Source organism: Terrabacter sp. P2_E3 (assembly GCF_056403915.1).
The window spans coordinates 1-55,124 of the sequence record NZ_JBFUEN010000008.1 but is presented as its reverse complement, the minus strand read 5'-3'; the positions used below and the strand labels follow the sequence as shown (position 1 = coordinate 55,124).

The window sequence follows — 55,124 nt, the reverse complement described above, 5'->3', positions numbered from 1 at the left end:
TGGCGCTCGCAGCTCGAGGCGATGGAGCACCACCCGCGGGAGGCGTCCTTGCCCCAGGCCGCCGAGTGGGGTGCCCTGGGGGCGCCGCGGCTCGTCCACCTGCTCGTCACCGGCCAGCCCACGTCGAAGTCGGGGGCGGGTCGGTGGGCACGCGAGGCATACCCGCACCACCGCGAGATCGTCGAGGAGGGCCTCCGGGTGCGGGAGCGTCCCGACGACCCGTCGACGTATGCCACCGACCCCGGTCGTCGTCGCCGTGACCTCATCGCGTTCATGACGGAGGTCATCGCCGACGGCGTCGCACTCACGGAGCCCGCCGATCGGTGAGCCGGGTGTCCCGGGGCGGGTGGGTCGTCGAGCGGGCCGACGTCACGTCGGCCGAGTCGGCGATCTTGCTGCGCGACTACCTCGTCGACGTCAGCGACCGGTGGTTCCGGCTGCACGAGGACCGCGACTCGACGCCCGAGGAGATCGAGCGGAGCCTCGCGGAGATGCCGAGCGACGACCTCGCGCCACCGACGGGAGCCTTCGTCGTCGCCCGGTCCGGGGCGCGGCTCGTCGGCTGCGCCGGTGTCCGACTCGTCCCGGGCCGGTCCGACGTCGTGGAGCTGAAGCGGATGTTCGTGCGACCCGAGGCGCGCGGGTCCGGACTGGCCGCGGCGCTGCTGGCCGCGGCGGAGGAGGCCGCGCGTGACCTCGGTGCGACGACGGTCCGGCTCGACACGCGCCTCGACCTCGTCGAGGCCCGCGCGCTCTACCTGCGGCGGGGCTACGTCGAGGTGCCGGCGTTCAACGACGGCGACTACGCCGAGGTCTGGTACGCCAAGCCTCTCCGCTGACCGCTGGTTCGTGGAGATCTTCCGGCACCAGGTGCCGAAGGATCTCCACGAACAGGTGCCCCGGACGCCGGGGCCGGCCCGGTCAGCGGTCGTAGGCCGTCGTGTGGTGTGGTTCGTAGAGCTGGATCTCGTCGGCTCCCGGGATCGCCAGCATGACGACGAGGCCGTAGCCGTGGTCCGTGGGCTCGGTCGTGAACACCGCTCCGCGCGCGGTGAGCTCGTCCATCGTCGAGCGCAGGTCGTCGCACATGAGCGAGATCGCATGGTGCCGCGGCGCCGACCACGTCGACCCCTCAGGCCCGCGCGTCGGATGCACCCCGAGCTCGCTCGGGCCGGTCCCGAAGATGAGCCAGGCGTTCGTGTCGTCGGCGCCGTCCGAGCCGTCGTCGGTCACGCAGGGCCACTGGAGGACGTCGCGGAAGAAGGCGCGCGTCGCCGCTGCGTCGTCGGAGTACACGAGGTTGTGCACGGCAGTGATCATGGACGGGACGCTACGCCGATGAGGCACGCGACGGCATACCCGTGTCCGCGGTGGCCGAGGGTCGCGTTTGTGCCTCCGCCCGTGACGGGGCCTCCCCTGTCACTCCGCGGTGGACTCCCGGCACCAGGCGCCGGCGAACCACCGCGATAGCGGGGTTAGGGGTGCCCGAGGTCACCAGGGGCTGGGCTCGTAGTCCTTGACGAAACAGCCGTAGAGGTCCTCGCCGGCCTCGCCGCGCACGATCGGGTCGTAGACGCGGGCGGCGCCGTCGACGAGGTCGAGCGGGGCGTGCCAGCCCTCGGCGGCGATGCGCAGCTTCTCGTCGTGCGGGCGCTCGTCGGTGATCCAGCCGGTGTCGACGGCCGTCATGAGGATGCGATCGGTCTCGAACATCTCGCCCGCGCTCGTGCGGGTCATCATGTTGAGGGCGGCCTTGGCCATGTTCGTGTGTGGGTGGCCGGGCCCCTTGTAGCGGCGGGAGAACTGCCCCTCCATGGCGGACACGTTGACGACGTAGGCCCGCCGTGCGCCGCCCGCGACCGCGGCCCGCATCGCCGGCCGCAGACGCGAGACGAGGATGAAGGGCGCCGTCGAGTTGCACAGCTGCACCTCGAGCAGCTCGAGCGGGTCGACCTCCTCGACCTTCTGCGTCCACGAGTTGGTGCGCTGGAGGTCGGGCAGCAGACCGCCGGCGTCGACGGCGGTGCCGGCCCGGTGGGCCTCGAGGCTCGCGTGCCCGGCGGTCAGGGCCAGGGCTGTCATCGACGCGGCCGTCTGGGCCGCGATCGCGTGCTCGACCGACTCGCCGTCGTGGTGGGCGATCGCGTGGGTGCCGAGCGCCCCGGCGATCGAGGCCGGGTGCGCCTCGCTGATCCGGTCGAAGGTCACCATCTCGGGCAGGGCCACGCCGTCGGGCAGCGGAGCCGACTCGAGCTCGACGAGGTTGCTGTAGGCGCCGGGGGAGCGGCGCACCGTCTGGGCGGCGTTGTTGATGAGGATGTCGAGCGGGCCGGCCGCGCTGACCTCGTCGGTCAGGGCCACGACCTGGGTGGGGTCGCGCAGGTCGATGCCGACGATCTTGAGCCGGTGGATCCAGTCGGCCGAGTCCTCCATGGCGGAGAAGCGGCGCATCGCGTCCTTGGGGAAGCGCGTCGTGATCGTCGTGTGGGCGCCGTCGCGCAGCAGGCGCAGCGCGATGTACATCCCGATCTTCGCGCGGCCCCCGGTGAGCAGGGCGCGCTTGCCCGTGAGGTCGGTGCGCTGGTCACGCTTCGCGTGCGAGCGAGCCGCGCAGTCCGGGCAGAGCCAGTGGTAGAACGCGTCGACCAGCGTGTAGTCGGTCTTGCAGATGTAGCACCCGCGCGGGTTGATGAGCTCACCGGCGAAGGCGCCGGCTGCGTTGGAGACCAAGGGGATTCCCTTGGTCTCATCGTCGATCCGCATGGGGGATCCGGTGGCCGTCGACTCGATGACCTGCCGGTCGGCCTTGCGCTCGGCCCACGTCTTCGCGTTGCGCCGGTCCTTCTTGAGCCGCTTGTACATCAGCGAAGCGGCCCGCTTCAGGGTCTCGAAGTCCGGGTCGTCGATCTCGAGCGAGGGCGCCAGGGCCAGCACACGCACCGCAGTCGCGACGTCCTCGGGGTCGAGGTGCACGACGGCAGCGGGGTCCAGCTCGTTCTCGGTCTCACTCACCGCGCAAGGGTACGCGGGCTGCTCGCTCCGCCCCCAATCCGCGGTCCCGGCCCGGAGACAGGGTATGCCGCCGGGCCGGCGACCGTCCGAGCCACCGGGAGCGTGGTGGTGGGGACGGGCGCGTGCCCGACGGCATACGAGACCGGGGAGGTTGGCCTCGCCCGGGTCACGTCCAGCGTGTCGTCACCCTGTCCGTGACCCGGCGCGAAGTGGAGGGGTCAGTTCGAGCTGGCCGGCTTGACCGCGAGCGTGACGGGGACGTCCTGGCGGGCGCCGCCCCGGATCACCGTGAGCGTGGTCTTGTCGCCGGCCGTCATCTCGCGGATCTGGGCGACGAGGGCCGTCGCGGAGTCGATGCGCTGACCGTCGACCGCGATGATGACGTCGCCGTTCTTGATGCCGGCGTTCGCGGCGGGCGTCCCGCCGTTGACGGCTACGACCTGGGCGCCGGCACGCTTGGCGCTGCCGTCGGAGACCACCGTGTCGCGGGTGCTGACCCCGAGGAACGCGTGCTGGGCCTTGCCGCTCTTGATGAGCTGGTCGGCGATCGACTTGGCCTCCTTGACGGGGATGGCGAAGCCGATGCCGATGTTGCCGCTCTGGCTGCCGCTCGAGCTCTGGCCCAGCGACGCGATCGAGCTGTTGATGCCGATGAGCTCGCCCTTGGCGTTGACGAGCGCGCCACCGGAGTTGCCCGGGTTGATCGCGGCCGACGTCTGGATGGCGTTCGTCACGACCTCGTCGCCGGACGTCTGCTGCTGACCGAGGGGCGACTCGCTCGCCGTCCCGGTGCTGACCGGACGGTTGAGCGCCGACACGATGCCCGTGGTGACGGTGCCCGACAGGCCGAGCGGGTTGCCGACGGCCATCGCCGGGTCGCCGACCTTGAGGGCCTCGGAGTCCCCGAGGGTGATCGGGGTCAGGTCGCTCGGTCCGTTGGTCAGCGTGATGACGGCGAGGTCGGTCGAGGGGTCCGTGCCGACGATGGTCGCGCCGTAGGTGCGCCCGTCGTTCAGCGTCACGGTGATGGCGCCGTTGCCGGTCGCGTCGCCGACGACGTGGTTGTTGGTCAGGATGTGGCCGCTCTTGTCGAAGACGACGCCGGAGCCGGCTCCCGACCCCTGCTGGGTCGTGACGTTGATGCTGACGACGCTCGGCGTCACGGCGGCGGAGACCGCGGTCCAGTCGGGAGCGGTGGCGTTGCCCTGCACGACCGTCGGCGAGGAGCCCTGGTTCTGGTTCGTCGTCGACGTGGTGGACGTCGTCGCCGCGGCGGTGCCCTGGTCGCCGAGCTGCGTGACGGCATACGTGCCACCGCTCGCGAGGACGGCTGCGAGCAGCGCGACGCCGATGGTCTGGCCGACGCGGCTCTCGCGCTTGGGCGCCGGACGGCTGCCCTCACCCAGGGGCGGCGTCGGCGGGGCCGGCGGCGCGGGTGGTGCGGACTGGCTGTAGTAGCTGCCCTGCGGGATCTGCTGGGTGTGGTCCTCAGGTGCCAGGGTCATGGCTCCTCCTCGCTCTGGTCTGTTGTCTCCATGACATCGGCCCAGCTTTGGATGACGTTGTGGTGTTCCTAGGAATCCGCTGTGCCTTGGGACGACCGATGGTGACGTGGCTCACTCGTGGCCCGGGTGATCGGGAGCTCGACGACGACGGTGGCTCCACCGCCGGGAGTCTCGTCGACCCGGACCGTGCCGTCGTGGGCCTCGATGATCGCGTGGACGATGGCCAGCCCGAGCCCGTTGCCACCGCCCTGGCCACGGCTGCGGCTGCGGTCGGCGCGGTAGAAACGCTCGAAGACGCTCTGCCGGTCCGCCTCGGGGATGCCCACGCCGTGGTCGCGCACGTGGAGGGCGACGTGGGCGACGTCGACGCGCCCGACGAGGATCTCGATCGAGGTGCCCTCGGGGGTGTGGATGCGCGCGTTGGTGACGAGGTTGGTGACCACCTGGCGCAGCTGCTGCTCGTCGGCCTCGAGCTCGGTCGGCTCGATGGGCCCGTTGATGCCGGTCGCGACGACGTGCCGGACGGGCGCGATGGTCCGGGCGTCCTGCGCGGCGTCGGCCGCGAGAACGGCGAGGTCGACCGTCTGCAGCTCGAGCGGGCGTTCGCCGTCGAGCCTCGCGAGGGTCAGCAGGTCCTCGACGAGGCCGCTCATCCGGTGCGCCTCGGACTCGATCCTTCCCATCGCCCCGGTCACGGCGTCGGACGTCGGGAGAGCGCCCTGGCGGTAGAGCTCGGCGTAGCCGCCCACCGCCGCGAGCGGGGTGCGCAGCTCGTGCGAGGCGTCGGCGATGAAGCGGCGCATCTTCGCCTCGTTGGCCTCACGCACGGCGAAGCTCGCCTCGATGCGGGCGAGCATCGCGTTGAGCGAACGTGAGAGGGAGGCGACCTCGTCGTCGGTGTCGGGCACGTCGACACGCTGGGTGAGGTCGCCCACGGCGATCTGGGCCGCGGTGTCCTCGATCCGGGTCAGCGGCCGGAAGGTGCGGGCGACGAGGTACCAGCCGCAGACCCCGGTGAGCAGCAACGTGATGGCACCGATGCCGCCGGCATAGAGGAGGAACTGGTTGACCGTGGCCTCGAGGGGCCTCAGAGGCAGGGCCACGACGATGATGGCGCTGCCCGCATCGTTGGGACGAGCCAGTGCCAGCCACTGACCTTCGCCACTCGTCGAGCCGACCTCGAACGTCGTCGCGTTGATGACGTTCGGGTCGGTCATCTTCGGTACCGGGATCGCGGCGACCGCCGGCTCGACCAGGGCAGCCTCGCCGAGCGACTCGACCTTGCCGGTAGAGAGGTCGAGCACGCGTGCGGTGAAGTTCGTGGGCCTCTGTTCGCCGGTGAGCTGCAGCTCGGAGAGGTCGACCGAGGCGAGGCTCGTGGCGTACACCTCGAGCTCCTGCTCGGTCTGGTTCACGAGATAGGAGCGGAGCAGGGCGCTCACGACGAGCGCGGTCACGGCGAGGGCGGCCGCGACGAGGCCGAGCGTTACGCCGAGGAGGCGCCAGCGCAGCGGCATGGCCCGCAGGTGGCTCATCAGGGAACGCTCGCGCGGGGCTCCGTCGGGGCGGGGCGTGTCCCCCGCCGGGGCGGTCAGGTCGGCCATCCGGTCAGGAGGCGGTCAGCTCTGGGGGCACCCGGAGAACGTAACCCACGCCGCGCTTGGTGTGGATGAGCGAGGGGCCGTCGGCATCGATCTTGCGCCGGAGGTAGGAGATGTAGGACTCGACGATGCCGGACTCGCCGCGGAAGTCGTAGTCCCAGACGTGGTCGAGGATCTGCAGCTTGGAGAGCACCCGGTTGGGGTTGAGCAGCAGGTAGCGCAGCAGCTTGAACTCGGTGGGGGACAGGTCGATGATGCGGCCACCGCGGCGCACCTCGTGGCTGTCCTCGTTGAGCTCGAGGTCGTGGAAGCGGAGCGTGGCGCCGTCGTCGGCCTGCCCGCGGGTGCGGCGCAGGACCGCCCGGATGCGGGCGATGACCTCCTCGAGGCTGAACGGCTTGGTGACGTAGTCGTCCCCGCCCACGGTGAGGCCCTGGATCTTGTCGCCCGTCGCGTCGCGAGCGGTGACGAAGACGATCGGCTGCTGTCGGCCGCGGTCGCGCAGGCGACGGGTCACCTCGAAGCCGTCGACGTCGGGGAGCATGACGTCGAGCACGACGAGGTCGGGCTCGGACTCGGCGGCCATGGCGAGGGCGGTCGTGCCGTCACCGGCCGTCTCGACCTCGAAGCCGGCGAAACGGAGTGAGGTCGCGAGGAGCTCGCGGATGTTCGGCTCGTCCTCGACGACGAGCAGGCGAGCCTCGGGTGCCGCAGCTGTCTGGGTGTCCACGGTCCCAGTGTCAGGGTGTTCGCTGGGAGTTCGCTGGGAGTCGCGAATTCCTTTCGTGGGTGCGCGCCGGGTCAGCGCTTGCGGGCCTTGGCGAGGGCCTTCTTGAAGTCCTTGCCGCACATCGAGGCGCAGTCCTGCGCGCACAGTCGCTTGATCACCACGGGGCACCTCGTGCACCGCGGGCTGTCCTTGCAGCACGTGGACTTCGGCTTGAGCTTCGCCACGTCCTTGGCCTTGAGCTTGCCCACTCCGTCGATGCTAAAAAGGTAAGGCTTGCCTGACCTCATTGAGTCACGGGTTGAGACGGCCCCCGAGGCTCAGAGGTCGTCGGCGTCGACGATGCGGTACGCGTACCCCTGCTCGGCCAGGAAGCGCTGTCGGTGCGCGGCGAAGTCGGCGTCGACCGTGTCGCGGCTGACGATCGTGTAGAAGTGCGCGGTGCGCCCGTCACCCTTGGGGCGCAGGACGCGTCCGAGGCGCTGGGCCTCCTCCTGGCGCGAGCCGAAGGTGCCGCTGATCTGGATCGCGACGCTCGCCTCGGGCAGGTCGATGGAGAAGTTGGCGACCTTGCTGACGACGAGCGTCGTGATCTCGCCCGTGCGGAAGGCGTCGTAGAGGCGCTGGCGCTCCTTGACCGTCGTCTCTCCGGTGATGACCTCGGCACCGAGCCGCTCGGCCACCTCGTGGAGCTGGTCGAGGTACTGCCCGATGACGAGCGTCGGCTCGCCGGCGTGCTGCTCGGCCAGCGTCTCGACGACGGGGAGCTTGGCGTCGGAGCACGACGCGAGGCGGTAGCGGTCCTCGGGCTCGCTCACGGCATACGCGAGGCGCTGGCCCTCGGGCAGCGTGACGCGCACCTCGACGCAGTCGGCGGGAGCGATGTAGCCCTGGGCCTCGATGTCCTTCCACGGCGCGTCGAAGCGCTTCGGGCCGATGAGGCTGAAGACGTCGGCCTCGCGGCCGTCCTCACGCACGAGGGTCGCGGTGAGGCCGAGGCGGCGGCGCGCCTGCAGGTCGGCGGTCATCCGGAAGATCGGGGCCGGCAGCAGGTGCACCTCGTCGTAGACGATGAGGCCCCAGTCGCGGGCGTCGAGCAGGTCGAGGTGCGCGTAGGCACCCTTCCGCTTCGTCGTCAGCACCTGGTAGGTCGCGATCGTGACCGGGCGGATCTCCTTGCGCGCACCGGAGTACTCGCCGATCTCCTCCTCGGTCAGGGTCGTGCGTTTGATCAGCTCGTCCTTCCACTGCCGCGCGCTGACCGTGTTGGTGACGAGGATGAGGGTCGTCGCCTTGGCCGCGGCCATGGCGCCCGCGCCGACGAGCGTCTTGCCCGCGCCACAGGGGAGGACGACGACGCCGGAGCCGCCGTGCCAGAAGCCGTCGACGGCGTGCTGCTGGTAGGGGCGCAGGTGCCAGTCGGCCTGGTCGAGGTCGATGGGGTGGGCCTCACCGTCGACGTAGCCGGCGAGGTCCTCGGCGGGCCAGCCGACCTTGAGCAGCTCCTGCTTGAGGGTGCCGCGCTCGCTCGGGTGCACGACGACGGCGAGGTCGTCGAGGCGCTCGCCGGTCAGCGGCTTGATCTTCTTGTGCCGCAGCACCTCCTCGAGGACGGGCCGGTCGGTCGTGCGCAGCACGAGCCGGGTGCCCTCGGGGCTGTCGGCGAGCCCCTCCTTGGTGAGGGTGAGGCGGCCGTAGCGGTCCATCGTGTCGGCCACGTCGACGAGCAGCGCGTTGGGCACGGCATACCGGCTGTGGGTGATGAGGGCGTCGACGACCTGCTCGGCGTCGTGGCCGGCCGCGCGGGCGTTCCACAGGCCGAGCGGCGTGATGCGGTAGGTGTGCACGTGCTCCGGGGCACGCTCGAGCTCGGCGAACGGGGCGATGGCCCGGCGTGCGGCCTCGGCGTTCGGGTGGTCGACCTCGAGGAGGAGGGTCTTGTCGCTCTGGACGATCAGGGGTCCGTCATTCATCGTGTGGGGACAACTCCGAGCGTGGGTCGAGGTATTCCGCCGGGCCCCCCGTGAGCCGATACCTCGGCCCGGGCGCGGGGCGTGCTGGTGACAGTATGGGCGCATGCGATCCCCACAGGTCGAGGCGGCGACGGGGCTGCCCCCGAAGGTGACGATCTACGAGGTCGGTCCGCGCGACGGCCTGCAGAACGAGAAGACGATCGTCCCGGCCGCGACGAAGGTCGAGTTCATCCGCCGTCTCGAGGCCGCCGGGCTCGGCACCATCGAGACGACCTCGTTCGTCCCGGCGAGGTGGGTGCCGCAGATGGGTGACGCCGAGGAGGTGCTCGCCGGCCTCGGCGCCGACGGGCTCGGGCGCCGCCGTCCGGCCCTCGTGCCCAACGAGCGAGGCCTCGACCGCGCCGAGGAGCTCGGGCTCGGTGCGATCGCGATCTTCGGCTCGGCCACCGAGACCTTCGCGCAGAAGAACCTCAACCGGTCGGTGAGCGAGCAGTACGCCATGTTCGAGCCGGTCGTGAAGCGTGCCCTCGCTGACGGGATGTGGGTGCGCGCCTACGTCTCGATGTGCTTCGGCGACCCGTGGGAGGGTCCGGTGCCGATCGAGCAGGTCGTCGACACGGCCGAGCGGCTCATGGACCTCGGCTGCCACGAGCTGAGCCTCGGCGACACCATCGGCGTCGGCACGACGGGCCACGTCCACCGGCTCCTCGAGGCGCTCGACGCCCGCGGCATCGGCACCGACCGCATCGCCGTGCACTTCCACGACACGTACGGTCAGGCGCTCGCCAACACGATGGCCGCCCTGGGCGACGGCGTCTCGGTCGTCGACGCGGCCGCGGGGGGCCTGGGCGGCTGCCCCTACGCGAAGTCCGCGACCGGCAACCTCGCCACCGAGGACCTCGTCTGGGCCCTGCACGGCGCGGGCGTCGAGACCGGGGTCGACCTCGATGCACTCGTCGAGACGTCGGTGTGGATGGCGCAGCAGCTCGGCCGCCCGTCGCCGAGCAACGTCGTGCGCGCCCTCGCCGGCGCCTGACCCGCCCACGCGTCAGCCGGAGGGCTGGTCCTTGGTGAGGTGGAGCAGCCAGTCGCGGTCGGTCCGGATCAGGGCGTAGCGGCGTGACCCGGTCTGCCCGTGGAGCACGAAGACGATCCGGTGGTCGTCGCGGGACTCCTCCTCCCACCAGCCGGTGTCAGCGACCGACTTGTGCTCGTCGGTGTAGGTCAGGTGGTCCAGGTCGTGGTCGTCGACCGCGACGGCCAGGCGGTCGTGCCGGCTCGTCGTCGGCAGGCCCTTGGGCACCGCCCACGAGCGCAGGACGCCCTCCTCCTCGAGCCGCAGGTCGAAGTGCGGCCGCGGCTTCCGGTGGTCGTGGAGCACGTATGCCGGCCGGTGACCCCCGCGGACGTCGTTGCCTGCCAAGGCTGCTCAGCTCTCGAGCGTCGCGCCGGTGATGCGGTGGACCGAGAACGACTTCTCGTGGCCGGACTCGTCGGTGGCTCGGACGCGGCCGCCCTCGACCTTCTGCGGGTGGATGAGGTGGCGGCTCGTGGCTCCGTGGCCGTCGGAGTAGCCGATCCAGACGCCGTGCCGGTCGGCGACGGCGTCACGCAGCAGCGAGAGGGTCACGACGGGGTCCATCGCCTGGATGCGCGGTCCGGGTCGGGTCTCGTCCTCGACGCGGCGCTGGTCGGCGGTCGCCTCTGCCGCGCGCAGCCCGTCGACGAGCGACTGGGTGTAGGGCCGGTCGACCGGGGAGACCATCGGGCCGGGACCGCGGCGGCGTGAACCCGCCCGTCGGCGAGGTGTCTCGGCGTGGACGACGGCGCCGTCCTGCCCCTCGTGGACGGGGGCGAAACCGTTGTCGCGCAAGAGCTCGACGAGGACGCGCGGGTCCGCCGACGAGACGAGCACCGTCGGCGCGAGCCGCCGCAGCCGGAGAGGCGTGAGGTCGCGCGACGCGAGCATCGTGTCGAGCACGGCCTCGTCGTCGGACCGGATGTAGGCCGCCGCGCCGCCGATCCGGGTCTGGCCGTGCTTGCGCGCGACGTCGGCGACGAGGTACTCGAGCGGCTGCGGCACCGGGGTGCGGCTCGATCGGCGCACCGTCTCGGTGAAGTCGGCCGCGGTCCACCCGGCGTCGAGCGCGCGGCGCACCGACTCGGGGGTGAAGCGGTAGACGGTGGCGCCGCCGCGGGACTCGACGTCGGCGGCGAGGCGCATGAACGACCCGAGGCCGCCGACGAGCGGCCCGGGGGCGACGGCGGTGAGGTCGGCCTGGACGAGGATGTGGTCGACGGGCGAGGGCAGGTGGGCCGACATCGCCGCGGCGACGGCCTCGGCCACGGCTCCCGGCTCGGCCGACGTCTGCCCGTTCGAGGTGATGTCGGCAGCGCTGCCGCTCGCGCGATCACCTCGACCGCGGGCGGGGCGCCTGCCGTTCGAGGTGTTCGCGACACCCGCCTTGCTCGCGCCACCACCTCGAACCGGGGGTGCGGGCGGGGGGAGGAGCGGGGCGACGAGCGCACGGCCGGCCTCGGACAGGGCGCCGCGACCGGTCACGCCGAGCCACTCGCTCTCGCGCAGCACCGCCTCGACGGCCTCGTCGAGGACGGCGGCGGACCGGTTCGGCCGGCGCCACGCCAGGCGCTCGCGCAGCGAGGTGTGGTCGGCAGCGTGGCCCGGCTCGAGGGACGCGAGCTCGCGCAGCACCTCGCGGCGGATCGCACGGATGGCCGGCCACTGCACGTCGGGGCCGAGGGCGTTGGCCGGCCCGGTGCCCGTGCTGCGCCGACCGACGAGGTGTGGTGCTCGGGTCGACCCGAGCCAGGCCACGGCCAGCGTCGACCACCGGTGCCCGGCCTCGCTCGAGCTCCACTCGTCGATCTCGGACGTGGGGGCCCACACCGGCACGACCTCGCCGTCGTCGGCGACGAGCCCGGCGGCATACGCCAGCTCGACGACGAAGGCGCTGTGCTCGGGGTCGAGGTCGAGCGCCATCTGGGTGACGCGGAGGTCCCGCACCGACAGGCCGCCGGCGCGCAGCACCCGGGGTGGCTCGGCGCCCCAGGTCGCGGCCAGCTCGTCGAGGTGGGTCAGGCACTCGCTCGCGGCACCGCCGGCAGCTGCGTCGACGAGGGAGACGGGTCGGGCCTCGATGTCGGGCGGCGTCAGCTCGGCCGACCGGTGCAGGCGGCCTTGCCGCAGCACGAGCCCGACCTCGCGGGGGAGCGCGACGCGGTCGGTCGAGACGGGGACGAGCAGGTGGTGCTCGAGCAGCCACCGGGCCGTCGTGCGTCCGGGCGTGGCCGTGGGCAGCACGCCGAAGGCCGGCCCCCACGTCATCCGCTCGAGCATCGCCCGCGAGTCGTCGGGCGCCTCGGCGACGGCGGCCCGGATGTGGTCGGGGTCGGCGTGCTCGGGGAGCGACGAGGGCCGCAGCTCACGCATCGGCGCGCCGAGCCCGGCGACGGCCGTGCCGAGGACCTCGGGCACGGTGCGCACGACGTGGTCGCCGTCGGCGCCGCGCCAGAGCAGGGCCGACTGCCACAGGTCCTGCACGATCGCGTCGACGGTCGCGGCGTCGTCGGTGCCGAGCAGGTGCAGCAGCGTGCTGCGTTCGGCGGCGTCGCCCGCGACGACGACGGCCTCGAGCACCTGCAGGTGGCCCCGGTCGAGCGCCTCGACGGCGCGTTGCACGCTGGCCCGGGTGCCGGCACGGGCGGCGAGGCTCGTCAGGTCGGCCGGGGCGGGGCGCGCGAGATCCGGGCGCGCGAGCACGAGGTCGATGAGCTCTGCGTCGCTGCGACCGCGGATGTCGTCGGCGAGGCTCCGGCTCGATGTGGCCATCCTCCCAACCTACTGCCCGCACGCCGCGCCTCCGACTCGCGCCGGGGACGCGCCCGCTAGCGTTGCCCCCATGAGCGCGCTCTCACCGGCGACACCCGCCGAGAACGCCCCGGCGCACCCGACCGGGCAGCAGTGGACCATCGGGCACGGCCCGTTCGAGGCGACCGTCGTCGAGGTCGGGGGCGGCCTGCGCACGTTCACCCGTGACGGCGTCGACGTCGTCGCGGGCTACGCCGCCGACGAGACCTGCGCGTCCGGCCGAGGGCAGCAGCTCATGCCCTGGCCCAACCGGATCCGCGACGGGCGCTTCACGTTCGCGGGCACCGAGCACCAGCTGTCGGTCACCGAGGTCGCCCGTGGCAACGCGAGCCACGGACTCGTGCGCTGGGCGCTCTGGGAGCTCGTCGAGCTCGAGGACGACCGCGTCACCGTGGGCTACCGCCTGCACCCGCAGCCGGGGTGGGACCACTTCCTCGACCTGCGCACCACCTACCTGCTCGACGACTCGGGCCTCGTCGTGACGACGGCCGCCCGCAACGTCGGCCCGTCGGAGGCGCCCTTCGGCTACGGCGCCCACCCCTACCTCGCCATCGGCGAGACCCTGCTGCCCGACGTCGAGCTGCGCATCCCGGGGTCGACGTGGGTCGAGGTCGACGAGCGACTGCTCCCCGCCGCGAACCGTCCGGTCGACGGCGAGCCGTACGACTTCCGCGATCGCCGCCCCGTCGGCGAGGCGCGCCTCGACACCGCCTACACCGACGTCCTTCGCGACCCCGACGGCATGTGGCGCGCCACGGTGTCGGCCGCCGACCGCACGACGACGCTCTGGGCCGATGCCGCCTTCCCGTGGCTGCAGGTCTTCACCGCGATCGCCGAGGACCGCAAGGGCGAGGTCGGCATCGCCGTCGAGCCGATGAGCTGCCCGGCCGACGCCTTCAACTCCGGGCACGGACTCGTCGTGCTCGCCCCGGGCGAGGAGTGGACCGGCACGTGGGGCATCTCCCCGGCCTGACCCCGTCAGCCCGACCGGCCACGTGACGCCTCAGCGGTCGAGCAGCACGTCCGACGTCTGCTCGAGGGCCTGACGTGCGTAGCCCCGCCACATCCGGCCGACGAGCGGTAGGACGCGGGCGGCATACGTGCTCGTCGGGTGCAGCGTCCAGCTCCACGTCACCCGCACGCCCGTGCCCTCCGGCGCGAAGGCCCAGCGGCCGTCGACGTGTGAGACGAGCGGCTTGAACGCCCCGGTGAAGTCGGTGAGCACGTAGTCGAAGCGCTCGGGCCGCACGACCTCGGTCAGGCGCTCGCGCATCGTCCCGCCGTCGGCCAGGGCGATGGTCCGGGTCTGCCCGACCTCGCCCCACGGACCGGTCTGGTCGCGCACCTCGCGGATCGGCGGCAGCAGCCCGTAGCGCCGCGACATGAGGTCGGTCAGCGGGTGGGGGAGCAGGCGGTCGTAGGCGTCGGCGACCTCGACGGGCAGGGCGCGGGACGACTCGAGGTGCAGGGGCGTGGGCATGCCCCAGCGTAGGTCGGTCGGCCGGCGGTCGGGGCCTCGGCGCCTGCGCGGCGCGGAATCCGGCTTGCCCCGAGCCGTTAGGCTGGAGCGGAGCGCAAGGAGCGCCATCGAGTCGTGCCGTGACGCGGCCGACCGAGATCTGAACGAGGTGGACTGTGCCGACTGGCAAGGTCAGGTTCTACGACGCGGACAAGGGCTTCGGATTCATCTCCGAGGACTCGGGCGCGGACGTCTTCCTGCACGCGAACGCGCTCCCCGCGGGCGTCACGACCCTGAAGAAGGGCGTGCGTGTCGAGTTCGGCATCGTCGAGGGCCGCAAGGGTGCCCAGGCGCTGTCGGTCAAGGTGCTCGACCCGGTCCAGTCCGTCGCCGCCAACAAGACCGCACAGACCCGCAGGACGCCGGAGGAGCTCACCGTCATCATCGAGGACGTCGTGCAGCTCCTCGACGGCGTCGGCAACGGCTACCGCTCCGGACGCCGTCCCGACCGCAAGCTCGTCTCCAACGTCGCTCGCGCCCTGCGCGGCCTCGCGGACGAGCTGGAGAAGTGAGCTGATGACCGTCACCGCCCCCAAGACGGACGCCGTGCTGCTGGCCGCGTCCGACCTCGCCCGCAGCGTCCTCGAGGACGTCGCCGAGCCCGGAACCATCGGCGCGCACCTCGGCATGGACCTGCTCGAGGAGCGCCTCGGCATGCACTGGTTCGAGTGCACGTCGCCGGGCTATCGCGGCTGGCGCTGGGGCGTCAGCGTCGCCCGGGTGTCGCGCGCCAAGGTGGCGACGGTCTGCGAGACCAACCTGCTGCCCGGTCCCGACGCCGTCCTCGCGCCCGAGTGGCTGCCGTATGCCGACCGGCTCGCTCCCGGAGACCTCGGTGCCGGCGACGTGCTGCCCTTCCGCCCCGACGACCCCAACCTCGAGGCCGGCTTCGAGGCCACGGGCGAGGAGGACGTCGACCAGATGGCCTTCTTCGAGCTCGGGCTCGGACGCCCGCGCGTGCTCTCCGCCGAGGGGCGGGAGGTCGCGGCGAGCCGCTGGTACGACGGCGACCACGGCCCGACCGCCGAGATCGCGACGAAGGCCACCGAGCACTGCACGACGTGCGGCTACTTCCTGCCGATGGCCGGCGCCCTGCGCGCGACGTTCGGCGTGTGCGCCAACGAGTGGAGCCCGTCCGACGGCCGGGTCGTCTCGCTCGACCACGGCTGCGGGGCCCACTCCGAGACCGACCTGGACCACCCCGAGCCGACGCCGATCGGGGAGCCGATCGTCGACGAGTTCGCGGTCGACCTCGAGCCGGCCGAGCGCGTCGACCGGGACGACGAGGACCAGGCCGAGCAGTCCGATCAGGCTGAGGAGTCGCACGGCTCGGACGACCCCGTCACCGACTGACCGCGCCCGACCACGACGAACCACCCGGCATACCCGGGTGGTTCGTGCGTTTCCCGGGGCGGGGGGTGAGGTGGTGGGACCGGCGGTGGGTGCGGCTCAGGCGGCGTCGCTCGCGTTGCCGCGCCCGCGCCACACGTAGACCCAGCCGATGGCGCCGAGCACGAAGCCGGCCACGCACGTCCACGGCCACCAGTCGCGGTCACCCTCGTGGAGGGCAGGCACGGAGAGGATGACGACGAGGGCCACGACCCACGCCGCGAGCCCGACCTCGATGATCCGCAGCATCGGCACGGGCAGCGGCGCGATCTGCTCCGGCGTCGTCGGCTCGGACGCGTCGGTCGGCGCGTCGGTCGGCACGTCGGGGGTGGTCTCGTCGGTCACGTGGACAGCCTAGGGTCTCGTCACACACACGAAACGCGCCGCCACTAGGGTGTGCGCCATGTCGACGGATACACGCAAAGCGCCCACACTGACCGGGCTCGACGGCTTCTTCAAGATCACCGAGCGCGGGTCGACCGTCGCTCGCGAGGTCCGGGGCGGCTTCGTCACCTTCTTCACGATGGTCTACATCGTGGTCCTCAACCCCATCATCCTCTCGGGCGTCGTCGACGGCTCGGGCACCATGATCGGTGGCACGACCGACCTGACCGAGAGCAAGCTCCTCGTCGCGGTCGGCACGGCGGTCATCGCCGGCGTCATGTCGATCCTCATGGGGCTCGTCGCGAACTTCCCGATCGCGCTGGCTGCGGGGCTCGGCATCAACGGCCTCATCACCGGCATGGTCATCACCCACTCGGCCGACAAGATCACCTTCGCCGACCTCATGGGCCTCGTCGTCATCGAGGGTGTCATCATCCTCGTGCTCGTGCTCACCGGCTTCCGCAAGGCGGTCTTCAAGGCGATCCCGGGGCCGCTCAAGGTGGCGATCTCCGTCGGCATCGGCCTCTTCATCGCCTACATCGGCGTCATCGACGCGGGCTTCGCGCGCCGTCCCACGACCCCCGGCTCGGTCCCGAGCGAGCTCGGCATCGGCGGTAGCCTCGACGGCTGGCCGACCCTCGTCTTCGTCGTCGGCGTCTTCCTCATCGCGGTCCTGCTCATCCGCAAGGTCAAGGGCGCGATCCTCATCGGCATCGTCGCGGCGACCGTCCTCGCGATGCTGCTCGAGGCGGTCTTCAGCATCGGCCCGCGGGTCTTCGACGAGAAGGGCGCCCTGACCAACCCGTCGGCGTGGGCCCTCACCGTGCCGAAGCTGCCCGACTCGATCACCAACACCCCGGACCTCGGGATCCTCGGCCAGTTCAGCCTGCTCGGCTCGTTCGAGAAGATCGGCGTCGTCACGGCCGTCATGTTCGTCTTCTCGCTCCTGCTCGCCGACTTCTTCGACACGATGGGCACGGTCGTCGCGATCGGCACCGAGGCCAAGCTCCTCGACGAGGACGGCAACCCGCCGCACACCGACCGCATCCTCGTCGTCGACTCGGTCGCCGCGATCGCGGGTGGCGCCGGTGGCGTCAGCAGCAACACGTCCTACATCGAGTCCGCGTCGGGCGTCGAGGAGGGGGCCCGCACCGGCCTCGCGTCGGTCGTGACGGGCGTGCTCTTCCTGCTCGCGACCTTCCTCGCTCCGCTCTTCGCCGTCGTGCCGTCCGAGGCGGCGGCCCCGGCGCTCGTCATCGTCGGCTTCCTCATGATGACCCAGGTCAAGAACATCGACTGGGACGACATGGAGGTCGCCCTGCCGGCCTTCCTCACCATCGTGCTCATGCCGTTCACCTACAACATCACCGTCGGCATCGGCGCCGGCTTCATCGCCTGGGTGCTCGTCAAGATGGCTCGTGGCAAGCGCCGCGAGATCCATCCGCTGCTGTGGATCGTCGCCGCGTTCTTCGTCGTCTACTTCATCAAGGCGCCGCTGGAGTCGATGCTCACCTGAGTGACGCTGCCGCACAAGGCGGTTCGCTCCACACCACACCAGAGCACGTATGCCGTGAAGGCCTCCTCCCGCTCGGGAGGGGGCCTTCACGCGTCGGGTCTGCGGATCGGAGCGTGCCCGGTCTGTCCAGGGTTGGGAATGGTTAGCCGAGGTAATGAGTTAGGCTAAGCATCACCAGACTGCACTTCCGAGGATCCGCCCTTGACTGCCAAGAACCCGACCATCCGGCTCTCCAGAGCCGAGCTCGTCTCACTCTCCAACGACATCCGACTCGCCTGCATGCGCATCTCGCGGCGGGTCCGTTTCGAGTCCGACCGTGAGCTGCCCCCGCACCAGTTCTCCGTGCTCTGCCGCCTCGAGGCCACGGCCCGTACCAACAGCGAGCTGGCCGACATCGAGCGCGTGTCCGCCCCGAGCATGAAGCGCACGACCAACATGCTCGTGGAGCGCGGCTACGTAGCCCGGGCCGACGACCCCACCGACGGCCGACAGGTGATCCTGTCGCTGACCCCCGAGGGCCGCAAGGCGCTCAAGCGGATCCGGAAGCACCGCGACGAGTGGATGCTCTCGCGCTTCGAGCAGCTCACCGACGACGAGCGCGAGCTGCTCCAGCGGGCCGCCGCCGTGCTGGCCAAGGTGGCCAGCGAATGAGCCCCACCTTCCACTCCCTCTCGATCCCGAACTACCGCATCTACGCCTCCGGCGCGATCGTCTCCAACGTCGGCACGTGGATGGGGCGCGTCGCCCAGGACTGGCTCGTCCTCACGGTCCTCACCGACCATTCGTCGACGGCGCTCGGCATCGTCACGGGACTGCAGTTCCTGCCCTTCCTCATCCTCGCGCCGTTCGCGGGGATGCTCGTCGACCGCTTCCCGAAGCGGCGCATCCTCTTCCTCACCCAGACGGCGCTGCTCGTCACCGCCCTGCTGCTCGCGGTGCTCACCGCGGCCGGGGTCGTCGAGCTGTGGCACGTCTACGCCCTCGCCTTCCTCCAGGGCGTCGCGACGGCCGTCGACAACCCGGCCCGGCAGACGTTCGTCTCCGAGATGGTCGACACCGAGCACCTGCCCAACGCCGTCGCGCTCAACAGTGCCTCGTTCAACCTCGGTCGCCTCGTCGGGCCCGCCGTCGCCGGCCTCGTCATCGCGTGGTTCGGCATCGCGCCCGCGCTCTACGTGAACGCCGCGACCTTCGTCTTCGTCCTCGTGGCGCTCCTGCGGATGAACACCAGCCTGCTGACGCCCTCACCGCGCGCCCGAGGCAAGGGTCAGATCCGTGAGGGACTGCGCTACGTCAAGGGACGGCCCGACCTCGTGCTCATCATGGCGCTCGTCTTCGTCCTCGGGACGTTCGGGATGAACTTCCAGCTGACGATGGCGCTCATGGCCACCAAGGTCTTCGACAAGGGTCCGGGGGAGTACGGCCTGCTCGGCTCGATCATGGCCGTCGGCTCCTTGACCGCCGCCCTGCTCTCGGCCCGTCGCGCCCGGCCCCGGATGCGGGTCCTCCTCGTCGCGCTCGCCGGCTTCACGGTGTCGACCGCCTTCCTCTCGACGGCGCCGAACTACGTCATGTTCGCCGTCTTCCTCGTGCCGACCGGCCTCGCCGCCCTGACCGCGCTCACCACGGCCAACGCCATGGTCCAGGTCAGCGTCGACCCGGTGATGCGGGGACGGGTCATGGCCCTCTACATGGCGATCTTCATGGGGGGCACGCCCATCGGCGCGCCCGTCATCGGGTGGATCGGTGACGTCTGGGGACCCCGCTGGACGATCGCCATCGGCACCATCGCGGTGGGCCTCAGCCTCGCCGCGGTTGGACTCTGGGTCGCACGTCGGCAGAATGTCGCGGTGACCATCCAGACCCAGCGGCGCCCCCGACTCCGGATCCAGCTCGCCTCGGTGGTGTCCTCGGCCCCCGAGGTGACCAAGTGAACTTCAAGTTCCGCCACCGCATCACGGTCGCGGCGCTCGTGCTCTTCATCGCCATCGCCGTCATCGCCGCGTTCGTCAACCGCTGAGCCGTCGGGCGAGGCCCGACCCGGGCCAGGCCCCTCCCCACGGTGTGGACCGACGTGTGGGCGGGCGCAAACGGGACCGGACCGCGTCCCTAGGATGGGCGTCTGCCCCACCCGTCGAGACCAGTGCGGAGGAGCCACCATGGCCGCCCAGAGGTTCGTCGACCTGCTCAACGAGCAGATCGGCCACGAGTACGCCGCCCACCAGCAGTACGTCGCGATCGCGGTCTACTACGACACCCTGACGATGCCGCAGATGGCAGCGCTCTTCTACCGTCAGGCGGTCGAGGAGCGCGACCACGCGATGATGATGGTCCAGTACCTCCTGGACACCGACTCGACGGTGGCGATCCCGGGCGTGGCCGCGCCGACCAACACCTTCGCTGACATCGTCGAGCCCGTCGAGCTCGCCCTGGTCCAGGAGAAGCGCGTCAGCGACCAGATCAACGCGCTGACCGCCGTCGCCCGCGAGGAGCACGACTTCGCGTCCGACCAGTTCATGCAGTGGTTCATCAAGGAGCAGGTCGAGGAGGTCAGCTCGATGTCCGACCTGCTGACCGTCGTCCGGCGCAACCGCGCCGACGTCGAGAACATCGAGGAGTACCTCCGCCGCGAGGCCAGCAGCGAGGAGGCCGACGCCTCCGCGCCGCCCATCGCCGGCGCCGGCGCCTGACGGTCGCCCCGTCACGCGAGGCTGACGCCTGCCGCCGAGACGAGAGAGCGGCCGCCCGGACGGGCGGCCGCTCTCTCGGTAAGGGGTGGGGGTCGTTCAGCCGAGCAGACCTCCGGTGGGACACGTCACGACCTTGGTGTCGAGGACGCAGACGACCTTCGCGGTGAGCGGGTCGAGCACCCGGACGAGGTCCTTGGGGTCGCCGCTCAGCAGCGGCAGGTGCGGCAGGGCGAGCAGCCGAACGATCTCGGCCGGCAGGGTCGGGACGGGCACCTTCGGCACGGGCGGGAGCGGCACCGTCACCGACGGCAGTGGGACGCCGGGGACCGACGGCAGCGGGATCGGCAGACCGGGCGCGCCGGGCTTCGGCTTCGGGACCGGCTTGGGCGACGCCGACGGCTTCGGTGACGCCGAGGGCTTCGAGGTGCTGGACGGTGCGGGTGACGGCTTCGCCGAGGAGCTCGGTGTGGGGCGTGCGCTCGGCGAAGCCGTCGAACGGGGAGCCGGCGAACCGGCATACGCGAAGCCCGAGCCCTCGGGGGTGGCCGAGCCACTCCCGGCAGCGGGGCGGGCGGCGGGGATCGCGCTCATCGGGACCACGGCCACGCCGCGGCGGTACGCATCGGCGATGGACAGCACCGTGCGCACGTAGGAGTCGGAGTGGTTGTAGCGCAGCACGGCGTCGTAGGCCGCACCGGGCTTGCGCAGGTCGGTGCCGCCCGAGCAGAGCAGGACGCCCGCGCCGGTGGTCGCGTCGGTCAGGCTCTGCGGGTTGGCGACCCCGTCGCCGTCACCGTCACGGCCCGCCATGGACCACGACGTCGGGATGAACTGCATCGGGCCGACGGCGCGGTCGTACGTCGTGTCGCGGTCGAGGGCACCGCCGTCGGTGTCGGTGATGCGGGCCGTGCCGCGGGACCCGTCGAGCGGGATGCCGATGATGCCGGGCCGGGCGATGCCGCTCGCGTCGAGGACGTTGCCGCCGAAGCGCGCGTGGTTGCTCTCGACGCGGCCGATGGCCCCGAGCAGGGCCCAGTCGATGCCGCACCCGGGCTTGATGCTGCCGAGGACGCCGGCTGCGCGCTGGTAGGCCGTGACGGCCACCGCGGGTATGCCGTTCGCGTCCAGGCGGACCGGCGCGAGCGAGTCGATCGCCATGATCGCGCCCTTGGCCGGCCCGGCCACGTTCACGCGGGCGTAGTCCTGGGTGAAGGTCTGGTAGATCGGGGGCAGCTGCATCGGCGCGGGCGCCGGGCCGGCCTGCGGGTAGAGCGGGCTGCCCTCGGTGATGGCCTGGTCGGGCACGGTGATCGCCGACGTCGGTGCGACGGTGTCGCTGCCGCGGGTGGCGGCGAACGCGATGCCGGCGGTCGCCAGGGCGATGACCGGCACGGCTGCAGCGACCCGGCGCGCGGTGGTGCCTGCGCGGACGATGCGGACCATGGTGACTCCTCGGAAGCGACGGCCGCCCCCTTTGGCGGTCTGCACGGATCAACGAGGGACGTACCCAAAGGTCACGCGCTCACAGCGGGCGTGCGCGCCGAGGGCCAGCACCCGGCATACGGGAGCTGGCCCTCTGGGGACGCGCGCGGTCGGTCAGCCGAGTGCCGCGACCACGTGGTCGATCGCCTGCGTCAGCTTCGTGACGTCCTCGGGGTCGACGGCCGGGAACATCGCCACGCGCAGCTGGTTGCGGCCGAGCTTGCGGTAGGGCTCGACGTCGACGATGCCGTTGGCACGCAGACTGCTGGCCACCGCGGCGGCGTCGATGGAGTCGTCGAGGTCGATGGTGCCGACGACCTGCGAGCGGGCAGCCGGGTCGGCGACGTAGGGCGTCGTCCAGTCGGTCTGCTCGGCCCAGCCGTAGAGGCGGCTCGAGGAGTCCTCGGTGCGACCGGTCGTGAACGCGAGCCCGCCGTTGCCGTTCATCCAGTCGAGCTGGCTCTTCATGAGCGCGAGCGTGGACAGCGCGGGGGTGTTGTAGGTCTGGTTCTTCAGTGAGTTGTCGACCGCGGTCGGCAGGCTGAAGAAGTCGGGGACCCAGCGGCCCGACGCGGCGATCTCGTCGACGCGGGCGAGCGCGGCGGGGGAGAAGGCCGCGAGCCACAGGCCGCCGTCGGAGGCGAAGCACTTCTGCGGGGCGAAGTAGTAGACGTCGGTCTGGGTGATGTCGACGGGCAGGCCGCCGGCGCCGGAGGTCGCGTCGATGAGGACGAGCGCGTCGTCGTCGGCGCCCTCGACGCGCTGGACCGGGGCCATGACGCCGGTCGAGGTCTCGTTGTGCGGCCAGGCGTAGACGTCGATGCCCGCCTCGGCTCGCGGCGAGGCGAGCGTGCCCGGGTCGGCCTTGATGATCGTCGGGTCGCCGAGGAAGGGGGCCGCCGCCGTGACGTTGCCGAACTTGCTCGAGAACTCCCCGAAGGCGAGGTGCTGGGCGCGGTCGCGGACGAGGCCGAAGGCGGCGATGTCCCAGAACGCCGTCGAGCCGCCGTTGCCGAGGATGATCTCGTAGCCGTCGGGCAGGGAGAAGAGGTCGCGCAGGCCCTGGCGGACCTCGCCGACGAGGTTCTTGACCGGCGCCTGGCGGTGTGACGTGCCGAGCACCGTGCGACCCAGGGAGCTGAGGTAGTCGATCTGCTCGGGGCGGACCTTCGAGGGTCCGGAGCCGAACCGTCCGTCGGCGGGCAGCAGCTCGGCCGGGATGGTGATGGGCTGGGTCACGACTGGTGCTTCGGTCACGGATTCACCCTTGCGAAGTGCGGCCACGCTACGGTCTCGTGGCGGACGTGTTGAGGTCGGATGACGCCGTTGTCACCGCTGACATTCAACCCCACGTGCCCACCCCTTGGACATCGCTGCTCGATGTGTGGACGCCCACGCGGCGCGCGGGCGGGGTGCGCGGTGGTTCGGGAGATGCGTCCCCGCACCAGGAGTGCGCGTTGGAACGCGCATCTCTGGCACGAACCCGCCCCGGCGGGGTGCTGCGTCACCACTGTCCACAGGCCCGGAGCGCCGGAGGCGTCCGACGCGCGACGATGAGGCGATGGATCTCGACCAGCTCGCCCACCGCGACGTCGTCAGCGCTGCCCGACTCGGCGCTGCCGGCCACGGGTCGGCTGCCGTCGCGCGAGCCGTGCGCGCCGGCCTGCTGACCCCTCGGCGTGGGCCCGACGCGCCATGGACGCGACGTGAAGATCCACCGCTCGCTCCCGGCATACGGCCTCGCGCACGGCACCTCGGACGACCGGGTGGCGACCGCGGTCGGTGTCGTGCAGGCCGGATTGGAGGGGGTGCCGCTCAGCGCCCTCGTGGCGGCCGACGCCGCGCATCGAGTCGCCGGGGGAGAGCGTCATCGGCCACCGGCTGCGGGCCCTCGGCTACCGGCTCGAGCCGCAGCTCGAGGTGGCCACGGATGTCGGGGACCGGTACGCGGACCTCCGGATCGAGGGCACGCGGGTCCTCGTCGAGTTCGACGGCGCCGAGAAGTACGCCGACAAGCGCGCCGCCTTCGGGGAGAAGCGGCGCGAGGACGCCATGCGGCGCCAGGGGTGGCTCTTCGCGCGCTACGTCTGGGCCGAGCTCGACGACGTCGCCCTCATCCGGGCTCGCACCCAGGCAGCCATCGTCGACTCTCCACGTTGGGCAGCGTGAGCGCAGGTCTGCGCTCGTCCCGAGGGTGGTCCTCGGCCCCAGGAGCGCGCGGTGCATCGCGCACTCCTGAGACCGGCGCGCACGCGTGGGTGCGCCCGGTCCGGTGGCGTCAGCGGACGATGCCGCCGAGCGACGTGCTCGTGAAGGCGCCGACCCGCCCGTCGTAGACCCTCAGCTCGCCGCCCGAGCCCCGCCCGAAGAGCAGGAAGGTGCCGTCGGCGCGCGTCACGACGTCGGGGGCCGACGTGAAGGCCTGAGGTGTCCCGACGAGGAGGCTGCCGCGCTGGACGACCGCGCGACCGTCGACCCCGTTGCCGACGGCGACGAGGGCTCGACCGGGCCAGGCGTCGCCGAGGGCGCGGTCGGACCACGCCGCGAGGTTGTCGCCGCGCTGGATCCAGCTGCTCGTCGCGGTCGTCGGGTAGAAGGTCCGCTCGTAGGTCGCACCGTTGGTGCCGCGGCCCGTCACGAGGATGCCGCCGCTCGCGGGGTTCGCCGACGCGGACAGGCCCGACGTGAAGACCCCGCCCGCCGAGATCCAGCCGCTCCACCGCGTGCCGTCGAAGTGCTTGCGCCAGGCCGATCCGGTGGTCGCGACGGCGAAGACGTCCATCGTCCCGTTGCCGAGCGAGGCCCCGTGCTGGGCGACGACGGTGCCGCCGAGGTTGGCCGACCCCTTGCGTATGCCGTCCTGGTACCACGTGTGGACGAGCTGCCTCGCGCTGTTGCGGGTGAAGAGGTCGACGCGCCCGGAGCGTGAGCTCGTCGCCGACGGTGCATCGGTGGAGGTGACCCCGGCCGAGATCCAGGAACCCCACGAGGCCCCGTCGTTGGTGCTGCGCTTGAACGAGACGGCGTCGTTGGTGCCGCGGATGAAGGTCGTGACCTGCGACCCGGTGCGCGCGGCGGTGACGCCGACGGGCGAGATGAGGCTGCCGCCGGACCGTCTCGGCACCGTGGCTCTCGGGGTGATGCGGACGATCTTGTCGTCGGTGCCGTTGGAGGTCGTGAACCACAGCGCCCCGTCCGGCCCGAGCTGCACGGCTCGGATGCGGCCGTAGCCCTGGGCGATCGCGATCCGGGTCACCGTCGCGGGGCGGGTCGTCGTGGGGGACGGGTTGAAGCGCATGAGGTAGATGCCCTGGCCCTTGAGCAGGCCGACGGTGAGAGCACCCTGCCACTCACCCCAGGCCGAGCCGCGCAGGAAGGTGGCCCCGCTCGTCGCCACGGTCGGGTCGCCCGAGGACCACATGGCCACGCGGGCGGTCGGGAACTTGCCGAGGTCGGTCATCGGGGTGGTCTCGTCGTAGCCGGGCACGGGGTCCCAGCCGTAGTCGCCGCCGCGGACCGAGAGGTTGATCTCGTCGTCGCGGCTCGTGCCGTGCTCGGCCGACCACAGCTCGGTCGTGCCGGGCCGCACGGCGAGTCCCTGGATGTTGCGGTGCCCGTAGTTCCAGACGTAGCGGGCGTTGCCACCGCGGGAGTAGAAGGGGTTGTCGGTCGGGATCGTGCCGTTGGCGTTGACCCGGAGCACCTTGCCGCCGAGCGAGAAGAGGTTCTGAGGGTTGGTCCCCGTGGCCGCGTCGCCGGTGCCGACGTAGAGCTTGCCGTCACCGCCGAAGCGCAGCCGGCAGCCGGAGTGGCGACCGCTCGTGACGGGCAGCCCGGTGACGACCGGCGACCCGTCGGAGACCGCGGTGGTATCGCCGGTCAGTCGCCAGCGCAGGACGCGCACGTCGAGCGGGTTGCCCGCCGAGTCGCGTACGGCCTGGCAGGTGTAGAAGCGCTTGTTCGTCGCCGCGGATGGGTCGGAGACCATGCCGAGCAGGCCGCCCTCGCTGTTGACGTAGAGCGAGGGGAAGCCCGAGATGGCGACGCGTCGAGGGGCGTTGCCGCCTCGCTTGCTCCAGACCTGTCCGGCGCGCAGGTCGTAGAGCATGAGGTCGCCGACCCAGGTGATGTCCCATGGGTAGCTGAGGCCGGACACGACCGTCGTGACCTGGAGGGTCGGCGCCGCCTCGGCCGTGGGCGTGGGCTGGACGGCGAGCGCACCTCCCGCGACCAGGGCGCCGACGAGGGCGATCGATCCTCGGACTCGCAGTCGCTGCACCATGCTGACTCCCCGACTCGGTGACCTGCTGGCTCCGCTCGCGAGGCTACGCGCGAGCGGGCAGGTCCGCGCGTCGAGAGCTCAGCGGGACGTCGGGTGCGGCGACCGCCGCTCAGTGCCGGTCACCACTCGAGTGAGCGCCTGGTCCCACTCGAGTGAGCGCCCGGTCCCACTCGAGTGGCCCCGTCGTCCCACCTGCCACACGCTCCTGGGACGCCGCGCTCACTCGACTGGTGCGACGCGCTTACTCGAGTGGCCGGGTGGCCCCAGCGGTCGCATCGGTCCCAGTCCCGGGTGTGACGACGGGGCCACTCGACGGGGTGGGCCTGCTGTCAGTGGGAGATGTCGGGCGTCCAGCCGGCGACGTCCTCGGGCTTGCGCGGACCCTCGCCGATGTAGCGCGACGACGGCCGGATGAGCCGGCCGGTCTGCTTCTGCTCGAGGATGTGCGCGGACCATCCGGCCGTGCGCGCACACGTGAACATCGGCGTGAACATCGACGGCGGGACCTCCGCGAAGTCGAGGATGACGGCGGCCCAGAACTCGACGTTCGTCGCGAGCACCCGGTCGGGTCGGCGGGCATGCAGCTCATCGAGCGCGGCCTTCTCGAGGGCGGCCGCGGCCTCGTAGCGGGGCGCACCGAGGCGCTCGCACGCGGAGCGCAGCACGCGGGCGCGGGGGTCCTCGGCACGGTAGACGCGGTGGCCGAAGCCCATGAGGCGCTCGCCCTTGTCGAGGACGCCCTTGACGTAGGCCGTGGCATCGCCCTGCTGCTCGACCCCGTCGAGCATGTGGAGCACGCGCGAGGGCGCGCCACCGTGGAGCGGACCGGACATCGCCCCGACGGCGCCCGAGAGCGCTGCGGCGACGTCGGCGCCGGTCGAGGTGATGACGCGGGCGGTGAACGTCGAGGCGTTCATGCCGTGCTCGGCGGCGGAGACCCAGTAGGCGTCGACGGCCTCGACGTGCTTCGGGTCCGGCTCGCCACGCCAGCGGATCATGAAGCGCTCGGTGATGGTGCGCGCCTTGTCGACCTCGCTCTGCGGGACCATCGGCTTGTCGAGCCCACGGGCAGACTGCCCGACGAACGACAGGGCCATGACCGCGGCGCGGGCGAGGTTGTCGCGCACCTCGTCGGCGTCGATGTCGAGCGTCGGCTTGAAACCCCACACCGGTGCGAGCATGGCGAGCGCGGACTGGACGTCGACGCGTACGTCCCCGGTGTGCACGGGCAGGGGATAGGGCTCGGCCGGCGGCAGGCCGGGGTCGAACTCGTTGTCGACGAGCAGGCCCCACACGTGGGCGAAGTCCACGTGCCCGACGAGGTCGTTGATGTCGACACCGCGGTAGCGCAGCGCCCCACCCTCCTTGTCCGGCTCTGCAATGGTCGACTCGAAGGCGATGACGCCCTCGAGTCCTGGCTTGAAGTCGGGGTCGGGCGTGCTGTCTGCCATGTGCGTCCTTGCTGTGCAGGCGGTACCACCGCGGTGTGGAGGCCGCAGCCGGGATACGGACGGTGGGCGTCGGTCCCGGCTGACAGACTCACCGTATGCCGTCAGCTGCCGACCAGACCGTGTTTCGTGACGCCGTGTTCGCCACCCGAGACCAACATCACGACGCGGTCCGCTTCGAGGGCACCGACTTCACCGGGACCCACGCCGAGGGCCACTCGTTCCTCGAGTGCTCGGTGCTCGGCGGCACGCTCGACGAGGCGCACCTCGAGGGCTCGCGCTGGTCGGAGTGCGAGTGGGAGCGCGTGGGCGGCGTCGGCGTGACACTGGCCGAGGCGAGCATCATCGAGACGACCATCGAGGGGTGCCGGCTGGCCGCCGTCTCCGCCTGGGGCTCGACGTGGCGCGACGTCACGGTGCGTGGCGGCAAGGTCGACTTCCTCAACCTGCGCGGCGCCCGGCTCAAGGACGTCGCCTTCGTCGACTGCGTCGTCGTCGAGCTCGACCTCCAGGAAGCCACCGTCGACGGCCTGACCTTCGAGGGGTGCACGCTCGTGTCACCGACCTTCGGTCGCGGGACGTATGCCGCGCTCGACCTCTCTGGGGCCACGCTCCGTTCGCCGGTGGGTCTCGCCGGGCTCAAGGGCGCGACGATGAGCCGCCCGCAGGTCATCGACCTCGCCGACGCGTTCGCGGCCGAGCTCGGGATCCTCGTCGCCGACTGAGCGCAGGGCGGCGTGAGCACGCTGCGCCCCGCGCGGGCGTCAGTTGATCTGGTTGGGCTTGGCCCGACGCAGCGCCGCGGTGGCGGCGTCCTTGGCGCGGTCGGTGGCCTTGACCTTGTCGTCGGGCCGGATCCGCTTCGTCAGGTCGGCCCGCTCGACGAGGGCCGTCAGCAGCATGTCGGTCTCGGGGTGGACGCCGACCGCCTCGTCACCGCTGAAGACGACCCAGTGGGCGACGTCGCCCTTGTAGACCTTGAGGATGCTGCCGTCGGCCAGCGACCTCGCGTGCGCCATCGCCTGGCGACGAGCACGCTCGCTCGAGATCGCCTTGTTGGCGGCCTCCTTGGCGGGCTCGCGCAGCGCCTGCGTGGCCACCCAGATCTGGGGGCCGTACTTGATGCCGAGCTTGACGGTCTGGGTGACGAGCTTGCCCTTGCCTGCCATGGTTGGTGACTCCTCACAGCGCCCCGGACGGGCGGGGCTGTCGCCGGGACCGCGCGCGCCGTGGCCTGACGTCCGCGCGGACCTTCTCGGGCCAACCCTAGTGTGGGGTCATGGACAGCTCATCTCGCGAGCCGGCCCGGGAGGGCCTCGCCGCCGTACGCCGCGTCGACTACTCCGGCGACGGCCTCGTCGAGTCCGACGTGGCCGCGTCGCCCTACCTTCAGGCCAGGGCCTGGGTCGATGCCGCGCTCACGGCCGCCGAGGACCGCGACGATGTGCCCGAGCCGACCGCCATCTCGGTGGCCACCGTCGACGCGACGGGCGCGCCGGACGTGCGCACCGTCCTCATGCGCTTCTTCGACGAGCGCGGCCCGGGCTTCGTGACCAACCTCGGCTCGGCCAAGAGCGAGCACCTGCAGTCCAACCCTCGTGTCGCGGCGGCCCTGACCTGGCCCGCCATCTACCGCGCGATCCGCTTCCGGGGCACGGCAGAGCTCGTCGGCCGCGACGAGGTCGAGGCCTACTTCGACGCCCGGCCCTACGGCTCGCGGCTGTCGGCGTGGGCGTCGGACCAGTCGCGCCCGGCCGCCGACCGGGCCGAGCTCGAGCGCAAGTGGCAGGACGTGCTCGAGCGCTTCCCCGACACGGGCAGCGATCACGACGTGCCGGTGCCGGACTTCTGGGGCGGGTGGCGCATCGTCTGCGACGAGGTCGAGTTCTGGGCCGGGCGGCGCAACCGCCTCCACGACCGGATCGTCTTCCGCCGCACGGGCGACGGCGACCTCGCCGACGCCGACTCGTGGACGCGGCTGCGTCTCCAGCCCTGAGTCCCGCCCACACCCCGGACACGGAACAGGGCAGCCCGACGAGTCGGACTGCCCTGCTTCATCCATGGTGTGGATGGGGACGCGGCTATCGCGTGGCCACCTCACACGCTCCGGAAGAAATCACTTCTCGGATCACCTCCCTTCGGTTTCGATGTCACGACCGTACGTCGGGGCCTGACGGGCGGCAAGACCTTTTACGAGGGTTGTCCGGCGGGGCCGTCGGGGCCGTCTGAACCGCCGGGCTGCCCTCGTCGGTGCTGCTGCGGGTCGGTCGGCAGCGGGTCGTCGGTCGTCGTGCCACTCGTGGTGCCAGCACCTGCGCCGGCATCGGCACCGGCACCGCTGCGGGTCGGGTCGTCGGCGCTGGTCCGACGTCGGCTGATCCGGGCGAAGGCGACGACCGCGGCCACGACTGCGACGACGACCAGCGCCACGACGACCATCGGGCCCCAGGCCGCGTCCGGCGGTGCCGTGGCGTCCACCGGCAGGGCCGCGGCCAGTCCCACAGACACGGGCACCGTCATGGCCCCACCTCGGTGTCCGGGGCGACCGCCGCCGTGGCCTCGGGCCTCAGCTCGGCGCCGCGTGACCCGCCGCCGGCCGGAGGGAGCGGCGTCGGCGGTGTGGGGGTCGGAGGGGTCGGCGGGGTCGGCCCGGTCCCCGAGCCGGCGCCGTCACGGCGGTCGGCCGAGCGGGAGGGCGAGGACAGACTGCGGGCCCCCACGAGCAGGGCGAGCAGCACGGGCAGCTCGAGGTAGGCGTGATAGCTCGCCAGGGCGGCATACAACGTCTTGCCCTGTGCGAAGTCGAGACCGAAGAGGACGGCGAAGAGTGCGGCGGCGACGAAGCCGACGGCCCAGAGCCGCGGACCGGTCACCCACGGCACGCGGGCCTCGAAGGCCGCCGAGGCGTCCGGAGCGACGCGGGGGAGCAGCGCCACCCACACGACGTAGTGCATCGTCTGCATGAAGGCGAAGACGGTGAGGAAGCGCATCCCGAGCACCGTCGCCGCGGCGCTCGGCGGGGCGCTCGCGGCGAGGACGGTCTGGCCGTCGCCGACGACGCTGCGCACGATGCCGGGGTCGGCGCTGAGCCACCCGTCGAGGAACCCGAGCAGGACCACCGCCGGGATGGCGACGACCCACAGCAGCTGCACGGCCCGGAACGCCTGCCGCCCGCGACGCGAGGTGATCCGGCGCGACCACTCCCAGAGGAAGAAGAGGGGCACGACGTTGTGCAGGTGGGTCAGCACGACGAAGTGGTACGTCGGGAAGGTCAGCGAGACGGCAGCCGCGGCACCGACGAGGACCCAGGCGGCGACCCGCCGCCGGCCGTCGAGCCCGTGACGGGCGGCAGCCGCGAGGATGACGTAGCCGAGCACGATCTCGGCGAGCAGCGCGGGCCGCCCGACCACGCCGGCGAGGAGCCGGCAGACCACGATGCCGGTGACGAGTGCGGCGAGCAGCTCGAGGAAGGGCCGCCCGAGCAGGCCGGCGAAGCGGCCCGCGACGTAGCGGATCTCGAGGAGGTTGTGCAGGATGCCGAAGAGGATGAGGCCGATCACGGCGGTCGCGATCGGCGCCCCGAGGGCGATCGCGAGCGAGAGGCAGACTGCCATCAGCACGAGGAGCGTGATGGTGCTCGAACGATGCACCGCGACGGCCGGGTCGGGCGCGTCGGTCACGGAGCCGCCCGCTCGGGGCCGCCCGGTCACGAGGTGAGCCCCGCTGCGCTGCAGGCCCTGGCGCTGACGCTGGCCGTCGAGGTGCCCGTGCTCGTGGCGTTCGCGCGCGCGGCAGGCTGGGCCGGGTGGGGCCGCGCGCTCGTCGGCGCGGTCGGCGTCAACGTCGTGACCCACCCCGTGCTGTATGCCGTGTCGACGGGCTTCGGGTCACCGTGGCAGCTCGTGGGGGCGGAGGTCGCCGTCGCCGCCGTGGAGACCGTGCTCCTCGTCGCGGGCTGGCGGGTGCGGGCGCGCGAGGACGCGGTGACGGTGGCGGTGGCGGTCGTCGCCGCCAACGCCGCCTCCACCGCCATCGGTCTGCTCGTCCTCTGAGTCCCGGCCACGGGCCAATGCTTTCGTCGGCTGGTCGGCCCGGCCACCCGAGTAACCCGATCGTTAGGGTCCTGTGGCGTGACCGAGATTCAGGGGGACGGCGCGGAGGGGCGCAGCGGCAGCCTGCGTGCCATCGCGCTGTCGGCCTACGGGCCCACCCTCCTGGGCTCGACGGGCGCGGGCGCGGTGTCCCCGATCATCGCCGTGTCGGCGCGTGAGCTCGGCGCCTCGGTCGGCGTCGCGGCGCTGCTCGTCGCGATGCTGGGCGTGGGTCAGCTGCTCGGCGACCTGCCGTCCGGTGCCCTCGCCGCCCGCATCGGTGAGCGCCGGGCGCTGCTCGTCGCGGCCGTGATCGAGGCCATGGGCATGCTCGTCGCGGCTCTGGCGGGCGGTCTCGTCATGCTCTTCGTCGGGGTGTTCGTCATCGGGCTCGCCGGCTCGCTCTTCGGCCTGGCCCGGCAGGCCTACCTCACCGAGGCGGTTCCGGTGGCGATGCGGGCGCGGGCCCTGTCGACGTTGGGTGGCGTGCACCGCATCGGCTACTTCGTCGGCCCGTTCATCGGATCGCTCGTCATCGCGAGGTGGGGCACCGAGGCGGCGTATGCCGTCGGCGGCGTCGCGAGCATCGCCGCGTTCGTCCTCGTCCTCGTCGCGCCGGACATCACCGGCTCGGCGCACCGGATCGGGGGCGGCGGACCGCCGCGCAGCGTGGCATCCGTGCTCCTGCAGCACCGGCACGTCCTCCTGACGCTCGGCACCGGGGCCATGTGCGTGGCCGGGGCGCGCGCCATCCGCGAGGCCCTCGTGCCGCTGTGGGCCGAGTCGGTCGGCTTCTCCCCGGCACAGACGTCGCTCGTCTTCGGGGTCGCCGGGGCGCTCGACATGGCGCTCTTCTACCCCTCGGGCTGGCTCATGGACCGCCACGGCCGGGTCGCGGCCGCCGTGCCCAGCATGCTCGTGCTCGGCCTCGGCATGATGCTGCTCCCGCTCGCCACGAGCCTCGTCGCCGTGACGGCCGCGGCGACCGTGCTCGGTCTCGGCAACGGCCTCGGGGCGGGGCTCATCATGACCCTGGGCGCCGACGCCTCGCCCGCAGACGGACGCGCGCAGTTCCTCGGCGGTTGGCGGCTCTGCGCGGACGTGGGAAGGGCGGCGGGTCCGCTGGCGTTGTCAGGGCTGAGCGCCATCATGTCGCTCGGCGCCTCCGCCGTCGTGCTCGGCGTGGGTGCCGTGGTCGGGGCGGGCTGGCTGCGCATCTGGGTGCCACGGCACGACCCGACCCGACGCGCGAGGACCGGGCCGACGCCGGGGCCACTGACGGGCGGTCCCTGACCGCTCTCCGATTCTGAGAAGGTATGACCGTGACGGACCTGATCGACACCACCGAGATGTACCTGCGCACCATCTTCGAGCTCGAGGAGGAGGGCATCGTGCCCCTCCGCGCGCGCATCGCCGAGCGTCTCGGCCACTCGGGCCCCACCGTGTCGCAGACCGTCGCCCGCATGGAGCGCGACGGGCTCGTCGCGGTCTCGGGCGACCGTCACCTCGAGCTGTCCGACCACGGCCGGCTCCTCGCGACCCGCGTCATGCGCAAGCACCGCCTCGCCGAGCGGCTGCTCGTCGACGTCATCGGCCTCGAGTGGGAGTACGCCCACGACGAGGCCTGCCGGTGGGAGCACGTCATGTCCGAGAAGGTCGAGCGCAAGATCCTCGGCCTCATCGGCGAGGGGCTCGAGTCGCCCTACGGCAACCCCATCCCCGGTCTCGAGGAGCTCGGGGTGCGCCAGGACGAGGACTTCCTCACCGGCCTCAGCACCCTGACCGCCGCCGTGGGGGCCGCGCCGACGGTCGTGACGATCCGTCGCATCGGTGAGCCCGTCCAGGTCGACCCGGAGGCGCTCGCGCTGCTGACGAGTGCCGGCGTCGTGCCCGGCGCCCGCGTCGAGGTCGTCCGTGACGGCGGCCGGGTCGTCGCCGTCCGCGAGGGCAGCGAGCCGTCCACGGGCGTCTCCCTGCCCGACGACGTGGCCGTCCACGTCTTCTGCCAGGCCGCCTGAACACGCCGTATCCGGCAGGGTATGCCCCGGTTTGCCGGGTCGTTTTGGCAGGCCTTGCCACACCTCGTCCGGCCCCGTCCGGAGGTCGCTGAAATTTCTTTGACTTCCGGGAACTCGAAGGTGACAAGGCACTCCTACTTGGGTACGGTGGGCGAACTTGCTCTCCCCGTCGAGTGAGTGCCCCGGGTCGGACCGCCTAGTCCTGCCATCGACCTGAGGCTCAGTACGAACCGCATGGCAGGAGCGGGGGAACCACTTTCTCCGGGCGTCGAGAGACGCCCTCGGGGTGAAGCCCTCCGTGGACCGAGACCGGTCCGAGCGAAGGCCGGGCAGTACCTCCAGCCCGAACCCGACAGCTCACCTCGTAGGCGTCGAGAGGTCAAACGTGGCTCAGAACGTTCCCGGGCGCCACCGCGCCCCCGGTCGCTTCAACGCGATCTCGGAGCTCAAGACGATCGCCAAGGAGTCGGCCCAGCCCGCCGTGAAGGGTGCCGCCATCGTCGCGGCCTCGGGTGGTCTCGTCGCTTCGTTCGCCGGCACCGCGAACGCCGCTGACGGCTCCGCCAGCACGGTCGCCGGTCCCGCGGCCGTCGGCCCCGCCGTCGGCACGCTCAAGGCCGGCAACGCCCTGTCGGCGATCGGTTACGCCAAGCCCGCCCTCAAGCAGGCCTCGGTCAAGCCGGTCGTCATCGAGGACGTCCAGGTCAAGTCCGAGCGCGCCGCGAAGAAGGCCGCCGAGAAGGCCGCCGCCGAGCGTGAGGCCACCCAGCAGCGCGCGTCGCGCTCCGGCTCGACCACCCGGGCCGCCCTCAACGTCGCGCCCAACCCCAGCGCCACGGGCATCATCGGCATCGCCCAGTCGTACTTCGGTGTTCCCTACGTCTACGGCGGCACGACGCCCTCCGGCTTCGACTGCTCCGGCTTCACGTCCTACGTCTACCGCCAGGCCGGCATCTCGATCCCGCGCACCGCGTCGGCGCAGGCCGCGGCCTCGACCCCGGTCAGCAACCCGCGCCCCGGCGACCTCGTCTTCTTCGGCTCGCCGATCTACCACGTGGGCATCTACGTCAGCCCGGGCCGCATGATCGACGCCCAGCGTCCCGGCACCGTCATCGGCAACCACTCCATCTGGACGACGCCGTCGATGTACGGCCGCATCTGAGCGGTCACCTCTCACGCCACACCCTGCGCCCCCACCGGATCCGGTGGGGGCGCAGCGCTTTTCCGGCCCCGTCAGCCACCGTGGTTGACTGAGTCGATGACCGATCAGCCTGCTGCCGAGTCCACGACCATCATCGAGCTCGACCTCTGGAGCGACCTGGTCTGCCCCTACTCGTGGGTCGCCAAGCGCCGTGTCGAGGCTGCCGTTGCCGCCTTCGAGCGGCCGCACGACGTCACGGTGCGCCTGCGCTCCTTCGAGCTCGACCCGGACGTCCCGGTCGGTGGCTCCGTGCCCGTCAGCGACCACCTCTCGGTGCGCCACGGCGGCGACGCGGGCGCCGGCCGGCTCATGAACGCCAAGGCCAGCGAGGTGGCCGAGGCCGACGACCTCGTCTTCGACTGGGACCGCGCGGTGCGCGCCAACACCTTCGACGCGCACCGGCTCTGCGCCCTCGCCGGCGAGATGGGCGGGCCCGCGCTGCGCTCCGCGGCGGTCGAGCGCTTCCACTCCGCGCACTTCGGCGAGGGCCTCGCCATCGACGACCGTGAGGTCCTGCAGCGCCTCGCCGGCGAGTGCGGTCTCGACGAGCGGCGGGTGTCGGCCGTGCTCGCCTCCGACGAGTACGCCGAACAGGTGCGTGAGGACGAGCAGCAGGCGCGGTCCATGGGTGTGACGTCGACGCCGTTCGTCGTCGCCAACGGGTATGCCGCCGTGACCGGAGCCCACCCGGTCGAGGACTACCTCGCGCTGCTGCGCGGGGTGGCCACGCAGACCGTCTGAGCGCGAACGCGCGGGCCGGGTGCCCGACCCGGGGAGCCGGGCGGACGGCATACGCCCTCGGTCAGGAGGGCTGGTCCGCGGCCGGGCGGCCGAAGGAGACCGCGTCGTCCACGGCGGGTGGGGCGTCGGCGCGAAGCTGGTGGTCGGGGAGCGGGCCGAGGGCGTCGTTGACGGTCGAGAAGGCTCGGCGCAGCGCGACGAAGACCGTGATCGCGAAGATCTGCCGGTCGTCGAAGCCGACGGCGCGCAACGGCTCGAGATCGGCGGGAGTGGTGGCGTTCGGGGTGCTCGCCACGGTCCGGGCCCACGTCGCCAGGGCGGCGTCGGCGGCGTCGAGGGGCTCGTCGTCTCCGCGGAGCACGGCGCCTGCGACCTCCTCGCCGGCTGCGGTGGCGAGGCGGCCACCCCACGCGAGCGCACAGTAGGAGTCGCCGATGGTCGAGGCGGTCGCGGCGATGAGGATGCCGCGCTGCCGGAAGCTCAGGCCGGCGACGGAGACCATGTCGGCCAGGAGCGCGAAGAGCGTGTCGTGGGCCGCGGGCGACTGGGCCCAGACGCGGCTGAGGTTCATGACGTAGCCATGGTCGGTGACGTCGCTCGCGAAGTAGGCCTCGAGCTCCGGTGTCAGAGCCGGCTCGCTGAGGAAGCCGTGGCTCGGGTCGGTCGCCGTCATGTGCTGCTCCTGGGGTGACGGGTCGTGGAGTCTCCATCGTCGCATGCAGGTCCGGGTCGGATCCGGATCTTGGGCAAGCCCGCCCGGGCGTCGGTGGGTGCTCCCGTCCCCTCCTCGGGAGCACCCACCACCCGTCGGACCGCAGCCCGTCGCCGCCGTCCGTGATGCGCCGGTCGTCGCCCCCACCGGCTCGCCCGGGTCTCCGCCCACGCGTCCGGCGCGGCGCCTCACGGGGGAAGACGTAGCGGCGCCCGAGGTGTGTCGCAAACGCACGCAAATCACCCGGCACGCCGTCAACCCTGTACATCCGCGGGCATGTCGCGCCATGATTCGGTCCCTCGCGCATCTCCAGGGGGGAGGATGCGTGAGGTGCGTTGCTGACGCGCCGACGGGTCGGGGACGGGACCCGGCGCCCGGTCACGCACCCTGCTGGAGCTTGGGTCGAGACAGCCGACGAGACGTCGGCGTACGGGTGGGGGACAGAAGATCGTGGAGCGGGCGCACGACGAGCACGGCGGCGAGTCCGTGGATGGGGCGGACGAGGGCGTACGCGTCGACGGACCCGAGAGCGACGCGGCGCTCGTCGACCGGGTTCGGGCGGGCGACGACGCCGCCTACTCCGCGCTGTGGTCGCGGCACGAGCCCGCGGCCCGACGGCTCGCCTCCCGGGTCGCCTCGCCGAGCGACGTCGACGACCTCGTCAGCGAGAGCTTCACCCGCACCCTCGATGCCCTCCGTGGTGGGGGCGGGCCCGACACCGCCTTCCGGCCCTACCTGCTCAGCACGTTGCGCCGCGCCAACATCGACGTGGCGCGGCGCTACACGAACCGGGTCGTGCTGACCGACGACGAGACGACCGTCGACACCCGCACGGCTGCCTCGGCGGAGGACGAGGCCGTCGACGCCGAGGAGCGCGACGCCGTCTGGGCGGCCTGGCGTTCGCTGCCCGACGAGTCCCGGTCGCTGCTCTGGCGTCTGGTCGTGCACGAGGAGAAGCCGCACCAGATCGCCCCCGGGCTGGGCACGACGCCGAACGGCATCGCGAGCCGGAGCAAGCGGGCACGCGAGCGGCTGCGCCAGACCTTCCTCTCCGAGCTCGTCGCGAACGCCGGCGACGCCGAATGTCGGGCGGTGCGACGCCATCTCGGTGGCTACGTGCGCGACTCGCTCCCGGTCAAGGCTCGCGAGCGCGTCGACGAGCACCTCGACGGCTGCGCCCGGTGCCGGGCAGCGGTGCTCGACGTCGTCGACGTCGACGCGGCCATCCGGCTGCGCGTCGCGCCGGTGCTCCTGCCCGGGGCGTTCGCGGTGGCGTCGGGGGTCGGTGTCGCCGACGCGGTGGGCGACGGCACGGTGGGCGACGGCACGGTCGGCGCCGGTGCAGCGGGCGTGGGTGCGGTCGCAGCGACGGGCGGTGCCACGATCCCGGTCGCCGTGGGCGTGGCCTCGCTCATGGACGGGGCCGACGACCTGTCAGAGTTCGCCGCCGACGTCAGTGGAGGTGGGCCCGGAGGTGGCTCGGGCGGGGTCAACGGTCGCGTGCTGTCGGTGCCGGGTCGCTCGGCGGCCGCGGTGCTGGCTGCGGCTGCACTCGTCGTCGCGACGGCGCTCTTCCTGCTCCAGCTCCAGCCGGCCGGACGGGTCTCGGCCGACGCGCCGGTGGGCCGGGACTCGTCGGCCGGACCGGTGGACGGGACGGAGTCGCCCTACCCGGCCGAGACGACGAGCTCGTCGGTGCCGTCGTCGACCGCGCCGCGACCGGTGATCGGCATGGCGACGGCCGAGAACGTCTCGCGTTTCCGGTCGTCGGGCGGCCGGAGCGGGAGCGCCGACCGGCAGACGAGGCCGCCGTCGCGCCCCGCACCGACCTCCACCGGCACGAGTGCCACCTCGACGAGCCGTCCGAGCCCGAGCCCGACGACGACGCCGACGCCGACGAGCAGCCGGCCGACCCCGACGACGAATGTCGCGCCGCCTCCCGCTCCGGTCGGCACGGTGACGAGCCTGACGTTCACGCCGAGCGACCGCGGCTATCTCGCGCACCTCACGGCGCCGGCCGGCTGGCTCCTCACCTCGGTGCGCGACGTGCACGGCGCCCGGGTCGTCGAGCACGTGAGCCAGCCGACGGCGCAGTTCGACGGGCGGCTGCGCGCCGGGGAGGTCGTCGTCGAGGTCACCCGCGTGCAGCCCCGTCTCTCGGGGGACCTCGTGGCCCGCTTCACCGACCGCTCCGGAGCGACGCTGCCCGGGTCGGGCAGCTACCCGTTGCGCTGATCGCCCTCGGGCTCGGCCAGGTCAGGGTCCCCGGGATCGGGCAGGTCTGTGGTGGGTGGGGGCTGGGACGGGGCGGGCGCGCCGTCGGGCGGGAGGGCGGCATACGCCATCTGGCCGGGGAGGTCGGGGGCACTCTCGTCGACGGGGATCACCTGGCTCAGCCGGGTCAGCTCGACGACGGCGCGGATGGGCGAGTCGTGGGGGACGACGAGCCGGAGGTCCTGTCGGCGGTCCCGTAGTCGCTGGGAGAGGCGGAAGAACGCGGCGATGCCGCCGCTGTCGAGGTAGGTCGTGCCGCTGAGGTCGACGACGACGAGCGTGACGTCGTCGGGGACCGCGTGTCCGAGGGCGTCGGTGAGCTCGCGCGCGTTGGACAGGTCGAGCTCGCCGGTGATGCGGATGAGCTGGGTGGTGCCGGCGCGGCGCGTGTCGACGCGGGCGAGGTCGCTCATGCCTCGACCCCCACGTGGACGCGACGGCGCAGGCGGACGTCGGTGCCACCGGGGGTGTGCTCGACGTCGACGTCGTCCATGAGGGCGTCCATGAGCTGGAGTCCCCAGCCGCCGCCGCGGTCGGCGGCGGGGCGCCAGTGGCCGTGGTCACGGATGCGCACCTCGAGGGCGTCGCCGTCGAGCCGGGCCTCGACGACGAGCTCACCGGCCGACCCCTGCCCGCTGTAGGCATGCTGCACGACGTTGGCGCAGGCCTCCCCGCAGGCGACGAGGACCTCGTTGACGTCGGCCTCGGAGACGTTGGCCTCCTTGAGCCAGCGGCGCAGGGCGCTGCGGACCTGCACGAGGTTGCGGGCCTCGGCGGGCAGCCGGACGTCGAGCTCGCCGTCGACCGACGGCAGGGGGCGCATGGCGAGGATCGCGACGTCGTCCTCGATATGGTCCTCGTCGAGGAAGGTGTCGATGAGGCGCTCGCAGAGGGCCTCGATGTCGTCGTCGGGGACGGCGGAGGCCTCGCGGTCGAGCCGGTCGAGGCCGGCGGTGAGTGAGACACCGCGCCGCTCGACGAGCCCGTCGGTGTAGAGCAGGAGGGTCGCCCCCGGTGGCAGGACCTGGCTGGCCTCGGTGAATGAGCCGTCGACGGTGACGCCGACGGGAGGGGAGAGGGCGCCCTCGAGGTAGGTGCCCTGACCACCCGCGAAGGCGAGCGCAGGCGGGTGGCCCGCGTTGGTCCAGCGGATGCGGCGCGTGGCCGGGTCGAAGACGAGATAGATGAGGGTGACCATCTCGGGGACCGGGAGCTGGGCGACGAGCTGGTGGACGCCGCGCATGACGGCGGGTGGCGACGGGTCCTGGAGGGCGTACGCGCGCAGGGCCATCCGGACCTGGACCATCGTCGCGGCGGCGGTGAGGCCGTGGCCCGCGACGTCGCCGATGGCGAGTCCGATGAGGCCGCCAGGGAGCTGGACGACGTCGTACCAGTCGCCGCCGACCTGCACGTCGGCCGTCGCAGGCACGTAGCGCGCGGCGAGGGCGACCCCGGGCACGTCGGGGAGTCGGTCGGGCAGGAGGCTGCGCTGCAGGGTCTCGGCGATCTGGTGCTCGCGCTGCGCCCGGGCCTCCTCGTGGCTCAGCAGCTCCTGGGCCTCGGAGCGCTCCTGGATCTCCTGGACGAGCCGGGTGTTGGCCGCCGACAGCTGGGCGGTGCGCTGCTCGACCCGTCGCTCGAGCTCGGACGCGGCCTTCTCGAGGGCGGCGGCGGTCTGCATGCGCTCGCTGACGAGGGCGGCGAGGAAAAAGGAGGTGAGCGCGACGCAGGCGTTGAAGGCCTGGAGCGTCACCATCTGCTCGAGCAGCGTCTTGCCCTCGAAGGGACCTCGCTGCCGGGTGGCTGCCGCCGTGGCGAGGAGGGTGGCGATCAGCGCAGCAGGGGCGGCTCCTCGCAGCTGGAGGCGCCAGGCGGCCCAGCCCAGCAGCGGGAGGGTGAGGAAGAAGATGTGCAGCCCCGTGGTGACGGCGGCCGCCACGACGAGTGTTGCCACCATGAGGATCGCCATGGCCTCGAGCCACAGCCGCAGCGGCCAGCGACGCTGCTCCCAGAAGAGAGGCAGGCACAGCAGGAAGGGCGCGACGGTGAGGACGCCCATGGCGTCACCCGTCCACCACACAGCCCAGGTCGCGGGCAGCTGCCCGGTCGTGATCGAGCCCGAGGCGAGGAGGGTCGCCGCGCCGATCGTCGCGCTGACGAGCATGCTGGCGAGGGCGCCGAGGAAGACGATCGCGAGGGCGTCGCGCTGACGGTCGAGCTGGCGGCGGAAGCCCACCCGCTGGAGGAGGGTGACCGCGACGACGGGTGCGAGGGTGTTGCCGACGGCCGTGACCGCCGCGGCCAGCGGGTTGGCGCTGATCGGCAGGTTGACTGCAAGGGCCGCGACGGCGACGGCCGGCCAGTAGGACCGCCCGAAGACGATGAGCGCGGCGACGGCGACACCGGTCGGCGGCCAGAACGGGGTCACGTCGTTGCCGACGAGCGAGAGGCTCAGGCCGAGGCGGGCGCCGAGGTAGTAGGCGACGGCGATGGCGGCCAGGCGGACGAGGCGTCGCGTCCGGGTGGCGGCGGGGGAGATGTCCGGTGTGTCCTTGCCGTCCAGATCCTGGGTGACGCGGGAGGGCAGGGCCGCAGGGCCCGAGGTCTCCACCGCCCCCACGCCTGTCGTCATCGTCGGGAGCAGTCCAGCCGCCCACGCCCCGCCATGGCAGTGACTCTAGGAGCACCGAGTGTCGTGTGACGAGCGTTTCGTCCACCCAGTTGGGAGCCGCTGATGCTGCGGCTGCGAGGTGACCGAGTCGGGCCCGGTCCGCGTTGCTGTCCACGGAGCGCATGATGGGCTGATGGACGTGCGGCTGCTCTACTTCGACGGGTGCCCGAACTGGGTGGTGGCCGAGGAGAGGCTCCGCTCGGCACTGGCCGAAGTGGGCCATGGGGACGAGCCGATTCTGCGAGTGCGGATCGAGACCATCGAGGATGCCGAGCGACTCGACTTCATCGGCTCGCCCACGATCCTCATCGACGGCACGGACCCGTTCGCCTCGGGGACGGAGCAGCCGGCCCTGGCCTGTCGCGTGTTCACGACGCCGGACGGGCGGGACGGTTCGCCGACCGTGGCGCAGCTGGTCGGCGTGCTGTCGTGAGGGTGGCTCGTGGATCCGTGGATTAGCGGTCGCCCTGGTCGCTCGGTGACGAGAGCTGGGCGATGGCCGCTCGGTTGCGAATTTCTTGGTGGTGCCCCCGGCAGGATTCGAACCTGCGACACCCGCTTTAGGAGCCGAATTTGCCCTTTTTTCAGGGGTTTGCGGGTGGCTGCTGGCGTGCGTGATCGCCTGTTGTTGTCGTGGTCTCGCGGGCAACCTGCTCGGACGCCGTGTGCCACAAATGCGCCACGCGGGTCTGCGCAGTGACACCGACGAGCCGCACTGGACGGTCTCGCGCAGAAGGCGCTTGTGGAAGCCCGCCGAGCGGGTCGTCGAGGCCACTACGCGCTCGAGGTGGGCAGCGGTCCTCCGTGGGAGCCGGCTCGAGACACGACTGCTGGGGCCTCCCTCGTCCGCAGCGCCTGAGCCCGAGCCGGAGTCTTACGCCGCTGTGGGCTCAAGCAGTCTCGTCCGTCTCGTCGGGCCCCATGGTGCCGTCGTGGAGCTCGAACTCCGTGCTGTAGCTCAGAGGTTCGAGCCCAGCCGTGTCCAGGAGTCCATTGACCCCGTCGGCGTGGAGCACTTCGGACGCAGCATTGCCTATGTCCTGCACACGCGCTTCTGCGTCCTCGGGGGAGTCTCCGGGCCATACGCGGAGGTATGCCGCCCGCCCGGCTTCGATGGTGGCATCGGGGTCCGTCACGCGGAACTCCCACTGGCCCGAGAACCTCAGAAACTGGGCGAAGTCGACTGCCTCTTCGTCGTCATCCTCGTCGTTCTCCCACTCGTCGTCATCCTCGTCGTCATCTGTCTCCAGGCCGAGGGGGAAGGACCCACACCAGTCGAATTCGGCGTCGTCAAATGCGGCTGCGAGGTCACGCAGCTTTGTTGCGGACGCCATGTACGGCTCCAGCTCCTTGCCGTGACCGGAGCGTTCGAGGTTTGCGGCGACATGAGCACGAAGGGCCTCTACGAGGTCGTCGGCGCGACGCACGTAGGTTTCACGGGCGCCGGCGGTCCATTGGGTGTCCTGGCAGTCGTCATCCACGTGTCAGACCGTATCCGGTGGGTGAGTGATCGGCCGGCGTTGAATCGCGACGTCCCGCCTTGAGCGCGGGGTGCGGTGGGGTGCGCGTAGGCGCGCCAGCGCCGGAGCGCGGGGTCCCCATCGCGGGGTCCCGCGCTCTTTCGCGCCGGAGGCGCGCTTGAACCAGTACAGAAAGTACTCACCCACCTGAAGCGCTACCCCTCGCGCTCAGGTGCGGCACGGCAGGAAGCGCCAACGTGGGGGGCATGACGAGAAAATCGCTGGGAAGGGTGTATCCGTTCAACCGTCGGGACGTACCACCCGGCACGCAGGGTGCAACCCCTTGGGAGACCGCGCACCTGTTTCGCACACTTGGCAGCTCCCGATAAGTAGGGTGCGGAGTGTGTCACAGGGGAACGCGATGAGCGGAGGGCGTCGACCACGCATCCCGACTGGGCAAGAGCGCGTGGTCATCAGTCGATCCGGCAACCGTTGCGCGTATCCGGGCTGTCGCACTCGACTCGTCTTCGACGCGGTGGACCCGGTTGACGACGACAAAGCTGTTGGCAAGGTCGCTCACATTTGCGCGGCCTCCCCTGGCGGACCTCGATTCGACCCAACTATGACCGACAAAGAGCGGGGCAGCGCCTCGAACCTGATCTATCTCTGTGGCGATCACCATGATGCAATCGACTCTCAGACCAGCCATCACAGTCGAGCCTTTCTGGAAAAGGCCAAGAAGGATCACGAAGCGTTATTGGATCGGGCTATGGCGTACGCGATTGGTGAATTGGGCTTCGAGCGACTTGAAACAGTTTGTTCTTACATGGTCTCGATTAGCGGGGTGTCTGACTCGGTAGGTCCGGTGGCGATCCCCATGGGCGTACTGGATAAAATGGAGACCAACTCCCTCACCGCAGCGTCCGGGCATAGGATAGCCGTCGGCCTGGCAGCGAGCGGAGAGGTGGCCCGGTTCATCGATTTTGCATCCCAGAGCCGCGCGGACTTTGGGTCTCGGCTGAGGGCGTTCTTCAAGTCAAACTATCTCGCTGGAATAGCGGCTGGCTTGGGCGGAGACGATCTGTTCGAGTATGTCCTCGCACACGCAACCGACCATGCCGGGCCCGAGCTTGACGAGGCGACGCGCGCGGGAGCCTTGGCTGTCGTCTGTCACATGTTCGAGATATGCGAGGTATTTGAGAATGCCAATTCTGCTGCCTGATAAGCACACGACGCTGGATCAAGCGTTGCTTGGTCAAGCGGCGTTCCTGGCTCAGCGCCTCGGCCGCGGAGTGCGAGTCGCGCGGTGGTGGGCTGACTTCCACGTCAAGTACCCCTCGTCGCCGTATGGCAGGTTCGTGCTCGCGGCTGATGTTCTGTTCGCGCTGGGCCTTATAGAGCTAGACGGAGACGTAGTCGTCGGAAAGGCGGATCAATGATTCGACGACTGACCGCGAACGTCGACACGTTCCTGCCCATTGGACTCGAACCAGGTTTGAACGTCCTGTTGGCTGATCGGGACCCGCAGGCCACAGCCAAGCATTCCCGAAATGCTCGTGGCAAGACAACAGTCATTCAAGCAATGAATTTCTGTCTGGCCGGCAACTTGATCGACCCTATGAAGGTTCTAGCAGACAAGGACTGGGTATTCACGCTCGAGCTGGACCTGCAAGGCGTGGCCATCCAAGTCAGCCGAGCCATCGGCAGGCCGAGTCAAGTGAGAGTCGCCTGGGTGGGTGAAGTTCCCGGTCTGCTGAGTCCCTTCCTTACTTCCCCCGGGGAGTTGTCGCTAGCTGACTGGAAGTTAGTATGTGGACTCGGCCTGTTCGGCCTTGACGGCGCGGGGGATGCGGCGGCTCGAAACTTGAGTGTCCGAACCTTGCTGTCGTACGTCCTGCGTCTGGATGCCACCAAGGACCCGATAAAGATCCTCCCTCAGCAAAGTGCAGTAAGCGCACGGGAACACATTGCGTACTTCACGGGATTAAACTGGTCGATCCCCGCGGACTTAGATCGCATACGGAAATCGGAAGAGGCGCTAAAGGGGCTTCAATATGTGGCCGCCGAGAATATTCTTAGCGGCCTCCCATCGGAGGAGGAGCTGCTGCTTCTCCTAGCAGACCTAGATAGACGGCGTGCTGCCCTATCTGATCAGGTGACCAACTTCACCGTATTGGATGATCGAGATGGCCTCCTTTTTCAAGCGGATGAGCTTACGCGACAATTGGTCACTCTACGAGATGCCAGTCTGATCGACCGCCGCCTCATTGCGATGTACGAGGACACCGCAAGCGTGGATGAGCAAGGCTCTGTCGCGGTTGCGGATGTCGAGACCTTGTACGAGGACCTGGAGCGAACTTTCGTTGAAGGCGCTCGAGTCGAACTTGAATCGGTTGAGGTCTTTCATGCTGCTCTCCAGCAGAATCGGCAGAGCTACATCGAGCGAGAACTCGAGTTGCTGCGTCGCGGAGATGCGGAGCGCACAGCCCACATCACGAGGCTTGAGCATGAGCGCGCACGCATGATGCGAATAATTGCGTCCTCGGGCGCGATCGATGAGCTGATCGCCCTTCAAGAGAGTCTTTCTGTCGTCATCGCAGAGCACAGTCAGGCTTTGGCTGCGCTGGCGACGATCCGTGAATCAAAGCAACGACGCCAGGAACTGCGACTTCAGAAGGCGGAACTGAGGAGTGCCGCCTCAGTAGACCTGGTAGCGCGGCAGGACGAGGTCGACACGCTAAGCGCGATCTTCAGCAGCCTTTTACACCGCCTTTATGGCCGCGGTGGCGTCATCTCAACGGACGTAGACGACTATGGTCCTAGGTTCAAGGTGTCCGTTGATTCGGCGTCCAGCGCAGGCGTAAGCAAGATGCAGCTGCTCTGTTTTGATCTGGCGCTAATGATGTACGCCTACCCCCGCGGTAGGCATCCTGGATTCTTGGTCCACGACTCATTTGTCTTCGATGGGGTGGACTCGCGACAAGTGACGGAAGCGCTGAAGATGATTGGAGAAGTGACAGCAGGAACGGGAATGCAATACGTGTGCACACTGAACAGTGATGCGGTTGTAACGGAAGAGCGGCGCGAAGATTGGTTTGTCAATTCGGTGCGACGCCAAGTAATGGACACAGAAGTCGGCGGCTTCTTGGGAGTCAATTTTTGAGACCGGCGGCACTTTCCGGCCGTGGATGCGGGTAGCGGTCACTCTGCCGTAAGCATCAAGTCTCCGGGTCCGTTTCCGGGTCATCGCCATCGGGCTCGTCGTCCACTTCCGTCTCGGGCGCGACGAACTGGGAAATCTGGCCCGTCGCCTTCCATGCCCCCATCAACGTCGGGAGCCCCACGATTGTGAGGATGACCTCGAACAGTCCTCGCATTTCGGGGTCTAGTCCCTGAGCGATGTGAAGGGTGACGATCAAGCCGCCGATCCAGATGGTTAGAAGTAGGACCCTGAAGATTTGGCGCGCGAGCCGAAGGTCCTCCTCGGTCACAACCGACACGTCGAAGGAGCTGCGGATCAGTTCCTCAAACTCGTTGTCTTCGTCGAATGACGTGCGCTCCAGTTCCTCCAGGGCGTCCGCAAGGACCAGAGGAAGGGTTTCATCGGCTTGGTCGGACTCCTGCGCCCGACGCTCAAAGACGCCTTCCAAGGCCTCGCTTGTCTTCGTCTGAGCGCCTGCAAGCCGGGTCGGGTCGAGGTCAGAGGCCCACTTGAGTTCTGCCGTCACTAGCCGCGAAAACTGCGGCGCAAGCGTGGCTTTCATCTGAGCAGAGAAGGCCGGGGTGGCGACGGCCTTACGGATGGCATCGACTTGGAGGGTCAGCGCCGGGGTGGCGACTGCCTTTCGAAAGGCCTCCAGTTGCTTGGCGTATACCGGCGTAGCGGTGGTCTTGCGGATGGCTTCTAGCTGAGCGGAGTAGGCCGATTCTGCACTGGCTTTGCGGATGGCCTCAAACTGTGCGGTGAGCGCGGGCGTGGCGGCGGCTTTGCGGATCGCCTCAAACTGCGCGGTGAGCGCGGGCGTGGCGGCAGCTTTGCGGATGGCCTCCAGTTGCGCCGCGTACGCCGGGCGCGCGAGAGATTTGCGGAGAGCTTCAATCTGCGCTGTGTAAGCCGGCGTGGCGGCGGCTTTGCGGATGGCCTCCAGTTGCGCCGCGTATGCCGGCCGCGCGAGAGATTTACGCATAGCTTCAATCTGCGCTGCGTAGGAGGGTGAGCCGGTGATTTTGCGCATGGCTTTCATCTGTTCGGCGACGCTGGGATGCTTGGGGTTGGTAGGCATAGGCCATCCCTTCAATTGAGGACTACTCGCTTTGGCGGCCTTCGGCGGCTGGCTCTGACGTGTTCCGAGGCGCGATTAGGTGCAAACCATCGTGTGCTCGGACACTCATGCCGCCTTCGTGCGCATCGAGGATTCTAATGGCGTACACCTCCGCTAGGTGAGCGGTCACGCTGTCGACGGCATGCCAAGCAACCTCTTGGGCTTCGGGGGTCTGGCGCATCGGCGTGGAGACGAGCGAGCCTCGGAAGACCAAGGCGACGATCCCGCGGGCAGTGTTTTTGTACACGCCAGTCAAGGGCCCAGGCTCAATGTCGGCGCCAGTCTCTTCTCGGACCTCGCGGCGAAGCCCGTCTTCTATCGTCTCGTCGAGTTCAAGGACGCCTCCTGGAGGCTCCCAACGACCGTTGTCGCGGCGCTTGATGAGCAGGACGTTCTCGCCGCTCTCGTCGAAGATCGCAGCGGCAACACTGACCGAGTGGCGTGGAGTCTCGGTGACGTCGTGGGTGCCCATCTGCCAAAGTGTAGGTACTACAGACGTCTGGAGGAGTGAATCATGCTGGAGCTGGGCCAGGTCGACAAGACGTCGGACACCCCTGCCTTCAAGCAGATCGCCACGGCGCTACGCCAGGCCATCGGGTCTGGCCGCATTGGTCCCGGCGACAAGGTGCCCTCCGAGACGCAGCTGAGGGAGCACTTCGGCGTTGCACGCATGACGGTTCGCCAGGCGCTGGGGGAGTTGAGCGCTGAGGGCCTGCTCGTCGCCGAGCATGGGCGGGGCGTCTTTGTCCGCGAGCGTCCTGTGGTGCGGCGTGTTGCTTCCGACCGATTCGCTCGCCGGCATCGAGAGGCTGGGCAGGCTGCCTTCATCGCTGAGGCCGAGGGTGTTGGCGTACCGTCCGTCGATGAGATCGAGGTCGGTAGTGAGGCGGCGTCTGGCGATGTGCGCGAGGCCTTGGCCCTTCCTGCTCGGTCGAGAGTAGTCGCACGTCGACGTCGCTACCTGATGGATGGCCAGCCGGTCGAGCTAGCGACCTCATACGTGCCACTGTCGATCGCGAAGGGAACCGCGATCGAGGCCGCAGACACCGGGCCGGGTGGCATCTATGCGCGAATCGAGGAGGCCGGCCATGCGCTGGCTGAGTTCTCTGAGGAAGTTGCGGCTCGGATGCCCTTGCCGGTGGAGCGTCGACGGCTGCGTCTGCCAGCCGGAACGCCAGTCCTGACGGTCCGGCGAATCGCCTTTGATACCAACGGGTTGCCTGTCGAGCTGACAGACACCGTGAAGGCGGCTCCGAGCTACGTCCTCGAGTACCGGTTCCCGGCCAGCTGACTCCAGCACTTGCTGCTTGTCTAGATGAGTGCTCTACTGTTGTCACAGAGCAACTGCTCTAGACGACTGGATAAGGAGTAGCCATGGCAATGCAGAAGCGATTCAAGGTCGGGTTCGGCGACGTGTTCCCGAACGGTGCGTTCCTCAAGGGCTCGGTGGAGCCGGTCCTGGACTTCAACGCGGAGAAGCGTGCTGATGGGTCGCGGCCGCAGCAGGTCGACCCGGAGACGGGCCTGCTCGTGTGGTCGGTGACGGTGCTGGATGCGGACGAAGAGGCCAGCAAGCGGGAGACCGCGGTGACGGTGAAGTTCTTCGCCAAGGTGCAGCCGGTGCCGCCGGAGAACAAGACGCCGTTCCCGTGGACGCCGGTCGAGTTCACCGGTCTGACGGCGTTGCCGTGGATCGAGGAGACGTCGATGGGGCGCGGTCGGATCTCGTGGTCCTTTCGTGCTGAGTCGATGATCGCTCCCGGTCAGTCGAGCCAGTCCGGCGCCTCGTCCGGCCAGGCCAAGGGGGCCGCGTAATGAGTGCCCCATTCCCGGTCGGGCTCCAACGCTCCCGGGGCGTCCCGAGTCTGGCTGCTGCTGCGGGCCAGGCTGCCTGCGCCCTGCGCGTCGCTGCGGTCCTCGTCTGGTCGGTCGTGTGTTGGACGTACCGGCACCTTCGGTGGGTGGTCTCCGTCGCATGCCTCGCGTTCGCGGTGCGGCTGCTCCCGGGCGGCCAACCGATCGCCATCCGCCTGCTGATCTTGGGCTGGGTTGTCCCTGCCTTCGTGGCGGTGGTGTGGGCTCGTTGGTGGCCGGCTTCGTACGAGCGGTGGGCAGCCGGCCCCCTGAAGCGGGCTTCGTGGCGTCGCTGGGCTCGTCGCCGTTGGCCCGTGCTGGCTCGGGAGTGTGGCCTGTCGGTTCAGCGTGACGAGCGCGCGAGCTGGTCCGCCTCCGCCATGCGAGCGATCGCCCACCGACGTCCTGCCGCTGGCTCGACGGTGTGGGTGCACCCACGGCTGTGCTCGGTCACGGCACGCGGCGTCGCCCTGACCATCACCGCGCGTGCCCGGACCGGGCAGACGGTCGAAGACCTCGAGAAGGCCGCACCCGCGCTGCCGCTGCTGCGTCGGCGCGCTCGTTCCGCTGCCGCGCCCTCTCGCCGTCGACCGTCGAGTACGTCCTGATCATGGCCGACCGCCTCGCGCCGGTCCGGCCCGCTGCAGCCCCGCTCGACGTCACGGTCGACGCTGTCTCGGTCGGTCGACGTCAGGACGGGTCACGCTGGCTGCTGCCGCTGACGGGCCGGCACACACTCGTGGTCGGCTGCTCGGGCTCCGGGAAGGGGTCGATCTTCTGGGGCGTGTGCGGTGGCCTCGCACCGGCTGTCCGCGCTGGGCTCGTCCGGCTCTGGGGTATCGACCTCAAACGTGGCGTCGAGGTCGGCATGGGCCGGCACCTGTTCTCCGAGGTGGCCACGACCCCGGCGCAGGCGCTCGACGTGCTGAACCGGCTGTTGCGGGTGGTCGACGAACGCGGGCACCGGATGGCCGGCGTCACCCGGCTGCACCAGCCGACTTCGGCGGATCCGCTGCATCTGCTCGCCATCGACGAGCTCGCCGTCCTGACCGCGTACGCCGACCCGGAGATCCGCAAGGAGGCCTCGCGGCTGCTCGCCGAGGTGCTGACCCAAGGCCGCGCCCTCGGCGTCATCGTCCTGGCATGCGTGCAGGACCCGCGCAAGGAGGTCATCGGCCTGCGGGGGCTGTTCACCCAGACCGTCGCGTTGCGGCTGCGGTCGGCCGACGAGACCCGGATGGTCCTGGGCGACGGCGCTGCGGCCCTCGCGCCCGCACACCGCATCTCGCCCTCCACCCCCGGCACGGCATGGGTCATCGAGGAGGACGGGTCTGCCGATCGGGTCCGGGCGGACTACTGGCCCGACGACCTCGTCCGCGACGTGGCCACCCACAACCCAGCGCCCTACGTCCCGGACACCGCGGCACCCGTCGAGCCTGTCGCGCCTGTCCATGACGCCGAGGCCGACCGCGGATCGGTCGTGGACGTCGAGCCAAGTGGCGTTACGTCGGTGCGGTCACGGAAGCCGCGGTCCCCGCGCCAGCCGCGGAGTCGTCCCCGATCCCGGCCAGCAGGCCAGTCGTCCTCATCCGCGGCGGGTTCGGGCAGCGGGCCGGAGGCGGCCTGATGACCACCCAGACTGCCCGCGGCGTCCTTCACGGCCGTCCCGACTCGACGCTCCGGAACCTCGCCCGCGGCGGCTGGAAGGAACGCGGCACCTGCAACCAGATCGACCCCGAACTCTGGTTCGCCGACACCAGCCGACGCGTCAAGGCCCGAGCGGCATCCATCTGCGCCTCCTGCCCGGTCCGCCCACAGTGTCTCGCCTGGGCGCTCATCTTCGATGAGGAGTACGGGCTGTGGGGTGGCCTCGACGCGGCCGAACGCCTCCCGCTTCAGCGACGGCTGACCACGGGGGAGCCCCTGCCGGTCGTTCTCGCCGACGCGATGGGGTCGCCCTTTGCCGCCCCGCCCATCCCGAAGGCCGCGTGACCCCGTGACGGTGCAGCAGTCCAGCCCGACATCGCACCACGCCGAACCGGGATCGTTCCCCGGCTACAGCGCGGACGCCGGGCTGGACCTGCCCGACCTCTCACCTCGCCTCGAGCAAGAGATCACCCGCCGGCTCATCTCCCGCGACTTCGACGCCTGGGCCACCACCGCCGCCCGAGTCGGCCATTGCACCAAGCCGATCCGCCTGCGCGGCCACTCCCAGACCATCGACGCGGCCACGGGCGAGGTGCTCGGGTCGTACTCGTCGGACGAGGAACCCCTCGGTGTCCTGCATGTCCGCTGCGGCAACCGTCGAGCCTCCGACTGCCCCTCCTGCTCCCGCATCTACGCCGCCGACACCTTCCACCTGATCCGGGCCGGAGTCGTCGGCGGCAAGGGCGTCCCCGACACGGTGTCGGAGAACCCGTTGGTGTTCGCGACCCTCACCGCGCCTTCGTTCGGCCCGGTCCACGGCACCCGCAACGGGCGCCGAGGCCGCCCTGACCGGCCCAAGGACCAGGCAGAGCGGTGCGTGCATGGTCGGTCGACGGCCTGTCATGTCACCCACGTCGACAGTGACCCGATGCTCGGGCAGCCGCTGTGCGGAGACTGCTACGACTACCGCTCGCACATCGTGTGGCAGTGGTGGGCTCCCGAACTGTGGCGCCGGTTCACCATCGCGTTGCGCCGGGTCCTCGCCCGCGCGCTGGGAATGAGCGCCCACCGGCTCGCGCAGGTCGCGACCGTCCAGTTCGCAAAGGTCGGCGAGTACCAGCTGCGCGGCCTCGTCCATTTCCACGCCTTGGTCCGCGTCGACGGTAAGGCGACCGACGGGGACTCGCACGCGCCGGCCCCGGCCGGGATCGCCGCCGCCCTGCTCTCGTCGGCAATCGAGACCGCCGCCGCGAGTGTGTGGTTCGACGCCCCGCCCTAGGTCGGTGGTGACCTGGCGCGGCGGCTCCGGTTCGGCAGCCAGGTCGACGCCCGACCCGTCCGTGACGCCCACCGAACTGACGACCCCGAGAATCAGCTCGAGGCCGAGCAGGTGGCCGGCTACCTCGCGAAGTACGCGACGAAGTCGGCGACCGACTCGACCGACACGGCCAGCCCGCACCTGCACCGGCTACGCTCGACCATTGCCCAAACCGTCGACCGGCAGCGCTTCGAAGCGGCCGCAACCGACGCGCCCATGGCCGAGCACCCATACGCGCTGCTCAACAAATGGGCCCACATGCTCGGCTTCCGCGGCCACTTCTCCTCCAAGTCCCGGCGCTACAGCGTCACCCTCGGCCGGCTGCGTCGCGCCCGCGCCCGGTTCCAACGCCGCCTCGCCACAGCCAGCCGCGAAGGCCGCACCCTCGACACCCGCGACCTCGACGACCTCCTCGCCGACGACGACACCGAGACCACCCTCGTCGTCGGCCACTGGACCTACGCCGGATCCGGCTGGGACACCGACGGCGACGCCGAACTCGCCTGCGCCGCCGCAGCCCGCGCCCGCGAACACGCGCAATGGCGAGCCGCCCAACCCCGCAAGCAATCCAACTGAGAGAGAAGGATCGGAATGAGAACACCCCCGGTGCCCAGCGCACCCAAGAACCCGGCCCCGACGTGCGACAAGCTCTGGACCGTCGACGACGTCTCGGCCTTCCTCGGGGTTCCGAGGAACACGCTGTACCAGTGGCGCACCCGTGGAGAGGGCCCGCCGTGTGTTCGCCTGGGCAAGCACCTGCGCTTCGACCCCGACCGGGTCCGGGCGTGGTTCGGCGACCAGGTGGCTTGAGGTGGCCCACGTCGTCAAGGACAGTCGCAACGGGCGGTGGCTCGGCTCGCTGGCGCGACCCGTCCGGGCGGCAGCGCAAGAAGTCCTTCGGCCGCAGGGTCGATGCCGACCGGTTCTTGGCGGCGCTCATGGCCGACCTCTACCGCGGCACGTACATCGACCCTGCAGCCGGCAAGCTGCTGTTCGCGGCATACGCCGAGACGTGGGGCAGGGGACTGGCGCACCTCAAACCCTCGACCGCCGACCGGTACCGCGACACCCTGCGGACGCACGTGCTCCCGCAGTGGGGTGGGTGGCCGATCGGGCGCATTGCGCACTCCGACGTCGCGGGCTGGGTCGGTGACCTGGCGTCGTCGGGACTGTCGGCGGGATCGGTCCGCAAGATCTACCTCGTCACGTCGCTCGTGCTCGACGGGGCGGTGCAGGACGGCCGGATCGCGCGGAACCCGGCCAAGGGCGTCCGGCTCCCGAGGCAGGTCCGACGCGAGCCGCGGTTCCTGACCCCGGAGGAGCTCGCGCGCCTCGTCGACGCTGCTGGGGCGCACGGTCTCGCCATCGCGGTGCTCGGCCTGACGGGTTTGCGGTTCGGGGAGTTCGCCGCCCTGAAGGTGTCCCGGCTCGACGTCGAGCGGCGCCGCCTGACCATCTCCGAGAGCGTGACCCGCGTCGGCTCGACCATGGTCTTCTCGACGCCGAAGACTCATCGGACCCGCTCGGTCCCGGTGCCGCCTGCCCTGATGCCCGCCCTGCTCGGCATGTGCCAGGGCAAGGAGCGCGACGACCTGCTCTTCCCAGCCGCGATGGGTGGTCCGATCATCCTGAACAACTGGCGACGCCGAGTGTTCGACCCGGCCTGCGTGGCGGCTGGCCTCGATGGCGTGACTCCGCACGACCTGCGCCACACGGCGGCTTCACTCGCGGTGCGCGGTGGCGCCAACGTCAAGGCGATCCAGCAGATGCTCGGGCACGCGTCGGCCGCGATGACGCTCGACATCTACGCCGGACTGTTCCCCGACGACCTCGACGCGGTGGCGCTCTCCTTGGACATCCATGTGCCACAGATGTGCCACAAGGGGCCGGTCGACCTCATCGAGGGGGAGTTGGCCGATGAGTGACACCGGCTCTGACCTGCGAAAACGTGTGGTGCCCCCGGCAGGATTCGAACCTGCGACACCCGCTTTAGGAGAGCGGTGCTCTATCCCCTGAGCTACGAGGGCGGGGCATGGCTGGAACCCTCGCTGGAAACCTCGCAGCAAGGGTCGCTGTAACCCTCGCTGTCACGAGGCCCTGTCGGGCCGACCAACGGGGACAGGCTACTGGACCCATGGCGCGGTCTCGCGCAGGGCTGCCGTCGGCGCTATGACACGCACCCATCAGCGGGATGGTCGGACTTCGACGGAGCCGTGGACTAGCTGTCCCTCGTGGCCGGCTCGTGGACGTACGTCACGCGCTTGCCCATTGCGTCGGCATACGCGATCTCGCGCCGGGTGGCCTCTCCGATGTAGCCGCCGGGGTTCACGATTCTCACCTCGTCTGCGAGGTCGATCCGGCGGAGGTGCAGCTCTCCCAATGAGCGGACGAGGGAAGGGCCCGGCACGGACACCTCGGTGGCCTCCGGAGCCAAGACGATCGCCAGATCGAGCGTCAGGCGCGTGCGCTCAGCCGATAACTCGCTGCCGAAGCGCAGGGAACCGCACAGACAGACGATCTTTGGGCGATCAACTGGCACGTCGGACATGGGCACCTTTCAAGAGCCAAAGAACCGGCAGTCTCTCATGATGCGTAGCCGGGCACGCCTCGGTAAAGCCGGGTCGTTCCCTCAACCGCACGTTCTCCCAGCGGCCCGATCCCTCGCGGAGCGGCATGACAGGCCGTCGGCCTGACCTTGGATGTCGCGGTCCTCCTCGGAGGTGTTTGATACATATCTGTGCGACGGCGCGCACCCAGTTGAAAGAGCCGAGGGTCCTGGTTGATCGGCCGCATGGAGAGCGAGGACGAGGGAGTGCGTGAGGGCGTTTGGGCGGACTTGCTGATTCGGGCAGCCATCCTGGCGGCATGTCTTGGTGTGACTGGTTGGGCGTATGGCAACGGTCACGACGGTCAAGTCCGGATCGGTGGTGTACGACGGTGATCCGTTGAGGTCGTTCGTTCAGGCGGTGATCGTGGCGGCGATCAGGTCGTTCGGTACCTCCTCGGGCTTGTCGTCAGCGGAGCGCTCGGTGAGGACGGCTCGGGCGTTCTTCAGCGCTTCCAGGCCGAGGTAGCGGCGCTGCTCGGCCCACTCGTCGTGCTGCTCCGCCAGCACCGCTCTGACGAGGCGGATGACGGCCTCGCGGTTTGGGCGCCGCTCTCGTCAAGCGGCGTCGGAGTTTGTCTTTGGCAGCGGTGGCTTTTGGGCTTGCAGGTCGCGGATCATGGCTCGGTACACGACGGCAGCGAGGTGGCGTTTCAGGCACCGTCGAGCTTCGGCCGCGCTCTTGCCCTCGGCGCGTTTGCGCGCGAGGTATATGCGCGCGTCTGGGTGCCATCGCGCTTGGGTTCGGGCGATCGTGAACAGGGCACGGTTGAGCTGGCGGTTCCCGCCGCGG

The 55,124-nt window shown here is 70.7% G+C and carries 55 protein-coding genes, 1 tRNA gene, 3 pseudogenes and 1 riboswitch (1 of these 60 running past the window's edge); of the genes and pseudogenes, 30 read left to right on the top strand and 29 right to left on the bottom strand.

Annotation, left to right across the window (positions count from 1 at the left end; all coding sequences use genetic code 11):
* Both AC1DW8_RS11600 and AC1DW8_RS11595 read left to right on the top strand, forming a co-directional pair.
* A protein-coding gene (locus AC1DW8_RS11600; protein ID WP_478094139.1) for a hypothetical protein crosses the window boundary here: on the top strand, positions 1-327 show its 3' portion. Its footprint begins 498 nt before the window's first position; the window shows 327 of its 825 coding nt (coding positions 499-825); the start codon falls outside the window, past its left edge; its stop codon occupies positions 325-327.
* Positions 324-839, top strand: coding sequence for a GNAT family N-acetyltransferase (locus AC1DW8_RS11595; RefSeq protein ID WP_478094137.1), 516 nt, complete (start codon positions 324-326; stop codon positions 837-839). Before AC1DW8_RS11600 ends, AC1DW8_RS11595 begins: the two co-directional genes overlap by 4 nt.
* A gap of 82 nt (positions 840-921) precedes the next feature.
* Here the strand turns inward: AC1DW8_RS11595 and AC1DW8_RS11590 are convergent, their stop codons facing one another.
* The 7 genes from AC1DW8_RS11590 to AC1DW8_RS11560 all read right to left on the bottom strand — a co-directional run bounded on the left by AC1DW8_RS11590 (position 922) and on the right by AC1DW8_RS11560 (position 8,818).
* On the bottom strand, positions 922-1,320 hold the full coding sequence (locus AC1DW8_RS11590) for a VOC family protein (protein WP_056781440.1): 399 nt from the start codon (positions 1,318-1,320) through the stop codon (positions 922-924).
* A gap of 171 nt (positions 1,321-1,491) precedes the next feature.
* The gene (locus AC1DW8_RS11585; protein WP_056781437.1) at positions 1,492-3,012 is read right to left on the bottom strand and encodes an SDR family NAD(P)-dependent oxidoreductase; all 1,521 of its coding nucleotides are present in this window, start codon (positions 3,010-3,012) and stop codon (positions 1,492-1,494) included.
* Positions 3,013-3,230: 218 nt separating this feature from the next.
* Positions 3,231-4,517, bottom strand: coding sequence for a S1C family serine protease (locus AC1DW8_RS11580; protein WP_056781433.1), 1,287 nt, complete (start codon positions 4,515-4,517; stop codon positions 3,231-3,233).
* A 68-nt stretch (positions 4,518-4,585) separates the two neighbouring features.
* On the bottom strand, positions 4,586-6,121 hold the full coding sequence (locus tag AC1DW8_RS11575; RefSeq protein WP_478094133.1) for a sensor histidine kinase: 1,536 nt from the start codon (positions 6,119-6,121) through the stop codon (positions 4,586-4,588).
* Between the two features lie 4 nt (positions 6,122-6,125).
* A complete protein-coding gene (locus AC1DW8_RS11570; protein WP_056781427.1) occupies positions 6,126-6,848 on the bottom strand; it encodes a response regulator transcription factor in 723 nt (240 codons plus the stop codon).
* A gap of 71 nt (positions 6,849-6,919) precedes the next feature.
* Positions 6,920-7,096, bottom strand: coding sequence for a hypothetical protein (locus AC1DW8_RS11565; RefSeq protein ID WP_478094131.1), 177 nt, complete (start codon positions 7,094-7,096; stop codon positions 6,920-6,922).
* A gap of 69 nt (positions 7,097-7,165) precedes the next feature.
* Positions 7,166-8,818 (bottom strand): DNA repair helicase XPB, encoded by a 1,653-nt coding sequence (locus AC1DW8_RS11560; RefSeq protein ID WP_056781424.1) that lies wholly within the window; start codon positions 8,816-8,818, stop codon positions 7,166-7,168.
* A gap of 103 nt (positions 8,819-8,921) precedes the next feature.
* Between AC1DW8_RS11560 and AC1DW8_RS11555 the strand changes: the two genes are divergently transcribed.
* The gene (locus tag AC1DW8_RS11555) at positions 8,922-9,854 is read left to right on the top strand and encodes a hydroxymethylglutaryl-CoA lyase (RefSeq protein WP_056781420.1); all 933 of its coding nucleotides are present in this window, start codon (positions 8,922-8,924) and stop codon (positions 9,852-9,854) included.
* Between the two features lie 12 nt (positions 9,855-9,866).
* Here the strand turns inward: AC1DW8_RS11555 and AC1DW8_RS11550 are convergent, their stop codons facing one another.
* Both AC1DW8_RS11550 and AC1DW8_RS11545 read right to left on the bottom strand, forming a co-directional pair.
* Positions 9,867-10,241, bottom strand: coding sequence for a DNA polymerase ligase N-terminal domain-containing protein (locus AC1DW8_RS11550; protein WP_478094128.1), 375 nt, complete (start codon positions 10,239-10,241; stop codon positions 9,867-9,869).
* Positions 10,242-10,247: 6 nt separating this feature from the next.
* Positions 10,248-12,668: a helicase-associated domain-containing protein gene (locus AC1DW8_RS11545; RefSeq protein ID WP_478094126.1), complete on the bottom strand. Its 2,421-nt coding sequence runs from the start codon at positions 12,666-12,668 to the stop codon at positions 10,248-10,250.
* Positions 12,669-12,738: 70 nt separating this feature from the next.
* Here AC1DW8_RS11545 and AC1DW8_RS11540 point away from each other — a divergent pair, with 70 nt between their 5' ends.
* The gene (locus tag AC1DW8_RS11540; RefSeq protein ID WP_478094124.1) at positions 12,739-13,680 is read left to right on the top strand and encodes an aldose 1-epimerase family protein; all 942 of its coding nucleotides are present in this window, start codon (positions 12,739-12,741) and stop codon (positions 13,678-13,680) included.
* A 30-nt stretch (positions 13,681-13,710) separates the two neighbouring features.
* Here the strand turns inward: AC1DW8_RS11540 and AC1DW8_RS11535 are convergent, their stop codons facing one another.
* Entirely contained in the window at positions 13,711-14,187 is a 477-nt protein-coding gene (locus AC1DW8_RS11535; RefSeq protein WP_056826331.1) for an SRPBCC family protein, read from the bottom strand.
* Between the two features lie 155 nt (positions 14,188-14,342).
* Between AC1DW8_RS11535 and AC1DW8_RS11530 the strand changes: the two genes are divergently transcribed.
* Together AC1DW8_RS11530 and AC1DW8_RS11525 are read left to right on the top strand one after the other, a co-directional pair.
* Positions 14,343-14,738, top strand: a complete 396-nt coding sequence (locus AC1DW8_RS11530; protein WP_056781403.1) for a cold-shock protein — start codon at positions 14,343-14,345, stop codon at positions 14,736-14,738.
* Positions 14,739-14,742: 4 nt separating this feature from the next.
* Entirely contained in the window at positions 14,743-15,579 is an 837-nt protein-coding gene (locus AC1DW8_RS11525; protein WP_056781400.1) for a DUF3027 domain-containing protein, read from the top strand.
* A 96-nt stretch (positions 15,580-15,675) separates the two neighbouring features.
* On the opposite strand, the gene AC1DW8_RS11520 is transcribed toward AC1DW8_RS11525, so the two are convergent.
* Positions 15,676-15,960, bottom strand: a complete 285-nt coding sequence (locus tag AC1DW8_RS11520; RefSeq protein ID WP_478094121.1) for a DUF2530 domain-containing protein — start codon at positions 15,958-15,960, stop codon at positions 15,676-15,678.
* Between the two features lie 58 nt (positions 15,961-16,018).
* Here AC1DW8_RS11520 and AC1DW8_RS11515 point away from each other — a divergent pair, with 58 nt between their 5' ends.
* From AC1DW8_RS11515 to AC1DW8_RS11500, 4 genes are all read left to right on the top strand, one after another.
* Entirely contained in the window at positions 16,019-17,515 is a 1,497-nt protein-coding gene (locus AC1DW8_RS11515) for an NCS2 family permease (protein WP_478094119.1), read from the top strand.
* A gap of 201 nt (positions 17,516-17,716) precedes the next feature.
* A complete protein-coding gene (locus tag AC1DW8_RS11510; RefSeq protein WP_056781393.1) occupies positions 17,717-18,166 on the top strand; it encodes a MarR family winged helix-turn-helix transcriptional regulator in 450 nt (149 codons plus the stop codon).
* Positions 18,163-19,449, top strand: a complete 1,287-nt coding sequence (locus AC1DW8_RS11505; RefSeq protein WP_056826324.1) for an MFS transporter — start codon at positions 18,163-18,165, stop codon at positions 19,447-19,449. The genes AC1DW8_RS11510 and AC1DW8_RS11505 overlap by 4 nt, the downstream gene beginning before the upstream one ends.
* A gap of 225 nt (positions 19,450-19,674) precedes the next feature.
* On the top strand, positions 19,675-20,205 hold the full coding sequence (locus AC1DW8_RS11500; protein WP_056781388.1) for a ferritin: 531 nt from the start codon (positions 19,675-19,677) through the stop codon (positions 20,203-20,205).
* A 96-nt stretch (positions 20,206-20,301) separates the two neighbouring features.
* Here the strand turns inward: AC1DW8_RS11500 and AC1DW8_RS11495 are convergent, their stop codons facing one another.
* The 3 genes from AC1DW8_RS11495 to AC1DW8_RS11485 form a co-directional block, all read right to left on the bottom strand.
* Positions 20,302-21,648, bottom strand: a complete 1,347-nt coding sequence (locus AC1DW8_RS11495) for a lytic transglycosylase domain-containing protein (protein ID WP_478094116.1) — start codon at positions 21,646-21,648, stop codon at positions 20,302-20,304.
* Between the two features lie 153 nt (positions 21,649-21,801).
* On the bottom strand, positions 21,802-22,926 hold the full coding sequence (gene serC, locus AC1DW8_RS11490; protein ID WP_478094324.1) for a phosphoserine transaminase: 1,125 nt from the start codon (positions 22,924-22,926) through the stop codon (positions 21,802-21,804).
* Positions 22,927-23,191: 265 nt separating this feature from the next.
* Positions 23,192-23,440, bottom strand: a complete 249-nt coding sequence (locus AC1DW8_RS11485) for a hypothetical protein (RefSeq protein ID WP_478094115.1) — start codon at positions 23,438-23,440, stop codon at positions 23,192-23,194.
* A 29-nt stretch (positions 23,441-23,469) separates the two neighbouring features.
* Between AC1DW8_RS11485 and AC1DW8_RS11480 the strand changes: the two genes are divergently transcribed.
* Entirely contained in the window at positions 23,470-23,856 is a 387-nt protein-coding gene (locus AC1DW8_RS11480; protein ID WP_478094113.1) for a hypothetical protein, read from the top strand.
* A gap of 109 nt (positions 23,857-23,965) precedes the next feature.
* Here AC1DW8_RS11480 and AC1DW8_RS11475 read toward each other — a convergent pair whose 3' ends face one another.
* Positions 23,966-25,969, bottom strand: a complete 2,004-nt coding sequence (locus tag AC1DW8_RS11475) for a PQQ-dependent sugar dehydrogenase (protein ID WP_478094111.1) — start codon at positions 25,967-25,969, stop codon at positions 23,966-23,968.
* A 329-nt stretch (positions 25,970-26,298) separates the two neighbouring features.
* Positions 26,299-27,420 carry a citrate synthase 2 gene (locus AC1DW8_RS11470; RefSeq protein WP_020145632.1) on the bottom strand — a complete coding sequence of 374 codons (1,122 nt, stop codon included), beginning with the start codon at positions 27,418-27,420 and terminating at the stop codon, positions 26,299-26,301.
* Between the two features lie 95 nt (positions 27,421-27,515).
* Here AC1DW8_RS11470 and AC1DW8_RS11465 point away from each other — a divergent pair, with 95 nt between their 5' ends.
* A complete protein-coding gene (locus AC1DW8_RS11465; protein WP_056781377.1) occupies positions 27,516-28,142 on the top strand; it encodes a pentapeptide repeat-containing protein in 627 nt (208 codons plus the stop codon).
* A 39-nt stretch (positions 28,143-28,181) separates the two neighbouring features.
* Here the strand turns inward: AC1DW8_RS11465 and AC1DW8_RS11460 are convergent, their stop codons facing one another.
* Positions 28,182-28,586 carry a hypothetical protein gene (locus AC1DW8_RS11460; RefSeq protein WP_478094108.1) on the bottom strand — a complete coding sequence of 135 codons (405 nt, stop codon included), beginning with the start codon at positions 28,584-28,586 and terminating at the stop codon, positions 28,182-28,184.
* Between the two features lie 110 nt (positions 28,587-28,696).
* Here AC1DW8_RS11460 and pdxH point away from each other — a divergent pair, with 110 nt between their 5' ends.
* Entirely contained in the window at positions 28,697-29,413 is a 717-nt protein-coding gene (gene pdxH, locus AC1DW8_RS11455) for a pyridoxamine 5'-phosphate oxidase (RefSeq protein ID WP_056781371.1), read from the top strand.
* Positions 29,414-29,607: 194 nt separating this feature from the next.
* On the opposite strand, the gene AC1DW8_RS11450 is transcribed toward pdxH, so the two are convergent.
* Entirely contained in the window at positions 29,608-29,937 is a 330-nt protein-coding gene (locus AC1DW8_RS11450; RefSeq protein WP_478094106.1) for a hypothetical protein, read from the bottom strand.
* Positions 29,934-31,097, bottom strand: a complete 1,164-nt coding sequence (locus AC1DW8_RS11445) for a hypothetical protein (RefSeq protein ID WP_478094104.1) — start codon at positions 31,095-31,097, stop codon at positions 29,934-29,936. The genes AC1DW8_RS11450 and AC1DW8_RS11445 overlap by 4 nt, the downstream gene beginning before the upstream one ends.
* A gap of 33 nt (positions 31,098-31,130) precedes the next feature.
* Here AC1DW8_RS11445 and AC1DW8_RS11440 point away from each other — a divergent pair, with 33 nt between their 5' ends.
* From AC1DW8_RS11440 to AC1DW8_RS11420, 5 genes are all read left to right on the top strand, one after another.
* A complete protein-coding gene (locus AC1DW8_RS11440; RefSeq protein WP_478094102.1) occupies positions 31,131-31,469 on the top strand; it encodes a hypothetical protein in 339 nt (112 codons plus the stop codon).
* 78 nt (positions 31,470-31,547) lie between these two features.
* On the top strand, positions 31,548-32,801 hold the full coding sequence (locus tag AC1DW8_RS11435; protein ID WP_478094100.1) for an MFS transporter: 1,254 nt from the start codon (positions 31,548-31,550) through the stop codon (positions 32,799-32,801).
* Positions 32,802-32,830: 29 nt separating this feature from the next.
* The gene (locus tag AC1DW8_RS11430; RefSeq protein WP_056781582.1) at positions 32,831-33,526 is read left to right on the top strand and encodes an iron-dependent transcriptional repressor DtxR; all 696 of its coding nucleotides are present in this window, start codon (positions 32,831-32,833) and stop codon (positions 33,524-33,526) included.
* A gap of 207 nt (positions 33,527-33,733) precedes the next feature.
* Positions 33,734-33,909, top strand: a riboswitch (cyclic di-AMP (ydaO/yuaA leader).
* 2 nt (positions 33,910-33,911) lie between these two features.
* Complete coding sequence (locus AC1DW8_RS11425) at positions 33,912-34,688, top strand: C40 family peptidase (RefSeq protein ID WP_056781356.1); 777 nt, start codon at positions 33,912-33,914, stop codon at positions 34,686-34,688.
* Between the two features lie 96 nt (positions 34,689-34,784).
* Positions 34,785-35,468 (top strand): DsbA family oxidoreductase, encoded by a 684-nt coding sequence (locus tag AC1DW8_RS11420; protein ID WP_056781353.1) that lies wholly within the window; start codon positions 34,785-34,787, stop codon positions 35,466-35,468.
* Between the two features lie 61 nt (positions 35,469-35,529).
* Here the strand turns inward: AC1DW8_RS11420 and AC1DW8_RS11415 are convergent, their stop codons facing one another.
* Entirely contained in the window at positions 35,530-36,141 is a 612-nt protein-coding gene (locus AC1DW8_RS11415; protein WP_056781350.1) for a carboxymuconolactone decarboxylase family protein, read from the bottom strand.
* A 489-nt stretch (positions 36,142-36,630) separates the two neighbouring features.
* Between AC1DW8_RS11415 and AC1DW8_RS11410 the strand changes: the two genes are divergently transcribed.
* On the top strand, positions 36,631-38,415 hold the full coding sequence (locus AC1DW8_RS11410; protein ID WP_478094096.1) for a sigma-70 family RNA polymerase sigma factor: 1,785 nt from the start codon (positions 36,631-36,633) through the stop codon (positions 38,413-38,415).
* On the opposite strand, the gene AC1DW8_RS11405 is transcribed toward AC1DW8_RS11410, so the two are convergent.
* Positions 38,400-38,867 (bottom strand): STAS domain-containing protein, encoded by a 468-nt coding sequence (locus tag AC1DW8_RS11405; protein WP_478094094.1) that lies wholly within the window; start codon positions 38,865-38,867, stop codon positions 38,400-38,402. The two genes, AC1DW8_RS11410 and AC1DW8_RS11405, sit on opposite strands and share 16 nt — an antisense overlap.
* Entirely contained in the window at positions 38,864-41,086 is a 2,223-nt protein-coding gene (locus AC1DW8_RS11400) for an MASE1 domain-containing protein (protein ID WP_478094092.1), read from the bottom strand. Before AC1DW8_RS11400 ends, AC1DW8_RS11405 begins: the two co-directional genes overlap by 4 nt.
* Before the next feature lie 172 nt (positions 41,087-41,258).
* Here AC1DW8_RS11400 and AC1DW8_RS11395 point away from each other — a divergent pair, with 172 nt between their 5' ends.
* Complete coding sequence (locus tag AC1DW8_RS11395) at positions 41,259-41,558, top strand: thioredoxin family protein (RefSeq protein WP_478094090.1); 300 nt, start codon at positions 41,259-41,261, stop codon at positions 41,556-41,558.
* Between the two features lie 457 nt (positions 41,559-42,015).
* On the opposite strand, the gene AC1DW8_RS11390 is transcribed toward AC1DW8_RS11395, so the two are convergent.
* Positions 42,016-42,606, bottom strand: coding sequence for a hypothetical protein (locus tag AC1DW8_RS11390; protein WP_478094088.1), 591 nt, complete (start codon positions 42,604-42,606; stop codon positions 42,016-42,018).
* Between the two features lie 601 nt (positions 42,607-43,207).
* Between AC1DW8_RS11390 and AC1DW8_RS11385 the strand changes: the two genes are divergently transcribed.
* The 3 genes from AC1DW8_RS11385 to AC1DW8_RS11375 are packed head-to-tail and all read left to right on the top strand — an operon-like array spanning position 43,208 to position 45,748.
* Positions 43,208-43,807 (top strand): hypothetical protein, encoded by a 600-nt coding sequence (locus AC1DW8_RS11385; protein ID WP_478094331.1) that lies wholly within the window; start codon positions 43,208-43,210, stop codon positions 43,805-43,807.
* A complete protein-coding gene (locus AC1DW8_RS11380; RefSeq protein ID WP_478094086.1) occupies positions 43,701-44,024 on the top strand; it encodes an ABC-three component system middle component 6 in 324 nt (107 codons plus the stop codon). Before AC1DW8_RS11385 ends, AC1DW8_RS11380 begins: the two co-directional genes overlap by 107 nt.
* Positions 44,021-45,748 (top strand): DUF2326 domain-containing protein, encoded by a 1,728-nt coding sequence (locus AC1DW8_RS11375; RefSeq protein WP_478094084.1) that lies wholly within the window; start codon positions 44,021-44,023, stop codon positions 45,746-45,748. The genes AC1DW8_RS11380 and AC1DW8_RS11375 overlap by 4 nt, the downstream gene beginning before the upstream one ends.
* A 55-nt stretch (positions 45,749-45,803) precedes the next feature.
* Here the strand turns inward: AC1DW8_RS11375 and AC1DW8_RS11370 are convergent, their stop codons facing one another.
* Both AC1DW8_RS11370 and AC1DW8_RS11365 read right to left on the bottom strand, forming a co-directional pair.
* The gene (locus tag AC1DW8_RS11370; RefSeq protein WP_478094082.1) at positions 45,804-46,868 is read right to left on the bottom strand and encodes a hypothetical protein; all 1,065 of its coding nucleotides are present in this window, start codon (positions 46,866-46,868) and stop codon (positions 45,804-45,806) included.
* A gap of 22 nt (positions 46,869-46,890) precedes the next feature.
* Complete coding sequence (locus AC1DW8_RS11365) at positions 46,891-47,379, bottom strand: NUDIX hydrolase (RefSeq protein WP_478094080.1); 489 nt, start codon at positions 47,377-47,379, stop codon at positions 46,891-46,893.
* 42 nt (positions 47,380-47,421) lie between these two features.
* On the opposite strand from AC1DW8_RS11365, the gene AC1DW8_RS11360 reads away from it, so the two are divergent.
* The 7 genes and pseudogenes from AC1DW8_RS11360 (at position 47,422) to AC1DW8_RS11330 (ending at position 53,651) form a co-directional block, all read left to right on the top strand.
* A complete protein-coding gene (locus AC1DW8_RS11360) occupies positions 47,422-48,198 on the top strand; it encodes a GntR family transcriptional regulator (RefSeq protein ID WP_478094078.1) in 777 nt (258 codons plus the stop codon).
* A gap of 83 nt (positions 48,199-48,281) precedes the next feature.
* Positions 48,282-48,722: a plasmid replication, integration and excision activator gene (locus tag AC1DW8_RS11355; protein WP_478094076.1), complete on the top strand. Its 441-nt coding sequence runs from the start codon at positions 48,282-48,284 to the stop codon at positions 48,720-48,722.
* A gap of 649 nt (positions 48,723-49,371) precedes the next feature.
* Positions 49,372-50,388: an FtsK/SpoIIIE domain-containing protein gene (locus AC1DW8_RS11350; protein ID WP_478094074.1), complete on the top strand. Its 1,017-nt coding sequence runs from the start codon at positions 49,372-49,374 to the stop codon at positions 50,386-50,388.
* Entirely contained in the window at positions 50,388-50,753 is a 366-nt protein-coding gene (locus AC1DW8_RS11345) for a WhiB family transcriptional regulator (RefSeq protein ID WP_478094071.1), read from the top strand. Before AC1DW8_RS11350 ends, AC1DW8_RS11345 begins: the two co-directional genes overlap by 1 nt.
* Before the next feature lie 4 nt (positions 50,754-50,757).
* Positions 50,758-52,302, top strand: a pseudogene (locus AC1DW8_RS11340) (replication initiator).
* A 15-nt stretch (positions 52,303-52,317) separates the two neighbouring features.
* Positions 52,318-52,536: a helix-turn-helix transcriptional regulator gene (locus AC1DW8_RS11335; protein WP_458801522.1), complete on the top strand. Its 219-nt coding sequence runs from the start codon at positions 52,318-52,320 to the stop codon at positions 52,534-52,536.
* Positions 52,537-52,664: 128 nt separating this feature from the next.
* Positions 52,665-53,651, top strand: a complete 987-nt coding sequence (locus AC1DW8_RS11330) for a tyrosine-type recombinase/integrase (protein ID WP_478094069.1) — start codon at positions 52,665-52,667, stop codon at positions 53,649-53,651.
* A gap of 26 nt (positions 53,652-53,677) precedes the next feature.
* On the opposite strand, the gene AC1DW8_RS11325 is transcribed toward AC1DW8_RS11330, so the two are convergent.
* From AC1DW8_RS11325 to AC1DW8_RS11310, 4 genes and pseudogenes are all read right to left on the bottom strand, one after another.
* A tRNA-Arg gene (locus AC1DW8_RS11325) sits at positions 53,678-53,753 on the bottom strand.
* A 191-nt stretch (positions 53,754-53,944) separates the two neighbouring features.
* Positions 53,945-54,274, bottom strand: coding sequence for a hypothetical protein (locus tag AC1DW8_RS11320; RefSeq protein WP_056781334.1), 330 nt, complete (start codon positions 54,272-54,274; stop codon positions 53,945-53,947).
* A gap of 411 nt (positions 54,275-54,685) precedes the next feature.
* Positions 54,686-54,877 (bottom strand): annotated as a pseudogene (locus tag AC1DW8_RS11315) (IS256 family transposase); the annotation flags it as partial.
* Positions 54,878-54,889: 12 nt separating this feature from the next.
* Positions 54,890-55,124 (bottom strand): annotated as a pseudogene (locus AC1DW8_RS11310) (IS110 family transposase); the annotation flags it as partial.

Bases quoted from the DNA above. Each gene is read 5' to 3' on its own strand.
- AC1DW8_RS11590 (WP_056781440.1), bottom strand. From the start codon at position 1,320: ATGATCACTGCCGTGCACAACCTCGTGTACTCCGACGACGCAGCGGCG.
- AC1DW8_RS11580 (WP_056781433.1), bottom strand. From the start codon at position 4,517: ATGACCCTGGCACCTGAGGACCACACCCAGCAGATCCCGCAGGGCAGC.
- AC1DW8_RS11575 (WP_478094133.1), bottom strand. From the start codon at position 6,121: ATGGCCGACCTGACCGCCCCGGCGGGGGACACGCCCCGCCCCGACGGA.
- AC1DW8_RS11560 (WP_056781424.1), bottom strand. From the start codon at position 8,818: ATGAATGACGGACCCCTGATCGTCCAGAGCGACAAGACCCTCCTCCTC.
- AC1DW8_RS11555 (WP_056781420.1), top strand. From the start codon at position 8,922: ATGCGATCCCCACAGGTCGAGGCGGCGACGGGGCTGCCCCCGAAGGTG.
- AC1DW8_RS11545 (WP_478094126.1), bottom strand. From the start codon at position 12,668: ATGGCCACATCGAGCCGGAGCCTCGCCGACGACATCCGCGGTCGCAGC.
- AC1DW8_RS11540 (WP_478094124.1), top strand. From the start codon at position 12,739: ATGAGCGCGCTCTCACCGGCGACACCCGCCGAGAACGCCCCGGCGCAC.
- AC1DW8_RS11535 (WP_056826331.1), bottom strand. From the start codon at position 14,187: ATGCCCACGCCCCTGCACCTCGAGTCGTCCCGCGCCCTGCCCGTCGAG.
- AC1DW8_RS11525 (WP_056781400.1), top strand. From the start codon at position 14,743: ATGACCGTCACCGCCCCCAAGACGGACGCCGTGCTGCTGGCCGCGTCC.
- AC1DW8_RS11515 (WP_478094119.1), top strand. From the start codon at position 16,019: ATGTCGACGGATACACGCAAAGCGCCCACACTGACCGGGCTCGACGGC.
- AC1DW8_RS11505 (WP_056826324.1), top strand. From the start codon at position 18,163: ATGAGCCCCACCTTCCACTCCCTCTCGATCCCGAACTACCGCATCTAC.
- AC1DW8_RS11500 (WP_056781388.1), top strand. From the start codon at position 19,675: ATGGCCGCCCAGAGGTTCGTCGACCTGCTCAACGAGCAGATCGGCCAC.
- AC1DW8_RS11495 (WP_478094116.1), bottom strand. From the start codon at position 21,648: ATGGTCCGCATCGTCCGCGCAGGCACCACCGCGCGCCGGGTCGCTGCA.
- AC1DW8_RS11475 (WP_478094111.1), bottom strand. From the start codon at position 25,969: ATGGTGCAGCGACTGCGAGTCCGAGGATCGATCGCCCTCGTCGGCGCC.
- AC1DW8_RS11470 (WP_020145632.1), bottom strand. From the start codon at position 27,420: ATGGCAGACAGCACGCCCGACCCCGACTTCAAGCCAGGACTCGAGGGC.
- AC1DW8_RS11465 (WP_056781377.1), top strand. From the start codon at position 27,516: ATGCCGTCAGCTGCCGACCAGACCGTGTTTCGTGACGCCGTGTTCGCC.
- AC1DW8_RS11460 (WP_478094108.1), bottom strand. From the start codon at position 28,586: ATGGCAGGCAAGGGCAAGCTCGTCACCCAGACCGTCAAGCTCGGCATC.
- pdxH (WP_056781371.1), top strand. From the start codon at position 28,697: ATGGACAGCTCATCTCGCGAGCCGGCCCGGGAGGGCCTCGCCGCCGTA.
- AC1DW8_RS11450 (WP_478094106.1), bottom strand. From the start codon at position 29,937: ATGACGGTGCCCGTGTCTGTGGGACTGGCCGCGGCCCTGCCGGTGGAC.
- AC1DW8_RS11420 (WP_056781353.1), top strand. From the start codon at position 34,785: ATGACCGATCAGCCTGCTGCCGAGTCCACGACCATCATCGAGCTCGAC.
- AC1DW8_RS11415 (WP_056781350.1), bottom strand. From the start codon at position 36,141: ATGACGGCGACCGACCCGAGCCACGGCTTCCTCAGCGAGCCGGCTCTG.
- AC1DW8_RS11405 (WP_478094094.1), bottom strand. From the start codon at position 38,867: ATGAGCGACCTCGCCCGCGTCGACACGCGCCGCGCCGGCACCACCCAG.
- AC1DW8_RS11400 (WP_478094092.1), bottom strand. From the start codon at position 41,086: ATGACGACAGGCGTGGGGGCGGTGGAGACCTCGGGCCCTGCGGCCCTG.
- AC1DW8_RS11395 (WP_478094090.1), top strand. From the start codon at position 41,259: ATGGACGTGCGGCTGCTCTACTTCGACGGGTGCCCGAACTGGGTGGTG.
- AC1DW8_RS11385 (WP_478094331.1), top strand. From the start codon at position 43,208: ATGACCGACAAAGAGCGGGGCAGCGCCTCGAACCTGATCTATCTCTGT.
- AC1DW8_RS11380 (WP_478094086.1), top strand. From the start codon at position 43,701: ATGCCGGGCCCGAGCTTGACGAGGCGACGCGCGCGGGAGCCTTGGCTG.
- AC1DW8_RS11375 (WP_478094084.1), top strand. From the start codon at position 44,021: ATGATTCGACGACTGACCGCGAACGTCGACACGTTCCTGCCCATTGGA.
- AC1DW8_RS11370 (WP_478094082.1), bottom strand. From the start codon at position 46,868: ATGCCTACCAACCCCAAGCATCCCAGCGTCGCCGAACAGATGAAAGCC.
- AC1DW8_RS11365 (WP_478094080.1), bottom strand. From the start codon at position 47,379: ATGGGCACCCACGACGTCACCGAGACTCCACGCCACTCGGTCAGTGTT.
- AC1DW8_RS11360 (WP_478094078.1), top strand. From the start codon at position 47,422: ATGCTGGAGCTGGGCCAGGTCGACAAGACGTCGGACACCCCTGCCTTC.
- AC1DW8_RS11355 (WP_478094076.1), top strand. From the start codon at position 48,282: ATGGCAATGCAGAAGCGATTCAAGGTCGGGTTCGGCGACGTGTTCCCG.
- AC1DW8_RS11350 (WP_478094074.1), top strand. From the start codon at position 49,372: ATGGCCGACCGCCTCGCGCCGGTCCGGCCCGCTGCAGCCCCGCTCGAC.
- AC1DW8_RS11345 (WP_478094071.1), top strand. From the start codon at position 50,388: ATGACCACCCAGACTGCCCGCGGCGTCCTTCACGGCCGTCCCGACTCG.
- AC1DW8_RS11335 (WP_458801522.1), top strand. From the start codon at position 52,318: ATGAGAACACCCCCGGTGCCCAGCGCACCCAAGAACCCGGCCCCGACG.
- AC1DW8_RS11330 (WP_478094069.1), top strand. From the start codon at position 52,665: ATGGCCGACCTCTACCGCGGCACGTACATCGACCCTGCAGCCGGCAAG.
- AC1DW8_RS11320 (WP_056781334.1), bottom strand. From the start codon at position 54,274: ATGTCCGACGTGCCAGTTGATCGCCCAAAGATCGTCTGTCTGTGCGGT.